Raw genomic sequence first — 57,671 nt, forward strand, 5'->3', positions numbered from 1 at the left:
ACAATTACAGCTTTTGGAAAAGAGGCCTTGCCCTGTGTTGCCTTCAGGTAGTCATTTAATAAACCCGGGTCGAGGTTCCACGTATCTCGTTCACTATCCATGAACACCGGCACACCTCGTTCGTAGCTTACCGCGTTGGCTGCTGCCACAAAAGTAAACGACCCCACAATCACCCGGTCACCGGCACCCACACCTGCCAACCGTACGGCCAGATGCAGGGCGGCGGTGCCTGAGTTCAGCGCCAGTACATTTGGATATTGGAATTTTTGGGAAAGTGACTCCTCAAACTGATCGAGCTGCGGCCCCACAGGGGCGATCCATCCCTGACGAAGCGTATCCATCACTGCAGCCATCTCAGTATCCGAAATATAGGGTGGCGAAAAATAAATGCGCTCCTTGCTCAAGGTGATTCGGAGGTTTTGATCTGCACGGCATGGTAATCGGACTCCCACCACCTTGCCAGCTGAATAAAGGTCCTGAAAAAGATCTTCACATCCAGCCCAAAAGAGCAATGAGCAACATAATACAAATCCAATTCCATTTTCGCTTTAAAATCAAGTGCATTGCGCCCATTCACCTGCGCCCAGCCAGTAATACCTGGCTTCACCTCATGCCGGCGGTGCTCTTCTGCCGTGTATTTTGGCAGGTACTCCACCAAAAGTGGTCTGGGGCCAATGAAACTCATCTCCCCTTTTAAAATATTGAATAATTGTGGCAGCTCATCCAGTGATGTCTTCCTGAGAAGCTTGCCAAACGGAAACCGGTCATCAGGCGCATCACTCATGGAGGTAAACTTCAGCATCTTAAATAACCTCCCCCCCATACCCGGACGTTCATGAGCAAAAAAAATCGGGCGGCCCGACAAAAAGAGCCACAAAGCAATAGCGACCATCAGGGGTAAAAGCACCATACACAGCCAACCGGCCATCAAAAAATCAAATGACGGTTTTATATATCTAAAGTATTTTGAGCGCTTGTCCATACTGATGCCTCCAAATGTATGCAATCTCCTCTTTTCTTAATATTTTTCCGATCTGAAATAAAGGCGACACCCGATGATGACGGGCCCGCCTTCACCTGTATTCATTGAGAGCTGAGAAGAGCCCGCCGCACTGAAACATTCCTCTTCCACAGGTTTTGATGAATCAAATGACCCATACACGATGAAGACATTTCGTTTTATTTTCTTTCTTACCATAACCATTGCCTTGGGTGTGTCTCTGAACACGCGGATAGCCGGGGTTCCGCCGTTGGGCAAATTTCTGAGCCCGTTTCACGGCTTCTGGCAAAATGCAGAAGAACCAGGAATCAACTATGAAGAAACACTGGATATGGAAGGGCTGACTGCCCCGGTGACTGTCTACTATGACGAGATGCGCATTCCACATATCTATGCTGAAAATGAAACCGACCTCCACAGGGTGCAGGGATACCTCACCGCCAGGGACCGGCTTTGGCAGATGGACTTCTTTTCCAGGCTCGTTTTTGGCAGACTTTCGGAGGTTCTGGGTGAACGCACGCTTAATTTCGATCGATTCAACAGGAGAATTGGCCTGAAAAAAATGACCGAAGACCTGCTCGTGACCATACAGTCCGATCCTGACCTGCTGCCGGTACTCAATGCCTACAGCGATGGTGTGAATGCCTATATAGACCAACTCACCTATGCGCAGTACCCACTGGAATTTAAGCTACTGAACTACAAACCTGAAGCATGGTCGCCGCTGAAGTCTTGCCTGGCCTATGCCATGCTCAGCAACACCCTCTCCAGAGGTGAGTCTGACCTGGAAAACACCAATGCGCTCGCCCTCTTTGGTCGGGACATGTTCAATATGCTATATCCGGATCAGCTCGGTAATCTGGATCCGGTGATCCCTAAAGGAAAAAAATGGAGTTTCGATCCCCTCAAAGTCATCAAACCCACCCTGGAGTACCCGCTTACCAAAACCAAAAAGACGATCGACAAGCCACATCCGCTTAACGGCAGCAACAACTTTGCCGTATCGGCAAGTAAATCCAAAAACGGTCATGTCATGCTGGCCAACGAGCCCGATCTGGAGCTGACTCTGCCTTCGATATGGTATGCCTATCACCTTCACGCCGATGATAAGAATGTAATGGGTGTAACTGTTCCTGGTACTCCTGTCATCCTCATTGGCTTCAATGACAGCATCTCCTGGGGAGTGACCAACTCACCACGTGATCAGGTAGACTGGTACTCTATTCAGTTCAGGGACGAAAACCGCAATGAATACCTGTATAACAACCAGTGGTTCAAAACAGACAAGCAGCTGGAGGTATTCAAAATTGCCGGAGGCGCCACCTATACTGATACCATTGTCTATGTGCATCATGGCCCGGTGGTCTATGACCGTAATTTCTTTCCGGAAAATGGCAAAACCAACTACGCTATGAAATGGATCGCTCACTATCCGAGCACCACCATCAATGCCATGTATGAAATCAACAAAGCCAGAAACTATGAGGATTTCACCAAAGCCATGATGAAATTTCAGGGGCCTCCTCAGAATTTCATGTTTGGCTCCGCCAAAGGAGACATTGCCGTCTGGCTGCCCGGCAAATTTCCCGTGAAGTGGCGCGAACAAGGCAAATTCCTGATGGATGGATCAAATTCCACCTACGAATGGAAATCATACATTCCATTTGAGCACAGCCTTTTTGCAAAAAATCCGGAAAGAGGATTTCTCAGCTCTGCCAATCAGCATCCTGTGGACACGCTGTATCCCTATTATATCTATGATCACAACTATGAATATTACCGTGGACGCCGGATCAATGATCGGTTGAGGATCCTCAACGACATGCTGCCGAAGGACATGATGAAACTTCAGAACGACAACTTCAACTACATGGCTTCCGAAAGTTTGCCGATGATGTTGGATTATCTGGATACGGGCAGCTTCGACACCCAGGGCTGGAACTACTACAAAACACTGAGCGAATGGGACTATTTCAATGAACCATCACTGAAGGCTCCTTCAGTTTACCAGCTTTGGTGGGATATCCTCTATCAGCAGATCTGGGATGAAGTGGATACAGTATCCATAGCCATAGACAGGCCCAATAAGTACGTTACCATTGATTTATTGAAGCGGGATTCGTCCCTGGTATTTGCTGATATCCTGTCCACCGACAGGAAAGAAACTACCCGGGACCTCATCAACCTGACCTATCAGAAAGCGATCGATTCCCTGGATATACGCATGTCTGAGAATGACGAAGACCTGAGTTGGTATACTTTTAAAAACACCACCGTCCGTCACTTGCTCCGTCTGGATCCCTTCTCTGTGGATCAGGTGCGTGTGGGTGGATATGCCAGCATTGTGAACGCGGCCAGCAAGGGACACGGCCCGTCGTGGCGTATGGTGGTGGAGATGGATCCGGCAGGCACTAAAGCCTGGGGTGTATACCCGGGCAGCCAAACAGGGAACCCGGGCAGCCCACTGTATGGTCACATGATCTCCCGCTGGGCTACAGGGGAATACTATCCACTACTCTTTGGCCCGGACATTAAAAATTCGGATCAGGTGATTTTCACTCAAACCATCCAACCTCAATAAGATGAAGTTAATAGCAAGAATTTTTCTGATCATCATTTTTACTTACGTATTGTCATTTGTTCTGCAGTGGTGGGTCATCATTGCCATCTCCTTTATCGTGGGATTTGCGCTCTATGGCAATGGCTTCAACGTATTTATTTCCGGATTCTTAGGCGGAGGTTTGCTTTGGCTGAGCTACGCCTGGTACCTGGACATTAAAACCAGCGCTATTCTGTCTGAGAAAATCGTAGAACTCTTCCCTTTCAACGACAACATCTTTCTCATCATTGGTACAGGAGTGGTTGGTGGTCTATGCTCGGGATTAGGTGCATTGACCGGAAACAGCTTTCGACTGATGTTTGTGAAGCGAAAGACCAAAAGCTTTTACAGCTGATCGTCTTTTGCGATCAGCACACCGCTGGCGATTACAGAAACCTGGCGTAAGTCTGCATTTTCATCAAAGGGCTTGCCGGCATCCTCGGCATAGTGTCTGGCTGTGGCCTCATCCAACACTTCTGACAGTGCTACACCTTCTATCACCACCTTTTTCCCGGCAGCATCTTTGGGCACAAAAAACCCATAATCCTTAAAAGTCACCCGTACAGCGCTTCCATCGGCAGATTTCAGGGTCATCCAGCACCCTTTCATCTGGCAAACTTCAGCAATCTCTGCCTCAAACTTTACCGAAACACTGTCTGAAGAATTGACAGCACTCACCATCTCCACGGTACTCACAGCAGAGCGGGAGTTAATCTCATTCCCGAAAGAATCCCAGGCGGCCTCCTTAGTTTGGCAAGCTGAGCCAAAACCAATGAGTACAACGCAGATCATACGAAATACGACCCCATTCGTGGATAAAAGTCTTGATATGTTCTTTTTAATGTTCACAAACAACTGATTTTAAGGATTTTAGCTGTGGATCGATTGTTCAATACTCGAACCGTTAAGCAAATTATAAATGAGTAAATTTATACTTTATTAACCAAAAAAAACCAAGTTATGAACAATTCAAGAAACATTCTCGCATTAGTATTATTAGCAGTAGGTATGACCTTTGGTGCTTGCTCTCAGGACGACACCATGGACGAGCTGATTGACAACACAGAAATCAATAGCCCGTCTCCATCTGGAAGCGGAGATAGCGGAAGTGAAACTGAGCCTCCAACTGGTGGCGGTTGATTCACCGAGAAATAAATCAAATTCATCTAAAAAGTCGTGACAACTTTCACGACTTTTTTCTACCTTTAATTCCGTTATTAACCAAAGTAATAACTTTTGAGGGTAACCATCATATTATTATTCGTTTTCAGCACATTTTCAGCGTTTTCAGAGGACCTTTCTAAGGCCTACGAAAACGTAATGGATATATACCGTCAGGGCGATTTTCCAATAACTAGAGAAGCCGCGCAAAATTTTCTGGAAGTAGCCAAGGCCAAGGAAGACATCTTCTATATGGCTAAGACCTACTACCTCCTGGGATACGTATGTTCTCAAACTGACGACTTTGGCAATGCCATTATTTACTACCTGGAAGGCGCGCGCCATGCGGAAATCAGCGAAAGAGAAGATTTGGAAGGCAGCCTGATTGCCATATACAAAAACCTTGCAGTCATTCTTGGTGATTACGGTCATTACGAACTCTCCCACAAATTTATCAATGAAGGTCTGAGGGTGGCCGGAAAACGAAAGGATGAATCCCAAATCATTGTCCTACTCAACAACAGGATTCACGAGCTACTCGAAGAACAGAAGATGGATCAGGCGCTGGTTCAGATTGATTCCTTGCTCAATAACTTTCAGGTTTCAGAGCAAAGGCGGATTGTAATGACCAATAAAATTGGAGTAGCCTACAGCAGCCTGGGTGAAAACCGAAAAGCGCTGGAGTATTATGGAAAAGTGATAGCAGCCGGACCGGAAATTTCACCTGAAACCTATGCCTTGAGTGTACAAAACGCAGGCACTATCCACCTTGATGAGAAAGAGTACGACAAAGCAATCTCCTTTTACCTGAAGGCTTATGAATTCAACATTGATAAAGGTTTTATCCTGAAGGAGCTCCGCACCCTTGAAAAAATGGGGCAAACTTATTCTGAGCTTGGCGATTATGACCAGGCCCTCCATTATTATCAAAAGGCCATTGATCTGATTGAAGCCGGTCATCAAACCCCTACATCTTATGAGATCTTCAGAGAAGTGAGCAAAGTATATAGCACGCTAGGAGCGTATGAAACTGCTCTGGAATATGGCCGCCAATACAGTGAGCATCTGGAGCAATTCATTGCTCAGCAAAAAGAAATTGAGGAATTGGACAAAAGGTATAACATTCAACTCCTTACAGACAGGTACTTTGACTTGCTGGCTGCCAATACTGAAAAACAGGAAACTGAGCGGATGGCCAAATTCGGGATTGCAGGTAGCAGCCTTTTCTTCCTCGCACTGTTACTTATAGTGCTTTATCGCAACCACCGGGTGAAAAGGGAAATAGAAAATCAACTCAAATCGATTGAGTTGCTATCAGAAGTCTAAATTCAATTTGTTTCTCAACACTTCCAGAATCTTATCCTGCTTCACATACAGTGCCGCAATCTTTTCCTTCTGTTTCATGTTTTCAGACAACAGCGTGCCGATCAACTCCGACAATTCCTCAAGGGATGGACTCAGACCAATTTCTTCTCTCAGTGAACTCACGAGTGACACAATGCGGTCTTCGATGCTGGCATATCCGGTATCAAGGGCAAAGTTGTTTTCTTTCTCCTTCCAGATTTCTCCCTCACCCTTCAGCAACCAATTGGCATTGATTGCTTCATATGCCATCAAAATTTTCTGTAATACGTCGAAACTGGGTTTGCTTCTTCTTCCTTTGATGATGTTGTAGATCACAGGACTTTTCACACCGATATTGTCTGCAAAAGAATTGGGATTCGTATGCAGCTCTCCAATTAAATCTGATATGCGATCATTAATTGCCATATGATACACCAAAAATAAGCAAGTTCTTTTGAAAAAAAGAAGGGTTACTTTTCGTAACCCTCCCTCATTAAGAACCAGCTATGGAAAATAGATACTCACTATCTATGATGCTAATTTACTATCATTTGATAGTACTCCAAAGAAAAATTGATCTTTTTTTTATCGAAAGTTATATCAATTGATAAAAAAAGGCCGCACATGACGTGCAGCCTTATTTTCCACCGCTGATTCCTTAATGAGAATCGAATTCAAAGTAACGGATTTTCACAAAATTTCAAAGGCACCTCCGTTAATAATTATTTCAAACTGGCCATCGAGGTGAAACAAATGATCATTTTTATTAATTACTTTGTGATCCATGAGCCGCAATAATGTGAAAAAAAACATCGTCCTCAGAAGAAGGGTCTTTCTGGTATTGGCGTTGCTTTCTGTTCTTCTCCTCCTTCATTATTTCCTCTTTGTATACGGCTCATCCTTATCCGGAGAGATTCTCAAAAAAATTGTTCTCGAGCAAAGCCAGGACACCTACGAGTTGGACTATGATAAGCTGGACATCTCCCTGTTGGACAAACGACTGGACATCATCAATCTTACCCTGCTCCCCAACGCAGAGAAGTCGCCTGATAGCCTGAGACATCTCTACGAAGTGCGTGTCCCTGATTTATCCATCACGCTGAAATCCATCCTCGGTATTTACACCCGAAAAGAGTTGCTGTTTAAGAACATAGCCATCACAGATCCGGCCATCAAGATGATTAAGGTCAATCCCGGGAAAAAACGAGAAACCTTTTCGATGGAAACAGGTGACCTCTATCAGCTCATCAATAGTTACCTTTTGAAGTTTTCCATTGACAGCCTGGGGGTGAAAAGTGGATCAGTTCGCTATCAATCCAACATGCGCGACAACTTTGGAATTTTGCTAAACGACATTGATTTTCAGGTTCAGAGCCTGATGATTGATTCCACCAGAAGCAAAAACTTCTTCTTCACTGAAAACATCAACCTGATTTTAACCAATCAACATTTCAATCTGGCAGACAGCCTGCATTACATTGCATTTGACCAATTTTCGCTCTCTACCAAGTCACAGAACATTCTCTTTAAGAACCTAAGGCTCAAAGAGCGAACGGATCGTCCGGACACAGAGATCAAAGGCCTCAACCATTACAACATTGAATTTCCGGAACTCAACTTTCGTGGGCTCAACTTCCCCAAAGCTTATCGGGACAACGAGCTCTTTCTGGATTCTGTGCGAATCGTTAATCCTTCCATATCCATCCGTAAAACCGGGCTTTCGGCATCAGGTAATGACATTCCAAGCTTGATTTATTCTATTTTCAATAAAATCAAAATTGGTAAACTCTACATTGATGATGCGGTGACAAGCATCAATATGGAAGTCGGCCATAGCAATCGCACCATCAAATCCGGCAACAGTACCCTGGTGATAGAAGAATTCATCCTTGACTCTACCAATGTTTTCGGGCAAAACCATACTTTTTTCTCCTCTTTGCAAATGATCTCCCGAGATCACTCTTTCTTAATGCCCGACAGCAGTCACTTTATCAGCTTTAAAGACCTACATGTTTCCACCAGAGACTCCACCTTGCGCGTAGAAGGCATTTCCATCATTCCTCTGAGGGATCAGGAAATTCTCCCTTATTGGGTAAATGCCAACATACCGACTCTTGCCCTCACCGGACTCGACTTTAATCAATTCTCGACCGGGGGCGTTTTACTCCTCAGGTCTGCCAAAATAGAAAGTCCCGAAATCAGGCTAAACATTAACCCTACAATAGAAAAAAATCAAACGCCTGAGCGGGCCGGTTTCATCAAGCAGTTGATCGCCAAAACCCTTGAAATCCCACAAGCCGCTGTCCATATTACCAGCGGTGATCAAAAGTGGGAAGCGGATGAGCTCAACATCGGTCTATCGGATATCAACCTTCTGCCAGAGTCAGTCAGGAACCTGCACCTGCTGGACCACATGAGAATCGATCGTCTCCAGTCCGGCCGCATGCAGTTTTCCCACCGGGACTTTGCACTGTCTGTGACTAAATCGGCGGTCAGCGAAAATCGAAAAAACATCACCCTTTCAGGGGTATATTATAAGGCTACCGCAAGTGCGTACCCGTTGAAGGTTCATGAAGCATCCCTCTCCGGATTCGACCTGTTTGCCTTCACTGAAAAAAGAGCAATTATTTTCAAAACCCTGAGCCTTACCAAGCCTCTTATTGAAATAGACATAGCCCGGGGACCAAGGGATAATGATTTTTCGCAACTGGAACACCTGGCATTCAGCAAGTTTTCTGTGATCGGTGGATCTTTAAAAGTACATAACGGACCCAGGGAAATTTCACATGCCCATGGGGTGACAGGTAGCCTCAACAAGTTCAGGTTTGATTCTCTTACCGAAGAGTATTCGTTTGGAATTGGTCTCACCATTGACTCGGCTGATCACCTCTTTGCTGACTGGAACCATCGCATTCAGGGCACAAATCTCAAACTTTCTCAATCCGGTACCACCATTGATGCAGATTTGGTGAAACTACTCCCAGTAGAGGCCCTGCAGGAAACCACTCAGCATGTAGAAGGTCGTCAACTGCATTTGGAGGGGATTGACTTTCAGAAACTCATCAACAACAAACAACTGCATTTCTCCAGGGGAGCAATCAAAGACAGTGACCTGAACCTCAAAATCCCCACATTGTCACCTGATGATCGACCAACAGCTGATCAACAGGTGAAATTTGAATCTTTTCTCTTCACGAATGGGAAGCTCCAGCTGGTCCTTCCCGATGGCCAGCTTTCCGTTTCGGTTCCGCAGTTTGACCTTTTGATCGAAGATATGAGCCTTGATTCGGAAAGCAAACCACTTTTTGCGAGAAACTATGACTTGAAATCCCACAGTGCCACCATCTCAATCCCGCAGCTAGAAGATGACATCCAAATGGAGTCCATTGTCCTGCAAACAGCAACCGGATATTTCAGTTGTTCTGATCTCCACCTCGGACAATCCAACTCCTTTACGGCCTCCATCCCTGATTTGAAACTTACCGGACTGGATATCAATGAGTTAATTCAGAAAAAGGTCATTGACATTGACACCTTAGCACTGACCTCTCCCACCCTTACTTTAGGGAAATTTGCGGACGAAAATAATGTTCGGCTACCTGATACCCGAGTCAGGTTCACCAGGATCAGTGACGGATCTTTCGCACTGCACCACCCCAAAATAAGCCACCAGGACAGCCTTTATCTCCGTCATTTTGCACTGACAGTTGATCAACTCGATTACTCCTCCGACAAAGAGATCAAGCTATCCATCGACCTCTTTGCATCGATCACTTTCTCTGGAGAATCACTCGAATACACCTTGCCCGACAGCCTTTTCAGAGTGAAGATCAAAAATTACAGTTACGATCATCACTTGAAAAAAATCGACCTCAGAAATCTAAGATATGAGCCTATTTTTAACAGAGGTGAGTTTCAAAGTAAAATTGCCTATCAACAGGATTGGTTCAACGGCACTCTCACACACATGGAGTTGCTGGGTATCGAAATGGACTCACTTCTTTTCAGAGAAAAACTTCAGGCCCGTGTAGTCAATCTGAGGGGCCTGGACCTGGATACCCACCGCGACAAAAGGTTACCCAGAGAAGAAGGCCTTTATAAAGCGCTGCCACAAACGCTCTTAAGGTCCACATCTATGGGTGTGCGGATAGATACCATCAACATAAGCTCGTCCTACGTCTCGCATTCCGAATTCTCAGAAAATGGGGAGCTGCCGGGTATCATCTTCTTCAGAGACATCAGCGGTTCACTAACCAACCTCACCAACGACCCAACCAGAATTGCCAACCAGGGAGTGATGATTTTCAAAACCAGGGGCACGCTTATGAATAGCGGTGATTTCCTTTTTCAGGTGAAGTTTGATCTGGCCAGTGAGCTTGATCTGTACACCGCAAATGGTCGGGTAGGAAACATGGATTTGACAGAAATGAATCGATTTCTTGAAAACACCGCATTCGTACAGATCAGGGATGGAATGAGTAAATCGGTGACCTTTTCTTTTGAAGGGAATGAGGACTATGCTGTGGGTGAAATGCGCTTCTACTATGACGATCTCAAGCTTTCAGTTCTCAACCATGAAACCCTTCAGACCAAAGGGCTGGGTGTATCTATGAAATCCTTCTTTGCCAATACTTTTGTTGTCAACACCAGAAATCCGCACTTTCTGTTTGTCCGGGAAGGAGATATTTTCCATGAAAGAGACCAATCCAAATCGATCTTCAATTACTGGGGAAAGGCCATGCTAAGCGGAGTAGTCAGCAGCATTGGTGCCACCAATAACAAGAAGGAAATCAGGCAAAAGAATGAAGAAATCCGTGAGGAACTGGAGAAAAGTAAGGACTAGTGGCTAACCCTCGAAACCGATCTTTTTATGTGTGCCGTCGCAGAACGGTTTGTTGGAAGATTCTCCGCAGCGACAAAAAGCGGTCACCTTGTTCTTAATGGCCTCAGTGCCATCTGTCATCTTCACTTTCAGGTTTCCATACACCATCAGGGGGCCATTGGGCGTTACCTCCACTATCTGTTCGTCAGTGATCACCTCCCGCTCTGCTGGCTTGCCGTCTGCATTGAGGTAATAGGACAAAGCTCCTGACGGGCATTTGCTCACTTGCTCCACTATCCGGTCAGTTGGAGCCCCCTGGGCGTTGATCCAGGGCCGCTCATTGGGATTAAAAACCTCCGAAAGGCCATGAAAACATTTTTCTGAATGAATGCATAGATCAGACTTCCAAACTACGGTTACTTCTCCGTTTGTATATTCTTTTGTTGCCATGGCATGAAGATAACCACTATCAAACAAAATTGTTCCTACTCGCCTCATCAATGACCCCATGATATGATGGATTTCTTTTTAAAAAGGCCACCACCAGGGGACACAGGGGAACGACCTTCAGGTGGTTTTGCACCGCAAAATCCAACGCCTCTTTCACCAATTGCTGCCCTACACCTTCATTCTGAATGGCTTCCGGAACCTCCGTGTGAACCAAATAAATTCTCTCAGAACCCTTGTTGTGCTTATACAGAAGCAGCGCAGTGTGACCCTTGTGCCTGAGTTCAAACTGGCTCTTTTCTCCATTCTGATACATCGGTTCAAAGGACATCTTTCCAATCGGATTTCTTGTTGAAAACAGACCTGGCAAATGGGCATAGGGGTATAATAGAAATGCCTTTCTCCCTGGCAAAGGTAACAGCTCGCTCTACCAGTCGGAGGCCAACACCCATCCCCCGCAACTTATCAGATACTTCTGTATGATCAATGATGATGCGGTCGTTGCCAGCCCACGAGTAGGTCATTTCCGCCAGGCGCTGGTCCTCTTGCTCTACATAAAAACTACCTTTATGGCCTGTCTCTTCCTGTTTTACTTCCATTACAATGTGTTCGCGGTTATGAGTTGATTCAGATAGTGCGGTGTTTCCAGATGACTAATCCCCTGATCTACCTCGGGAGTTCCATATTCCATCCGAACGGGTACAATCCCGGACCAGACGTTACTTTTTGAGGTATCCACTCCCACACCCCCGGTTCGGGTTTTGGCGAGGGACTTATTCGTAGATAGGGCCAGCACTGTGGTAACACTCAGCTCCTCCGGGGTAGGTTGAGGAAGGTCCTGCATCCTTCCGGGGATGTACTTATCCGTATAAGCACTCAACACCCGTGCTTTTTGCACCACATCCCGTACCTCCCTCACACCGGAGTAGAGAACGACAGAACGGTAATTGACAGAATGATTGAAAGCCGTGGGGGCCAAAACCAACGCATCACATAACATTATCGAAAGCGACACCTCAGGTGACTCAAGTAGTCTGGAAATAAAATGGCTCTTCACCGATCCATGAATGTACACTTCATCCTCCAACCTGCAAAATCCTGTGGGGATCTGGTGGGCCACGTGATCATCCGCATAGGCCACGGTACAAAACCTGGCTTCATCCAAAATCTGGTTAATCAGCTCTCTGTCTTCCGAAGTGCGATTGGGATACCTGGAAGTCCTTAAAGATTCTTTCATAAGTTAATTTCAAATTATTCGCTAAAAAACACCATATCCACACCTGATTTTCTCAGCGTGCTGGCCATTTGTATCACTTTGCTTCTACGGGATTTTCGCACATCGCGGATGTAAATTTTACAAATTCGATCCGGATTTGAAAACGCAACCGCCTGGTATATGTCCGGATCTTGCTGACCACTATCACCAATAAGTGTAAATCCAGCCTCCGGATACACCTTCATCAGGGTATCTATTTTCGACTTTTTATGTGAGTGAGAACCACCACCACTGCGAAAAAGATCCAGAATTCCACTCTTGATATCCTGAAGTAAAAATACCCCCCCTGGCAATTGCTTATCAGCCACAAAGCTTTCCAGAAAGTCATAGAGGTTCCATTCACTGCTACTCACGTAAAAAAACAGAAGGCCTGCTTTACTCTCACTTAGTGAATCATAAAAATCCTTTACCCCATCAAACGCACGGCGGCTTTGGTGATTCTTGGTCAGCAGCAGGTAGAGCTTCCGGGCCAGGCTGGTGGAGTGAGAAACCAAAATGGTATCATCAATATCGGAAACCACCACCTCCGAGGGCCTCTTCACCTCTAGTTTCAGGTACTCACTTTCTGTAGGGAAAGCAGCGAGCGCTACGGTCATCTCCAAAGTATTCACACCACTTGGCGTAGGCCATTCAAATTGAAAAAAGCCTTTTCTATCGGTGATCACTTCCAGAGTCTCTCCACCATATTTAAGAAAAACTTTCTCGCCGGCCAATGGTTTTACTTGATACCGACGATACATCTCCAGGGCATTCTTGAACGGGTTTTTCGTTGGCCGATCGCGTTGACGAGACGGGCTTCTCAAAACATGCCCCACCACGATAGTGAGATGGTCACTTGCAAAACTTTGGTAAACTTTTAAGAAGGGGACTGAACTGCGCATGAAGAATCAATTACTCTAAACATGAAAGATGAAAAAGCACCTTTTTGTTATCAATCCTGTCTCCGGATCAGGCAATGCAGATGAATTACTTCGGGAAATAGCCGAGCATTTCTCGACACCCCACACGCCATTCCAAATACTTCAAACCACCGGAAGTAACGACATGGCTACGATCAAAGGTGTACTGGATTCCTATGGTCCGGATATAGTGGTAGTGGCCGGAGGTGATGGTACCATTAACATGGTGGCGCCATTACTCCTCTCCACGGGCATACCACTTGGCATTATTCCATCAGGATCAGCCAACGGACTGGCGAGAGAGTTTGGTATCTCCATGAACAATGCCCTGCAAAACATCCTGCATCAACACACCAGTCTATTGGATGTGGTATTAATCAACGACAGGTACTTCATGCTGCATATGGCAGATCTGGGGCTCAATGCCTCTCTGGTCAGGCGCTATGAAGAAGAAAACCGAAGCGGTTTTATGGGGTATGCCATTAGCGCATTGCAGGAGCTCCCTACGCTTGATCGTCATTTTGAGGTAACAATTACCTCTGAAAACAGTGAAAAACACTTTGAAACAAACTTTCTGGTGATTGCCAATACCAGAATGTACGGCACGGGGTATGAAATAAACCCGACAGGTCAATTTAATGATCATCAAGCAGAGCTCTGCGTGATGAAGCCGCTTTCAGCAGAGCTCATAATCAACAACCTCTTCCTTCAAAACCAGCCTGATAAGAACTCTGATCTTTTTGAGATTCATTCCTATCAGGAAGTGAAGATCAAAGCAAACACACCGGTTGATTTCCAGTCGGATGGAGAATACATTGGTGAGCTTACAGACCTTCACATCCGGGTGCTACCCGACCAGCTCAAGATCATCAGGCCTGATCAATCCTGAATGTTTAGTGTCCAGGTAATGTCAACATCAGATTCGCCATCTGTGGACTCCGAGGTAGTTGACTTTATTCCGGGCTGATGCTTCAGCATCACTCGAAACGTACCTGACCCTGCCTCTCCGGTAATCCATGCGGTAATTAAACCAACCGGAAGGTTATTAACATCCTTGTCCAGGTAATTGACCACATCTGCTCGGCTATCTACGTTACCATTTCCCGCCGGGCTATTAAAAATCCCCTCTGAGAAGCCAAAAAAGAACAAATGCTCATCCCCCTCAGCTTCTACCTCCTCGGTAATATCTTCATTGCTGATGGTATTTTCCAGCTTAATGAACAACTCATATTCTGTCCCCTTGGCCAACACAACAGGTCCTGAAGGGGCGATATCTTCCGGTCCGTCTCCGTCCGGATCCAGCGCCGTGACCACCACGGGAGCTCCCTCCGCCGGAGAAAAAATGAGTTGTACTTTGGTAATAATTTCTTCTTCATTCTCAGCATCCGGCACATCCTTGTCAGAGCATCCGGTTGTCAATATGACGGGAATAAGAAAGGCACAGGCAATGAACCAATTGTTTTTAAACATAGCTTTTTCGATTAATTTACTTAGGCAATAATATTGCGCATTTCGGATAAATGCAACTTTATTGCATAAATTAAATTCGATACCTGAGAGACAATTGGACATTTCTGCCTGTCTGGTCAGCGAAGTACCGAAGCCTGTCGGTATACACCCTGTATCGCCTGTTCAGTAAGTTGGTGACACGTACACTCCACTCCCATTTTCCCACAGCTGCGCTCCAGGAAAGGTTGGCCAGGAAATAACCATCAGGGGCTGCCATGAAATCAAACATTTCGTTATTCCGGGCGAAAAGGTCCTGGCCCTCAGATTCGGCCTCCAATATTTCCCGCACAGTAATTACCCTCGGTTCCTGAAAATACCTGAAAACATAAGCCAACCCCAAAGTCACTCTAGAACTGGAAAGAAAATCAGACTTCCTATGATAATCCAATCCTGCATCAACCCTGGCAGGGGGAATATTGATAAACGTTTCCTGCTCCTTCAAATTCATGGCCCAAACATAACTGGCCTTAGTTTCTAACTTCCAATACTGAGTCAGCTCCAGTCGATAAGCGGCATCTAATCCCCAAAACAGCGCATCTCCCTGGTCGTAGATAAAATACGGAAAGGCGCCCCGTACCGTATTGGTGATGCCGGCCGGTCGGGTATATATATAGTTTCGGATCATATTGGCATAGGCGGTGAGCTCCCAGTGATTCCCATCCCCTTCTCCTTCCAGGGTATTGATCCACTTAATGCCTACTTCGGGATTCACATACTTATCCTCTTCAGACAATACCCCACTGACGGATATCTGCCCCTCTTCATCATAGGCATATCGCCACAGACCATACTCTATCGAGGCCTGGTGCTTTCCGAATATGTACAATTCTGAAACATTCGGTGGCCTCCAGGCCAGACCAAGGTTCGACCTGAAACTTAGGCGGTCTTTAAAGACCTGTTTCAAGCCAGCGGAACCTGTCAGCTGCGAGTACGTCAGCTCATTGGAGTAAATTTCATTACTGGGTGCCCGCCCGCGCACCGAATTATATTGAAAATCATACCTGAGTCCCAACTCATAAGTGGTGTTGCCGGCCAGCAAACGTTCCACTGCAAAAAATCCTGCCCGCAAAACATTGTAATTAGGCACAAAAGGGACGGTATTGGTGCCCGGAACATTGTTGTTATCCTGATAAAGCCATTGCAAACCCATGTTTCCATTCACTCTGCCAAGGTCAGGGTGGTTCCAGTCTACATCAAACGTTTGAGTAGCCAATTTCAGATCTACAGATGGGATCTCGTTATTGGTACCCTTGCGTACGTCATATTCCTGACGGTGATTGAGCTGATAAGCATATTGGAAAGAAATATCCTGATTGTCCCAGACATAGATCCCTTTGAGTTTCATCAAATCGTGCGTCACCTCCTGCCTTGGGTTATTGAGGTCGTATGAAAACGGACCGGTGCCCGGAGGAATCTCGCTCTCCATGGCATTGGCCAAATCCTCGAGGCTTCCATTGACTGACCCCCTGAGAATTCCCAGGTTCTGGTAGAAGTGGCTATAATAGCCCTCCAGATCAAAGCTATGTCTGTGATATCGCAATGACGATGTGTAGCTGTATTCCTGCTTACCCGTATTTGTCAATACATAATCAGGAGATTGCAGGTCGCCCTGTCCCACCATGGCTCCACTCACACCCACTACCAGGTTATCACTTCCGTAACTCAGTTGTAGATCTGCTTCTCCTGAGCTGCCATTACTCTTGGCGACCACTCCCGCCGTACCTTCCAAACCCGCACCCAGTTCCAGTTTGGGGGGATTGATAAGGATCACACCACCCAGCGCATCGGGGCCATATCGCACAGTTGCCGCCCCCTTCACTACCTCCACCGAACCTGCCAGTGAAGGGTCAATCTCCGGGGCATGTTCTATGCCCCAGTTCTGAAACTCGTGCCGTACCCCATTGTTAACAATCAGTACCCGGTTGCTGTGCAAGCCGTGTATGATCGGTTTCACCACATTTTGTCCGGTACTCATGGTGCTGATTCCTGTGATTCGCCCGGCCAACTCCCCCAAAGATTCTGACTGAGCGGCGCTGAACGCTTCATTAGAAAGCTTATCAATGCTTATGGTTTGTAAGCTCGACTGGTTATATACCCCCTCCACCACCACACTTTCAAGCAAGTGATCGTCTGATGCCAGCAAAATGGTGGGGTGGTCATGATAACTATCGTGATGGTGCCTGGCTTCCTTATACCCTATATGGGAGACCACCAGCGTGAATTCCTTCTGGCATAAGCCCTCAATCTTGAATATACCCTGGGCATCTGTAATGGCGCCTTTGCTTCGCTCCTCCTCCACGATGACAGTCACGTATGGAATAGGCTCACGGGTATCCAGGTCCAGTACCAGACCCTGTATCTCATTTGCACATATGTCTTGAGCCCAGGAAGACAGATGAATCCCAAAAGCGAGAATAATTAACAACTTAAGCCTCACCGCAGGACTTGCATATGCCGTTCAAAATGAGATTTGCCTCCTGTATCTGGTAGCCTGGCAGGTCTATGACGGGCAAATGCTCCTCCACACACTCGATTTTCCCGCACTCATTACACTTGAAATGCATGTGATTGTGATGATGGTGGTCGGAGCTACAGGTATCATAGCACACCCCGAAAGTGGCAAAACCACTGTCATCAGGAATTTTGTGTAAAACTCCGTTTTCCGTAAAGGAATTCAGTGTACGGTAAAGCGTTACCCGATCGTAAGTTGAAAATTTCTCTTCCAGATCCTTGAAGGAAAGGGCCTTCTTATGCGTAAGAAAGTGCTCCAGAACGTCCATCCTCGAGTCTGTGACCCGGAGTTTGTGATTTTTTAGAATTTGCTTGAGTTCACTATATTTCATTCTATTGCAAAAGTAAGTCTTATGCAATAGTGTTGCAAATTTTTAAATCAATAGTCATGGGCTTTGACAAACGATCGCTGGTACTTTTTTGACTGTTTCCCCTTTTTCTTGTCCAAATCTCTCGAATGCTGGAGATCCGTCCATGAATAGTTTTTGGCATTTGTGGCCGTGCAGGAACTAAGTGATGCCAAAATAGTCAGGCAAATGACTGCAATAAGTATACGTGTGAAAAATGACATAGCTGGTTTATTTATATAATAATAACAAGATTTTTTATACCTTTTTTAATACATCTCATCTCTAAAAAGTAACCTCACAAATAGAAAAAGGTATAGCCTCGTGGCTTTCCCGAATTAAAGAACATTTTTTTCAGGCATCCCTTTTAATGGAGGTAAAAAATTCTATATTTGCATCCTGATTTTGAGCAGGGAAGCAATTTCTAGTCAAGAAATCAGAGCAAAATAGTTCGGGGCGTAGCACAGTCCGGTAGTGTACCTGGTTTGGGACCAGGGGGTCGCAGGTTCGAATCCTGCCGCCCCGACGAACAAAAGCCCGCTGACGTAAAGTCAGCGGGCTTTTTGTTTATACGCGTGATTCTGCTGTTGAAAACATCACCAAAAGGCAGCGCAGTTGATGTGAAGATTTAACTGAATGCTTTGATACGCCGGAGACACGGTAACTACGTCCCCATCAAATTTCATAAATTCACGCTTTGGAAAATCCCCGGCCCAGGATACCGACAACCCGAGCTGTGAATTAAGTGTTTTAATCAACCCCAGACTAAACCTCCCGTTAATCCCAAAATCTTCCTCAATACGAAACTCGGGAGATAACTCGCTGGCACTGACCCATGCCTTGTCATTTTGTTTGGTGCTGAATGAAGGGAAAGCCGAGAAAGAAAGCTGAAAACCGGAACCAACATCCGCCCGAATAACCACAGGAAATTGAAGTCTGAGGAGATTCTGATTCACATCACGGATTTCTCCAGACGCTATATCCCACTCACCTTTATCGGTGTTCCAGAAGAAACGACCCCTTAAAAAAATATACTTACCTCCGGTTTGCTGCACTTCCACCCCGGCCAGGAACGTAAACACACCGTGCCCCAGCGCTCTACCCACTAACACTCCCAGGCTCTTCGAGCTGACACCCGCACCTTCTGATAGGATGTAAGTCCTGTTCTCTGCCCCTTTGATAAAGGTCTCCTCTATCTCCGACCAGCCCATGCCAGCTCCACCTGAAAGCTCCACAGAAAAACCAGAATTCTGAGCCCATGCTCCAGTAAAGACAGTGATCATGAAATAAACCAAAACAGTCAGCACTCCTTTATTTATCATACCAAATCAATCTATAGCCAAGGTTTAGCTCCACGTATTCAGATTCGGAAAATTTGACCGATCGAATTCCAATTCCAAAAATAAAATCCTGTATATGATACTTGACTCCCACGTGCTGATAAAATCTGATCACGCTTTGGATCTTTTCCTGATCGATAATCCTGTAGCCAGGTTGGATTAATATGGAGAAATCATGCATCACCCACTCCAATGAACCAAATATGCCCACTTGAATTTTTTCGCTCTGGGGGACTTCCAATTTCTTCCAGCTACCATTCTGAAGTTGCTCCAGTCTGGCATTGGCTGATCCATTACTCATCAGATCAATTCCCCCACCCCATTTTATTAAGTAGCCAGATTGACGCTGAAAAGCGACTGATAAGTTGTAAAAACGATAATTCTTACTAACAAAAGCCCCCTTTTCATCCAGCTCAAAGTAGCCAAAAGTTTGTTGCCTTACACCAGTTCCAAAAGTAAAATACAATTCATTGCGTTTGTCAAATTCCAGAATTTCCCCCATTGTACGGGTGGCCAAACTTTGATAGTCCTGAAAATGATACCGCACACCCAATGAACCTGTAAACAGATTGACTCCTCTGTTGGGCGCTGACCGGTGGCCATTGGAGAAATGCGAAGATCCCAGCTCAAAATTCAGCGTGGTACTGCGGAGCAGGTTGTATTCCAGCAAAATACCTGAGTTGATGTATAAGTTTCGTGACGATCCAATAAAATTATTCTCTCGATTTAGGAGAGGGTGTTCCGGGTTCCAATTGAGAGATAGCCCCAAGCCAAACCTGTACTTGATGGAAAACTTTTCGTTTCGAACAAATGGCGCATCCAGAAAGGAATACAAAGCGAATGGGCTGCCGAGCTTCCTGTTTTTCGGAAACCTGAAGGAACTATATCCAAAACCAAAGGCCGGATAATGTAATAACTGATTTTCAGCATTGGCCTTTCTTGTCTGCCAGCCAAGCTCACCTTTGAACCCTACACACGAATGAAATGTGGTGCTTTGATGTCTACCAAATGTCAGAAAAAAACCAGGACTTGATTGACTATATACCTTACCCGCAAAACAGAGTATAAAAAAAGCCAAGAATAAGTGCACCTTCCTAGAATTCATCTCTCAGTTGATAGAACCTCAAACAAGCAAATCTATTGAACTGACGGGTATTTGTGAGCCTTTACACACAAAGAAATCTAAAAGAGCAGGCACATGATGATCGGAGATAAAGCGACGAACACAAAACAAACAGGAGAGATGATCTTATGATCCCTTCCTTCTTGAGAGAACTAATATTTAGCCCAAAAAACTGCCCATCTTCGATTCATTTCCGTTAACTTAAACCAACGCCAATCAAACCCTTTTCACAATGTCAGGTAAGGTTTTTCAATACGTCGGTACACTTATTTTTCTTCTGAGTGTCTTGTTTGTAGCAGGGCTTTTCACACAGACCAACCCGGATCACCCTTCATTGAATGAGACATCCGCGGAACCAGACCTCTATCTCAGCAATGTACGCCACTATGCTAAAGAAGAGCTGGCAGAACGGAGCCTTTACCACCTCGATAAAGCCATTGAATCGATCAAAAAAATCGAAACGGATATAGATGTGAACAGCCAACAAAAAGTAGATGAAGCCATCGTTCACCTGGAAATGATCTACGAAGAAATTGCCAGAGACTCCCTGGTTTCGTCAGATCTCAACAAGGCTTTTGAATTTGCTCTGAATGCCCTCACACTTGCTGAACTTCGCATTTCAGAACGCTATGCTGAAAGTAACCGTCCTGATCAGGCTAAGGTAGCGCTCAAATATGCACAAATGCATCTGAAGAGTGCCTCTCAGTATTCCGACCTTCCCAACATGGATCTGGAGCGGCACATTTATTACGAAATTGATTCCTTGATTCTTTCAGAATCCATGGCCTCCGTGCTTGTAGCTGAAAAAATTGATCATTTCATCTCTGAAATGGACAGCCTGATACGGGATTAATATTTGAGATTAAAGCATTCTTTGCAAGTGGCCTTATAACCAAAAAGAAATGGCCTTCCTCCACGTACTGCCAAAGGTATTTCCCTGGGGTACAGCTCAAATTTGATATTCTTTTTCTGTATATGGTCATCCAGGCTGGAGCCCAATGCCAGAACAGTTAAAGACTCATGGGTTTCATACCACACTTTCGTCAGTATTTTCGCAAGCATACCACAGGTGAGCACCACCACTGCTCCCTCGGGGAATTCCATGTTTTTATATTTATCGTATTCCAAATAAGAATTACGAAAGGGCACCTCGATTACCCTGGCTGGATCTAAAGTAACCCCAATGTGGGCAAAAAAGGATAGGTCCTGGTACTCATTGGTAAAGAAGTATACTTCCCGGCCTTTGAGAGCTTCCAGTAGTCGTGGCATTAAGGCCAAATTGTGATGAATAGCCATGGCCTGTACTTTGTACTCATAATCTCCGACTATTTTGTCTGCAAGTTTCCTCAGCCGCCGATGATGCACAGAACATGGCACACCCACAAAATATCCTTCTTTCTGAAAACGCATAGCTTCATATAACCTTCGCGCCAGGTCAGGATCATACTGCTGCTGCTTCCGACCATACCACTCATTGTGGTGGTTTTCTTTGAGGTAGTCCCTGATAAATGAAAGCTCACCATCATTATAATGCGCGAAACTCAAGGGCTTTCGTTCCTCCAGCCGCTTAACGATTCGCTCTGTGGCCTCCGTCACTTGGCTGGCCCTGTTCACCCTAAAGCGAAACAATTCACTGAACCTGTGGGTCCATTTGTTTTTCTTATTGACCTGAAAGAACAGCTTCCGTGTCTCCCTTCCTATCTCATTTTTGATAGAAGCATCCAGAGAACCCACCGAGTCGGATTGTGGCTCGGTAATCAAAAATGCGGGCCTTTTTTTGGTGATTACCTGATAGTAAGAGCCATTGTCAGTTAGCACATTCAGCGGGTGCTGCAAAGCAACCTCCAGGTTATGGTCTTTCAGCACCCTCCTCTCCTGATTTTGATACAAAAGCTCATACATCCAGCCCCGTGTCAGTTTTGGCTTGGACGAGCGCTGAGTGACTGCAAAAAACTCTTGCTCATGATCCAAAACCAAGTCCTCATCTAGGGTAAAACACCCATTATAAGAGTCTGCATAGAATCGATTCATGATCACATTCAAAGAAGTCTCATCAGGATACCTGCCTGCTGCACTTTGCAAAAGGTTGGCGAGACCTTTCGAAGGCCCACAGAAAGCAGAGGTATCGATAAAATTATATCGTTTATAGGGCCTTGGGTAGTGCTTCCAATAGAAGTAATAGAGGTTCGGGTTGTCAAACCGGAGGTGTGAAGAAGCGGGAAAAAGCACACTATTTTTTGATACCTGATCAAGCTTTGCTGCAAAATTGGCACTTAAGAAAACCCGAGTAGTATCCCACAAAACGAGGACATTTGAATCAAGGCCTATTAACTCTCTGATAAGGGTAGGGAGTTTTTCATGCTTTTCTAACACCGAATCTACCCACCTGAAGTCAAAGCCTTTGTCCACAAACTGTGCCTCAAGTTGCTGATTTGCGCCTTCACGGCTTTTAAAACCAATTATTACCAATTTATCTTCTGCCATACCGGAACCAATCATCTGTAACAAAGCTAGTATGAAAGCAATAACTAAGAACCAGATTCTTTCATTCAGGAGCCTTTTTCATGATCTTTGAAAAAACAAAAGTCAATACATGAGCAAAGTCACTGAGATCATTAGGTATGTCAAATTAATCCTGTTTCCCGGGCTTTTCATTCCTAAAAAGAAAAAAGAAGGTGAGGATCATGGTATAGTTTTCTCATTCACCACACTACCCAGTCGCATCCAAAACATCAAACCGACAGTGGCATCGCTATTTGATCAAAAAGTGCGGCCAGACAAGGTTATTCTGAATATCCCTAGATTTTCCAAACGTGAACAACGGGTTTATAAAATCCCACACTTTCTTAAAACGTGTCCCTACATTCAGATCAATGAGATTGAACATGACCTGGGGCCGGCCACCAAACTGCTGCCTACATTGAAACTGCTAAAAGATACAGAAACGCTAATCGTCGTAGGTGATGATGATGAAATCTATCCCCGTAAACTCTTTGACAACTATTTAAACCACCAATTCGGCTTCAAGGACTCCGTAATGGCCCTCGTCGGGTGGAATGCTCCACGGGATTTTAACCATTCTCACAAAGAGATCCGATATGGAGCTATCGGAAGCATTCCGAAGACCGCTTCCAAAGTTGAAGAACCGACTCAGGTAGATTGTGTTCAGGGGGCCTCTACATTTGCCGTGAAGTCAGTCTTTTTTACCGAAAATGTCTTCTCATATGATAAAGCACCCAAAGAGGCATTTTTTGTAGATGACATCTGGGTGAGTGGTCACCTGGCTCAAAACAATATTCCTATTTATGTAATCCCGGCCACGTTTCGATATGCCAGAATGAAAGTGCCTTCACACCTTTTGTTTAGTGAGACCCTCCACCGAAAAGAAAACAAATCGGGCGATAATAACTCGACCATTTACCGGCATTTCCAGGAGGAGTGGTTTTCATTCAAGAGATAGTGCTCCCAAACATTTACTAACATTGCATTTCGCATGAGCAAAAAAGCTACACAGATACCCAATCACTTCCATTTTATTTGGATGGGCCCCAAAGAACCATTCTTTCTGATTGTAGCTATCCAATCTGTTTTGCTACGATGCAAAGGTGCAAAGGTCACACTTTGGGTAGATCAGGATAACAATCCCTCGCCAGAAATTGATACACTGAAAAAAAATAAGCATTTTTCGATTCGTAAAATTGACCTCCGCCACTTTGTAGATCAGATAGAAGATGAAACGGTTAAGAAAGTCATCACCGATAACTTCGACATTGTAGGGGTAAAAAGTAACACGGCTAAAAAACAACCTACAAAACCAGTGGAGCGGTCACGTTCAAACCTCCTTCGATATTTGATTTTGTATCTGCACGGTGGGGTATATTTAGATGCCGACACCATCGTATTAAAAGACCTGAAGCCTCTACTAGATGCCAACTCTGGCTTTATTGGCAAGGAAAATGCCGCCTGGCCCATCGCTAAAAGAGAACAACTGTTTCATCGAATCTTTTGGGGCCCGATTTTAGAAATCGTAAGGTTTATTGCGATTCAATTGCCTTTTGGGTATCGATTAAATCCACTTTATGCTTTCTTAAGCTCAGCATCAGAGAACAATGCTGTCCTTGGATTTACTGCCAAGCACAATTACCTTTTTGAGTGTTTCGACTACATCTCAAAAATGGACAAAAATGAAATTATCAAGTCTTTAAGGCTTGGGCCTTTTCTCCTTCAGCGTGTATCCAGGACATATGTTAAGGGCGACCTAAATACTTATGCCCCGAGGTACTTCTATCCCTACGGCCCGCTGATATCAGAGCATTTTTTCAAAAAGCGCAAAAACGTAAGACCTGTAGCTGAATATATGATCGATGATGACACCTATGTTATTCATTGGGGTGCTTCCTCAAAATTTTTAAACGAATTTGGAAAGCAAGATATATTGAAGAGAGCAACGGAAAGCGTTTTTACCTATCTCGAAAGCGAGGTAATCAAGGCTAATAGTGCAAGTGAAGCATAAAAATGTATTACTACCAATTCACTCTGACTTAAAGCTCAAGTTTTTAACTTTGCCGCTTATTTAGATTTGAAAATCATATGAAGGTCATTCTAATACTGTTTAAGTCCTCACCCTGGAGATTCTTGATCGCCACGCTCGTCAGTTTCATTTCCGGATCTGCTCTTGCCGCTGTGATTTACATTCTCAATCAGGCCATCAAAACCCAGATGGCCGAACCCGAAGTGCTCATTGCTCAATTTTTATCTGTCCTGGTGGTCTATGTGGTTACCGGAATACTTGGAGCATACCTGATCACCCTCCTAGGGCAGACGGCTATTCAGAATATGAGACTCACCCTAAGTAATAAAATTTTAGAGGCTTCCTTTCATAAACTAGAATATGAGACCAAGCGCCTGTTTACTATCCTGACAGATGATATCAATACCATTTCAGTAGTGATAGTGAAACTTCCTTCTATGCTCACTGCATTCACCACAGTCTTAGGTTGCTTTTCCTATATGCTGTTTATCTCCTGGCAGCTCTTTGGACTCTTTTTGATGATATTCCTACTAACATTCCTTTTGTACAGACTACCACTAAACGCGTATGGTGTCAGAATGCGGCAAAATAGGAACTTTCAGAACGAACTGTTTGGACATTTTGAGGGCCTGATTTACGGTTTGAAGGAACTGACCATGAACAAAAAGTTTCGAAACCTCTATACCAACCAGATAATACGCCCCATCACAGAGGCTCAGAAAGACCACCAGGTAAAAGGCAAAACGACCATAGAAGTATTCTCCCGGTGGGGTGAAGTGATATTATTCCTCGGGATAGGTGGAATTCTCATTCTGATTAGAGAAACAGGACTCACCACATACGAAGTAATGGTTAGTTTTCTCACAGTAACCATTTTCATCATTGCTCCCCTCACCAGACTCACCCGCGTCATTCCAGAATTCCAACGCCTGAACATTGCCATGGAGCAAATAGAAGGAATAGGGTTGGATTTAGACAATAACACACTTAAAGGCATTCTTTCCCCAAAATCCTTTGAACGGGTGGCTACAAAACCAATCATATCACTACAGAATGCCAGCTATAGCTACTACCAGCAGGATGAAGACAAAGTCTTCAAACTTGGGCCGGTCAACCTCGATATACAGCAGGGACAAATCACTTTTCTAATTGGTGGCAACGGAAGTGGTAAAAGTACCCTTGCTAAGGTTTTATGTGGACTTTACCCTCCGGAATCGGGTGTGGTGCAGCACTTTGGGAATACGGTCGATGAAGCCAACGTGGAGGACTTTCGCGATCAGTTCAGTGTGGTGTTTTCAGATTTTTATCTATTTGAGAGTGTGATTCATATTTCACAAGAAGTGATAGACAGCAAAGCTCAGGAATATCTGAAATTACTGGAACTGGACAAAAAGGTGAAAATAGTAGACCAGAAACTCACTACCACGAATCTTTCTACTGGTCAGCGGAAGCGTTTGGGTCTTTTGATATCCTACCTGGAAGACAAGCCTATCTACCTTTTTGATGAGTGGGCTGCCGGACTTGATCCACATTATAAAAAGATCTTTTATAAGAAACTATTGCCAGAACTCAAGGCCAGAGGTAAAACTGTTTTCGCCATCACCCACGACGAATCTTATTTTGATTGCGCGGATGAAGTGTTGATGCTCAAAGAAGGGCAACTGCTGGAGTCACATTTATTGCACGATCAGCTTATTGAGTTTTTCAATTGATCAGCTTAGGGTTTACTGACCTTACCTGAGTAAATATGCTATGGTCACCTTACCATAGACGTTTACCACATCATTTTTATAGATGTAGTTCCAGTTGAGCCGTTTGCCTAATGTCAGATCAGCCCCAAACACCAGGTCGTTGACAAACCGTACTGCTTTTAAGGTCATAGTATATTCTGTGTCAAATGGGCGCTTTCCGGTCGATCCGAACGTGTCAAATGCATAGTCGTCATTAAACCGTATCCGCTGAAAGCCGTAGCCTAAAAGACCTTTGGGGTAGTAGTAGCTGATGGTTAGGATATCTCCACTCCCACCGGGACCTATACCCGCACCGAGTACCTGGCCAAGATGAGTGTATCCCTGCCGTGCAAAATTGTGGGTATAGTAAATAGGAGTGGCCGGTCGGAGATTTTTCAGCCTCGGCCTGCCCAAATTGGTATGTTCATACATACCCTTGAAGGCACGACCATTGCCGATATCCATTGTTTTCACAAAGCCTATAGTATAGGCCCTGCTATGCTCGGGCTCTGTGAATATAGAACGAAGGTTGCTAAAATCATTTCTGGCCAACTCCAAATACGCCTCAAATCCAACCTCTTCAAAAGTCCACTTAAAATTCGCAGAGGTCATCTGGTCATAAAGATCATTTACTACACTTCCCGAGCTGAGCGTGTCAGTGTTGCTGGAGAAATCAGCAAATGACACCACCAGGTCGCTAAACTCGAAATCACGATCCTCTAAAGCACGATAATGGATCCTGGTCATTCCAAAAGAGAAACCCGGGAGAAACGATGGCTGCCAAAAAAGCCCGCCACCTTGAAAATAACGAAGGTTATTATCAGGGTTATGGTCAAAATAATCTGACTCTTTCATGACTCCCCAAATAGATCGAAATTCAAAATCACCGATTTTAGTCTCTATGGGTGTGTCGGTCCCAAAGTCAATATGGGGAAACATAGGCCCATTGTTGCTGAGCATGATTGGATTAACATTGGCCGGCCCCATAGTAATATTCTGTGTGGAAGCTCCTAAGGTTAGACCCTTCCAAACCAAACGAACCTCGGACTGTCCAAGGCTGAATTTGGTGATTGGATCTGGCCCATATCGCTGAATCCAGTCAATTCTACTACTAAACTGATAATTGTACAGGCTATCGTTGACTCCTCTGTTGACGCGCTCAAAATCTGCATTTTGAGCAAAAAAGACCACCGGCGCCAGCGTGTAATGGAGTATCCCATAGTGGCCCTTTACTCCAAAATTGACATCTGCATTAGCTCCCTTTCCTTTCCACACGGGGCCATCATTATAACCACGTGGATACTTAGAATTGACACTTACAGAAGTGACCACCGGCAATACATGAAAACTGCTTTTTGCATTCTTCTTTATCGTATAGACAGGAAACTGGTCACCCCATGGATTCCATTTCGGAAGACTATCGTGCTCATACAGCGATACCGAGCTCGTGTGAATCATTTTGTTCTTGCGAAATCCCTCATTTTGAAGCTCCAGTGTTTTATAGTAATCAACAAAATAAGTATCTGGATATAGAACCTGCCCCGTGCCAAGTAGTGCCACGAGTAAGCAGGATACGGAAAATGTAAACTTTATCTTCATAGGTTTCGCTGGTATTTTATTTTCGCTCTTAGTTGGTTGGGAATACTGAACATCCGATGTTGGCCTAACAATTTCCGAATGCCGGAACGATGATAAAGTAAATCATCAAGGTAATTTCCAAAACAGATGATGGAGTTAGGCTGATTGGACAGATTCAACTTGCTATCTGTTACAATCAAAACCACCTCTCGGTCGAGGTTATTAATGACTTCCACAAGTTGATCCGGCTTAGTATCTGATGCCACTACCAGACCTGTGTCCAGCCCCAATGCCGTGATGGTCTTGAGATTTTGGTCTCTCTTAATCACAAAACAAAGTTTTTTCTTTTTAAGAAAGCTAAGCACAAACGGAATGTCTTTTAATGAGTAAGTGTCCTCCTGCAAATCGATAGAAAACCTCTCCCCGGACACCATCCGACTCAGCAAAGCAGAATTAGCGGTTACCGTATCTTTTGCTCGGTTTATCACTATTGGAAATATCTCCTCAACCTTAACGGCTCCTTTGTTGAAAACATAGACAGTCAGGAGGGTGAAGAATGACCTTACATAAGCGACAAAACTCACCATGAGCGCTATCGGAAATCGAAGGCTATAGAAATCTAGTTTGGACTCACCCCTCAGCCTGGAAAGTATTTTTTGAAAACTCACATAAGTACCCGGCAGATGTATTACTAACGGATTGGTCGCGGTATAGGTATTTCGGTACCTCCCATCTTTAAAATCAAGATCTCTGTTTACCCGTTGGTTTCCAATCAGCGAAAGGCTTTTCACCAACCTTCTTTCAAATTTAAAGAGCAAATAACCATGCATCCAGGAAAGGGTTGGCCATCCCACTACTGCCATCCTTCCTCCTGAGCAGCCAAACAAATCCTGATCATGGTCCAGGCCAATACTGAAAGGTGCTTTCACAGTTCCCATTTTGATGTCGGCATATAACCGACTGTACAGCCCCTGATCACCACGATACCTTGTGATTGTCTCCGGCACAGAGAAATCAAGGCCATAGGACTCAGAAAGCAGGTCAAGCATGCTGCGCATAGCCCCTACATAACCTATCACCGAGCCTGCGTTAAGAAAATGATAAATAGTATCAGGTGTGCGGGGGTAGTACCTATAATAGAAAGCCGAAAAGCGCCCGTTCAAATAGAAATTAGCTTCGGCCGAAAACATGATATCCAAATCCTTTTTCTCAAACCGCTCTAAAATTTCAGACTCACTACCTTCCACTATAACATCGAAGGCATCCACAACCATAATTACATCTTCATCCGATACCCGATCAGAAGTCAGGTAGTCATACAAGAATTTAATCTTGTAAACATTCTGGATCCATTTAGCTCCATTTCCTATTACATCAAGTTTAAGTATATTCTTGTGGCACGACTCCTGCAACAATGACATTCTTTCATCAATCTTATCCGCAGGTGTGACTATTCTCAAAGCCATAAGCTATTCTTGACCGTTTATATTGATTGCGCAATTTCAATAATTTCCGGCAGAATATCTATACGCCACCCATGCAGTATAACCTCATCGTCGTATAATCATGGTTTAAATCTCAGTGATTTTTTATAAACTCTCATATAGGGCATATTACTTTGCATCAGCATATGTCAAGAACTAAAGAAATACTACGTTACATCAATATTTGCTTCTTCAATGGTGTTTTCACCCATCGGGCAAAGGATAATAAAAGTCGAGATCAGAAATTTTATTTCACACTTACCACTACCCCAGATAGACTTCCAAAGATCAAAGCAACACTTTTATCCCTAATGGATCAGACTGTTCTCCCGGAGGAGATCATCTTAAATCTCCCTTTAGAATCAATGAAAGGAAAGCCCTACGTACTCCCGCGCTTTCTCAATAAAATTGAAAAATTGAGGATTAATCGCGTACCGGTAGACCTTGGCCCAGGCACTAAACTCTTCCCTACTCTCAAGGATGAAAGAATCAAAGAAAACGACCTGATAGTAGTGGTAGATGACGATCAGGTATACCCTAAAAAGCTGCTGGAAACCTACAAAAATAACGTAGAGAAATTCCCAGACACTGCCCTTACGCTATGCGGGTGGAATGTGCCTCCAGGTATGGAGCATGGTAAGAAAAAAACCAAAAAAGGAGCTGGGATTAAATTCCAAGATCCCACCCCGAATGTCTCCGGCCCTATGAATATAGAGATCCTGCAAGGGGCCTCGTCATTCCTGGTCAGGAAATCCTTTTTTACCGAAGAAGTATTTGATTACTCAGCTGCCGCAAAGGGCGCATTGTTTGCGGATGATATTTGGTTCAGTGGCCACCTTGCAAAAAACAAAATCCCAAGAAAATTAATCATCGGTGATTTTGCCCTGTACCGTCTGCATTCCTTTAAACACATGGGCACCACTGGCCTTCGGTACTCTGTCAATGCGGATAATCAAAACAACAACGACCTCTATAAATACTTCGAGGCACACTGGAAAAATTTTGACTAAGCCCGGCCTAGGTAAATGCCAAGCTGCTTTTCAAAACAATTTTCCCAAGTCAAGCGCTCTGCATATGCTCTCGCATTTTCCCGCATATTGGCCGTTTTCATGAATGAAAATTCAATGACCGCTCTGGCCACCGCTTCGGGGGTTACTGCCTCTAGTATAACTCCGGCTCCCGACTGATCTATGTGCTCAAAAGCAGCACCTTCATTCGCTGCAATGAGCGGCAGTCCTGAACTCAGAGATTCAAGCAGTGAAAGCCCGAAAGTTTCCCATTTACTCAATGCAAACCCAAGGTCAGCACTGGCGTAATATCGGGCCATCTCTTCCTTGCCCTCTATAAAGCCCCGAAGCTCAACAAACTCGTATCTTTCACTGGCTTCCCTGGCCAAATGTTCATAAGGCCCCATCCCGGCTATGATCAACACAGGTTCATAATCCAGACCGTCGCACATTAGTGGGTAAGCTTCCAGTATGACATCCAACCCTTTCTCCTTGCTAAACCGGTGTGGAAAAAAAAGTAATAACCGCTCTTCATTTCCCTTTTTCAGCGCTGAGATTAACCTCTGATCCTTTCTCACGGGATGAAAAAGCTTTTCGTTCACTCCCAGAGGTAAAAAATGAACATTCTCAAGGCCATTTTTCTCCATCCTTTCCATGATCAGCCTGCTGGACACTATCACTCCGTCCATCTGATTGTAATTTTTCCGGGCATACTTCCAAGCCATTCGCTCACCCACTCCGGCCAAACCTGAGCCCAGGGGTTCGAGAAAACGCTTCACATAGGTCACCGGAAAATCAGCATGCCAAAACCCGTAGGTGCGGGCCTTCAATCCATGCTTTCGCACAATCTTTCTCACAATTCCAGGCATAAAATAAGGTGATCCCACTTCAATCACATCAGGATCAAGCCTCCTGAGTATGGGTTCCAAAGGTGCACTTCGGGTCAGGTAGCGATACTCCCAGTTGCCATATACTTTGGGAACTTCAAGGTGCTCTATAAAAGCATTCTCACCAATCTGCTCCGTCCATGTTTCACTGTCGTGCATCACAAACGAGTACTTAACATCCCGTCTGTTTTTGTAAAATTCCATCTTCTCTAAATGATACCGCCTCACACCACCCCCAGAGGGACTCCAAAAATTATTACAATCTACAATTGAGAACATGTGTCAGTCAAATTTGAATTAAGATGCCAAAGAATCACCCATTGACAGGCCGTGGCTTTTCAGCAAAATAAATGCATTTTTGCATACCAACGGCCGAAGAACATTTTCTTGGCCTTTGATCATTCAAAGTTTATAAATGCCCGATATCACCATTATTCAGTTGGCCACTCCAAACATAGACGGATACGCCCTTTACAGTGCCGCTTCAGCACGCCATTACGCCCTCGCACATGGATATCACCTTCAGATCCAGCGATCAAAAACACTGACAGACCTTCACATCAACTGGACGAAGATCGATATCCTCAAAACGGTATTGGCTAACGCTCCTCAGGGCCCTGAATCCTACGTGATTCTGCTGGATGCGGATACCGTGATCATGCGGCCAGACCGCACGATCAATTACTTTGTAAGTAAATACGGAAAATCCAATACTGCCATATACATGGCCGCAGATACACCTTTCTCCTTTAGCAGGAAAAAGAAGCCCAATGCTGGTTTTGTGATAGTGAAAAATGATGAGACCGGCCGCAAAATCATCGCTCGCTGGATTGATGCAGCCTATAACGACGGTAAGAAATACAATGATATTCATCCAAGAAATCAGCTGGTGTACTGGAACTGCGTGGAGCCTGAGTATGCAGAGCAACAGGTAGTTTTACCAAAAAGGTACTTTCACAAACCCCTTTGGTGGGTGCCCAAACCACTGAAGCAAAACCAGTTTCTTTACCACATTACCTCCTCCAATGTGGATTCCCGTACCGCCCAAATGAAAGCATTCTATGAGCAGGCATGCGGGGATCAGAAAAACCTTAAAGAAACCAAAGCACTGCTGGAGGGTGCCGGCGAAGGCTTACTCTCCCTCTGCTGAGTCAACCAGCTCCACATACGTTCCAAAAAGCTCACTGCACAGGCTTTCCCAGTTTTGAGACCTGGCATAATCCACTGCGGCTTCCCTCACACGATGATAATAAGCACTATCATCTACCAGCTTCACTATCTCATTGAAAAACTCCTCCTCCTGCTGCGGTTCCACCAATACGCCTGTCACACCGTGCTCAATGATGTCTTTGGGACCTCCCTCTGCAGCGGCCACCACCGGCAGACCTGAAGCCAGCGCCTCCAGTACCACGTTGCCAAAAGTCTCGGTGGTAGAAGGAAACACGAAAATGTCCGCTGAGGCATAAGCCCGTGATAAATCAAGTCCGGTGAGCTTACCTGTGAAAAGCGCCTCCGGCATATTTTTTTGAAGTTTAGCCCTGGTGGGGCCTTCTCCCGTGATGACCATTTTGATTTCCGGTCGCCTCTCCTGAAAAAGCTTATGGAGTCGAATCAAGGTCTTGGGCTCCTTTTCCTTGACCAACCGACTGACAAACAGCACCTTTTTACAACCCTCAGGTAGCTCAGGCCAAAGCCGAGCATCTCTATGTTCAGGGCTGAATCGCTCGGTATTCACGCCTCTTCCCCATATTTTCAGCTGGCGCGGATTCACACCTTTTCCCAGCAGGTATTGCTCCATGCTTTTGGTAGGTGCAAAAACCCTGGTGCTTCCCCTATAGAGCCAGAAAAGGCCATGCACGATGGGTTCTGTGATCTTCTCCACAAAAGGAATGTACCTGAGGTAATAATTGGCAAAACTGGGGAAGTGGGTATGGTAAATGGTGGTGACGGGAATTTGGTTTCGACGGGCATATTTCACTGCAAAGCCACCTAACCCGCTAGGCGAACTGAAATGTAAAATATCGGGACGGAAGTCATCAAGTATACCCGTAAGCTCCTTCATCCTGCCGGGCAATGCCAGCCGGTAATCCTTGTTGCTAAATGGAATATTGAGGTATGGGCATTGATATACAGGATACGCAAAATCCCCCACCGGAGGCTGTGGTGTAATAAATATCGGCTCGAATGAATCTTTTGGAATACGATTGATCACTTGATGCATGGTGATACTCACACCATCAAAGTCTTCCTTCATTACATCCAAAAAAAAAGCTATGCGTACCTTGGCCATCCTCCAATTGAGTTTTAGCAAAAGTAGTGTTTCTTTTCAGCCAACAAACATGGCTGCCTGATTAGAAAAAAGCTTAGTAAATAGTCCTTCAAGAGAATCTTTCATCAAAAATCCAAAACCCAACCGTACTTAACCAAAGGAATACTGAGAGAAAATCAAATATATCCCTCAAAATCATTACATTTTCACAACGAACAACCAGATTCATTGACAATCGCCTAAGCATTGGATGTAAAAGCCTTCTTTTCGTGAACACAATTAACTATTTGCCGTTTGAACATTTTCAATGATTTCTAGGTAGTTTTACAGATTAATTAGAAACCCTGAAATTCCGAAGATAGATTTTAATGAGTAGCATTCTAAAAAACAGATATCAGTCTTATCAGGAGCCACAAAAAGCAAAAGCACTAAATATCTATCCCTTCTTTAGAAACATTCAATCCGGACAAGATTCGGAAGTGATGGTAGAAGGAAAAAAAGTCCTGATGTTTGGCTCCAATAGTTACTTGGGACTCACTACCCACCCAAAGATCAAGGAAGCTGCCATCGCTGCCATTAAAAAATACGGCTCCAGCCTCTCAGGCTCGCGCTACATGAACGGCACCAGCGACATGCACACAGAGCTGGAAAGCCGCCTGGCTAAGTTTCTGAACAAAGAAGCTGTGGCGCTCTATAGTACAGGATTTCAGGTGAATATCGGGGTGTTGCCAACCATCGCCGGTAAGGGTGATTATCTTTTTCTTGACCGGTTGAATCATGCGTCTATTTTCGAGGGAGCAAAGCTCTCAGCAGCCCAGTCGGTGATCTTCCGGCACAACAACATGGAATCTCTGGAAAATAAACTAAGCAAGGTACCGAAGGATGCTTTCAAGTTTATAGTGGTAGATGGCATTTTCAGCATGGAGGGCGATATTGTGAAGCTTCCGGAAATTGTGAAGCTGGCTAAAAAATACAACGCAGCGGTGATGACCGACTGTGCCCATTCTATTGGCGTCATCGGCGAAAATGGAGCTGGTACATCCAATCACTTCGGACTCACGGACGATGTGGATATCATAGGCGGTACTTTGAGTAAATCTTTTGCTGCATTGGGTGGGTTTTGTGCTTCTGATGCAGACACGATCAACTACCTGAGGCACCACTCCAAGTCGATGATTTTCGCAGCGAGTATCACACCGCCCTCTATTGCCTCCGCGCTAGCGGCTTTGGACATTATGGAGACTGATGACTCCTACCGGTTGAGGTTATGGGACAATACACACTATACCTTAAAGGTAATGAACGAACTGGGCTTTGATACGGGTGCTTCTGAAACCCCGATCGTTCCAATTTTCATTCGGGACGATATGAAGGCTTACAAACTCACAAAAATGCTTTTTGATCGTGGAGTTTTTGTAAACCCAGTGGTTTCTCCTGGTGTTTCCCCTGAAGATTCCCTCATTCGATTTAGCATCATGTCGTCACATACACATGATCAGATTGACAAAGCAGCCGAAATCCTATACCAGGCCGCTAAAGAAGTCAACCTATTTGAAACAGCCTGACCGGTTACTGATGAAAATTCTCATCACAGGTGCCAACGGCTTTTTAGGAAGTCATCTGGTGGAGAAGTCTCTGAGCAAGGGGCACGACACCATTGCACTTGTAAGGAAAGATTCTGATCAGTCTAACCTGAATCATTTACAGGGATTTCAGGCCATTCCGGTAGATTACTCCAGCGTAGACTCTATCAAGAGTACATTGAATAACCTCCCCGGGTTTGATCTGGTTATTCACAATGCCGGAATGGTGAAAAGTTATACCTTCAGCGGGTACAAAAAAGTAAATATTGAACTTACTGAAAAGCTGCTGAAAGCATTGGAAGAATGCATACATTTCAATGACCAATTGAAATTTGCATACATCTCATCACTGGCCGCCATTGGGCCTGTTGGCCACAACGGGCCAGCATCCAATTATGGACGCAGTAAGCAAATTGCGGAGGGGATTGTACGCAAATCAAGGCTAAAATATTTGATCTTTAGGCCCACAGGGATCTACGGTTCCAGAGATGTTCAGTTTGTTCCGCTCATCAAAGCAGCCAAACTTGGCATTTATCCTTCGATGACTCCAAAACATCACAAAATGACTCTGATCAATGCAAGTGATGTGGCTGAGAATGTTATTGATTGTTCCATACGGCATGGCAATGAAATAATTCATCTGGAAGATGGCAACGTCTATGAACACCATCACCTGAAAGCGACACTAGAGAAAATTCTTTCCAAAAAGACACTTGATGTGCGGGTCAGTGGCCCAATCGTCAAATCCATATTATTTTTAAGCGATTTTGTAGACAAAATCCTGGGCAAAACTCCCAAACTTTCAAGAGAACATTATTCGGAAATATCACAGAACTGGGATTATGATTTTTCTGAAGAAAGAAACCGGATACCTCTCAAGATTCACTACTCTCTGGAGAAGGGGTTTAGAGAGGCGCTGGAATATTACCAGGCCAACAACTTAATTTGAAATCAATGAGTATTGAAATCAAGGAAATAACCAACAAAAAGGGACTCAGGGAATTCGTCAAGTTTCAGTGGAAACTCTATTCAGGAGTAGATCAGTTCGTCCCTCCTATGATGGAATTTGAGATGAGTACCTTCAATAAGGACAAGAATCCGGCATTCAGACATTCTCAAGCCAGATTTTGGATGGCCTATGATGGCGATAAGCCGGTAGGTCGTATTGCAGGCATTATACATGGTGAGGAGTCAAAAGAGTCAAAACACATTCGGTTTGGTTGGATAGATTTTATCGATGATCCTGAGGTGAGCAAAGCGTTAATCGGGTCAGTTGAAAAATGGGGTAAAGAAAATGGTCTCGTTAAAATTCATGGTCCGCTTGGCTTTACCGACCTTGATTTTGAAGGTACACTGGTAGATGGTTTCGGACAGCTGGCCACACAAGCCACCATGTATAATTATGCTTATTACAAAGACCATTTTGAGAAAATGGGGTTTGAAAAAGCGGCAGACTGGACAGAAAGTAGAATCAAAGTCCCACTGGGTGATAAGGAACTGGAAAAAGACCTGGAGAGAAAGGCTAACCTTGTAAGCAGCCGCTACGGGATGCATATTAAAGAGTTCAAGTCCGGAAAAGAAATACTAAAATACGCTCCTCAGGTCTTCGAAATGCTCAATTCTACCTACAGTCACCTTTATGGCTTTCATAAACTCGACGAAGAGCAGGTTAAGTACTTTATAGACCAATACTTTGGATTCGTACAGAAGGATTTTATTCTGATGGTAGTTGATGACAATGATGACGTGGTAGGGTTTGCCATTACCTTCCCTTCTCTTTCACGGGCCTTCAAAAAAGCCAGGGGACGGATGTTCCCTTTTGGTTTTCTTCATGTCCTAAAAGCATTCTACAAGAATGACACCCTGGATTTCTTCCTTATTGCGGCAAAAGAAGAATACCAAAAAAAAGGATTCAATGCATTATTATGGAAACGACTTTACTGGGCTTGCAACAAGCATAAAATCAAGCAAATCTTCTCCGGGCAGATGTTGGAGGACAACACCAGCGTGAATAACCTCTGGACCAAGTATGACTCTGCTATGGATGAGGAAATCAGGCGTAGGTGCTTCCAAAAAGCCATTGGTGGGGACGCTGCATAGGTATCCTGCTCCACTCTACTCATTCTATTATAAATTTGCACTTTTGTTTTAGTGGGGTACGCCTTCTTATTTGCCTTAATATTTTAAACACAGGTTTTGATTTTGAAGAATAGAGTAGTGATCACAGGGATGGGTGTAGTAGCACCAAATGCCCTGAACGTGGACGAATTTAGAAAGGCCCTACAAGAAGGGAAATCCGGAATTAAGCGATATGAAAACCTGGGTGAAATCAATTTCAAATGTCAGTTGGGGGGAAAACCTCCCGTCACTCAGGAGTATAAAGATGAACACCTCCCCCATTTTGTAGCTCAAAAAGTAAAAAACAATGCAGTAATATATGCCTGTCTTTCAGGCCTGGAAGCCTGGAAGGATGCCGGATTGGAAGTCAACCCGGGTGGGTATGACCGCAAAACCGGTATGCTCGTAGGCTCTGGAGCCTTGGGGCTGGACAGCTTTATAGAAACCAAAATCTACCCAATAGACCAAGGAAATCACCGCAAGTTGGGCTCCCGGTCAGTACCTGAGTCCATGAGCAGTGGTGCTGGTGCCTATCTCAATAGTATATTGGGGCTGAGAGGACGAATTTTCTCCAATAGCTCGGCATGCATCACTGGCAGTGAGGCGGTGTTGCAAGGCTTCGAAATGATCCAGTCTGGTAAGATGGAGCGTATGCTCTGTGCCAGCTCCGAAGGAGATGGCCGATACATCTGGGGTGGATTTGATGCCATGAGGGTGCTCTGTAGCGACTCTAACCACGAGCCAGAAAAAGGCTCTCGACCAATGAGTGCCAGCAGTTCGGGGTTTGTACCCAGTGGTGGATCCGGAGCCCTTGTACTGGAGACTTTGGAAGCCGCACAGGCACGAGGGGCAAAAATATATGCCGAAATCCTAGGTGGGGAAGTCAACTCTGGCGGACAGACCGATGGTGGTTCCATGACCGCTCAAAACCCACAAGCTGTGGTAGATTGTATCACCACAGCCTTGGAGCGGTCTGGCGTAACTCCCAAAGAAATTGACCTGATTGCAGGTCACCTTACTTCCACCAAGGGTGATCCACACGAAGTGATCAACTGGAGCAATGCCTTAAATTTACCAAAAGCCGATTTCCCTTATATGAACACCCCAAAGTCAATGATCGGACATTGTGTAGCAGGAGCAGGCTCCATTGAACTCGTAGCAAGTACACTGCAACTATCTGAGGGCTTCATTCACCCCAACCTGAATATCGAAGAAATTCACCCGGAGATCGAAAAACTCGTTCCTCTGGAAAAAATACCATCAATACTGATCAAAAAAGACATAAAAACCGTTATCAAGGCAAACTTCGGTTTCGGCGATCTGAATTGTGTGCTGGTACTAAGAAAAATGGATAACTAATTATATGAATAGAGAAAAAATAAAAAAGGACTTACTAGCTATCATAGACCCTTATATAGACGAAAAGGAATTGACCACCGAAATTTCGGAAAGCTCAGACCTCATTAATGATCTTATGATCAACTCCGCACACCTGGTGGATATCGTCTTGGATATCGAAGAGAAGTTCGACATCATGATCGAAGATGATTTCATTGGAAAAATGGATACCGTGGGAAATGCCCTTGATATTATAGAGGAGAAAATCGCGGGCTGAGAAACATCAGCAACTATAAATCGTAAAGCCAATGATCAATGGCTGTTCATAACTTTTTTTTGAGAAAAGAAGAATCTGACGTTTATGCAAACCATCAAATACCTCTTACTGGCATTTACAATTTTCACACTCAGTGGTTGTTTTTCCAAAAGTGAATTCCCATCCAAAGAGGAAGAACAGCGCACCATCGAGGCTGGTGAGGTAGAAGGCCACTGGATCAAATTTTACAAAATCGACAACCAGGTAAAGGTATTCATCAATGGTGAACTGGCATTTGATAGTGGAAAAGGCCTGGAAAAAAAAGACGAAGACGTCTCCTTTGGTTTTACCGAACAGCTGCGAACGGGCAAAAACAAAATTCGCATAGAACTTTATAACGAGCCCCCTTACGAGGGCTTTATGGGCTTTGACAAGAACTGGGAAATTTTCTATGAGTTATTCAGAGAAGACATTCCAGTAAATTACATCCATGAGAAGGACGATAATGGTCAGAAAGGAATGGTCTGGTCAATTGAGCATGAAATTCTGGTAGAGTGAGCATGGTAGGGATAGATCTGGTAGACCTCTCAGACCCACAGCTCAAACCACGAGACCATCGGGCTCTGCGCCTCATCTCCCACCCAGCCGATCACTTCCCTGATCACCCACTCCGCTTCTGGCACCTTTGGACTGCCAAAGAAGCTGTATTCAAAGCTTATAGAGAAATCATTCCCTTTGATCCAAAGAAGATAGCCATCACAATATCACAGGAAGGCAATCATCTCACTTTTCAATCCAACAACCTGCGGGGAAGTATTTTTCAGGAGCAGTCAGTCATTTACGCCGTGGCATACAGCGAAGTTCGCCCCTGTCATTATCAAATCTTGAAAAGGAAAACTTCCTCTCCATCTGCTGAGGTACGAACAATGCTCATCCAATACATCAAACTGAATTATAACGAGGAAACAATCATCAGTGCAGACGAAAAAGGTCTCCCCGTTCTTAGCCATCAGCGGTTACCCATCAGCTTTACTCACCATCATGATTACCTGGGTTTTATGCTACCAACACCTCAGTAAACCCCAATTCCATTCGCCATTAGCACAGCCATAGCAGGAATCACCACCAGCAGAGCTACCTCCACCCGAACCATCAGGCGAATGGGGCCGGGAATAGTCACTTCTTCGTCCGGATTCCCTTTCCTCACCTTCAGAAAAAACACCGTGGGCCAAATAGACAATAAACCCACAGTGGTAAATAAACCTACCTTGGTGAGAAAAATCCAATTCTGTGTGTAGAATTCAGCAGGCTTGCCCACTCCAAACCACAACAGCAGTCCGGCACCCACAGCCACCAAAGCCCCTATGCCATAAACACCATCTATCTTGGAAAGAAAAAACAATTCTGCTCTTGTCATCCTGGGTTTCACCAAAATAGCCTCTGCAAACAGGCTGCCTACTACGGCGAAAATTCCCAGAAAATGAACGTATTTAATCAGTACATACTCCATTACTTTTTTGTCAGTTTAATAAAAACCTCACGCCCCGCCCGGGGCTTGATAGAATTGTAGGCAGTTTCCATTACATTGATTTCAAACCGCTCAGAAAAAAGTTCAACATATTCAGTCACCGATCCACCGAAGGGCGGCTCCGCTTCACCCATCGGATGATTCCAAAGAACACCAACCAGTTTTCCTCTCTGCTTCAATAAATCACTGGTCTTGGCAACATATGCAGCCCTGAGCGACGGATCGATCGCACAAAAAAAAGTCTGCTCAATGATGAGATCATACTGGCCCAAATGTGCCCAGAAATCTCCCTGATGAATATGACTCTCGGGAAAATCAGGATGTCTCAGTTGAAATTGATGGAGTGCAGACTGGGAGATGTCCAACACATGCACATTGCTAAACCCCTCCTTATGCATGTAAGCCGCTTCGTGGGCATTTCCAGCACCTGGGATTAACACACTCACAGACTTATTGGTCAGCTGATCAAAGTAATCCCGAAGCGGAGTGGTAATGGTGCCTGCATCCCAGCCTGTATGACCATTCTGATAGCGGGCTTCCCAGTATTGCTGATTAAGTTGTTGCATTATTTTCAGTAATTAAGAGTCTAAAACGATTTCATCCCTTGTAAGTTTGAACTATGTTACAATCTGTTACAGAGTTTGTGACATTACATCAAAATAATAACAATTTGAAAGCAGTAGGATACATCCTTTTTGTGGTCGTTACATTTGGCATTCTGTTTGGCGTGGGTTCGCTGATGGAACACACTCAACCGGCAGGGCTGACGGATCAAGCCCTTCAGCCCGACATTCTGCTTTCCAATTCACGGACATATTTTGAAGAAGACGCTCACGGCAGAAGTGTTCAGCATCTGTACAATGCCATAGAGGCCATCAAAAAGATAGAGCAGGACCTGGAGCCAGAAAGCAAGGAGAAAGTAGATCGAGCCGTGGTTCAGTTAGAGCAGATTTTGGAGGAGATGAGCGGGGAAGTTTTTGATGTTAAAAAACTGAACGAAGCCTCTGTTAAAGCCTTGAATGCCCTCACTTATGCAGAATTGAAAATCTCGGAGCACTTTGTGGAATCCCATGAGTTGGGCAAAGCCAGGCTGGCCCTCAAGTACGGAATGCTCCATGTAAAGCATGCTCTGGTATTTTCTGAGGGAGCCAAAAAAGAATACGAAATCAGCATCTACAACGAGATGGACTCCCTCATCGAAAGCGACGAATTGAGTGATAAAGAAATTATTCAGAAGCTGGAACGCATGATTGAAGATTTGGATAACTTAGGCTTAAAGCTTGACTGACTCACCTGTTAACGCATTCCTATGAACCAAAAGGAAATACTCGAACGCATTCATCAAAGTGAAGACAATAGGGTTAAAGTTGCCATTACGGACATAGATGGAGTACTCAGAGGAAAAATCATCAGAAAAGAGAAACTTCTAAGCACCCTGGAGCAAGGCACCGGGTTCTGTGATGTGGTTTTTGGCTGGGATATGGTGGATGCGGCCTACGACAATGCCACAGTCACAGGGTGGCATACAGGCTATCCGGACGCTACCTTTCACCTTGATTTGGCCACTTATAGAAACATCCCCTGGGATGAACATATCCCCTTTTTTCTTGGCGATTTCAGTACCGCCAATCATCCGGCCTGCCCCAGGTCTCTGCTCAAAAGAGCTATTCAAAAAGCCGAAAAAGCGGGTTACGACACGGGATTTTCTCAGGAGTTTGAATGGTTCAACTTTCAGGAAACCTCAGAGACCCTGGCTGCCAAAAAGGGTCAATCACCTACCCCCCTCACTACGGGCATGTTTGGCTACTCTATCCTGAGAGCTTCTCAGCAAAGCCCTTATTTCAATGACCTGTTTACTTTACTGGATGAGTTTAAAGTGCCTTTGGAAGGCCTCCATACCGAAACCGGACCCGGAGTATATGAAGCAGCCATTGAGTATTCAGGGGCACTGGAAGCCGCAGACCGGGCGGTGCTTTTCAAGTCGGGGGTTAAAGAAATTGCGCACCGACATGACATAACGGCCAGCTTCATGGCCAAATGGAACCATGACCTGCCGGGCTGCAGCGGACACATCCACCAAAGCCTCTGGAAAAACGGTAAGAACATTTTTTATGACCCAAAAGGAGTGCATCAGCTTTCCCCACTTATGGAGAGCTACATGGCAGGTCAGCTCATGGCCCTGCCTCACATTCTACCCATGTACGCCCCTACTATAAATAGCTATAAGCGACTGGTGGAAGGAGCCTGGGCACCAACCACCCTCACCTGGGGACTGGACAATCGGACCACTGCCCTCCGGGTGATCAACCCCTCTGAAAAAGCCACCAGGGTGGAACTGAGAGTACCAGGAGCAGATGCCAACCCCTACCTGGCCATGGCAGCCGCACTGGCATCAGGACTCTATGGCATTGAAAACAACCTCAAACTCACCACCCGGCCTACAGAGGGAAATGGCTATCAGGACCTGTCCAATGGGCGACTTCCAGCTGACCTGAAAGAAGCTACCCTCTCCATGAAATCCTCCGACCTGGCAAAAGAGCTATTCGGAGAATCGTTTGTTGATCACTTCACTAAAACCCGGGAGTGGGAATGCCGTCAGTTTGCCGCAAAGGTGACCGACTGGGAATTAAAAAGATACTTCGAAATTATCTAACACATGTATCAAAACATTGACTTTATCAAAATCATCGAGGATGCCTGGTATGAATATGACAGCTCCCGAAAAATAAAAACCATAGAAGACATCAGCGCGAAGGTGTCCACTAACCATGTCTACAGAGTGCGGTTCGAAGATGAAGACATCATCATTGCAAAACTCTCTTATTTTGGACGATTTGATCATTTTGTGGAAGATCACACCATCATCAACGCACTGGCCAACAACCTTCATGCGCCCTTCGAAAACTTCCTGGCCAAGTCGCTCACCAAGTATGGACAGCTCTATGTCTACCGGCACAAGGATAGTTTGCTGGATGCCTGGGTGGTCTTTTATAACCCCATCCAAATCGATCAGAAACCGGAAAGAAAGCAATCAGACAGTCAGATCATTACCCTGGGAGAAGAGCTCGCCAAGTTTCACAAGGCGTGCAATAAGGTGAAAAACACCTTACCTCCTACCTTCAAGCAAACGGAAAACGATATAGACCACCTGCTGGAAATACTGGAAACGGATCATGGCAAGTTTGAACATCGCGGGCACGTAGACTCCATCAAGAAACAGTGCGCGCTGTTTCTGGAAAACTGTGACAAAATAGGCGTGTCGGAAATGCCCTCCATTCCGGTTTTTGTAGACTGGAACATTGGTAATTTCTCCATCAATAAAGATTACCGGTTCTTTAGCCGCTGGGATTATGACTGGTTTCGGATGAGCACCCGGGTCATGGATTTTTACTTTTTCAGCAGAGTTTGTTCCACCATTGGTGACCGTACCATTTTCAGCTACCTGGTAGACCCATTAATGGAAGATCGATTCATTACATTCCTGAAGGCCTACCACAAGGTATATCCGCTCACCGCCCAGGAAATAAAAATCCTTAAAGAAACGTACCGCTTTTTCATCCTCAACTATGTCATCAAAGATGGTCGGTACTTCTTTCATGAACTCTATGCCAGTCGCCTTCAGTTTGAAGCCCACGAAACCTACTTTCCTACACTGGATAAGTCATTCAATGAAGAAAAACTACTCAAAGCTCTAGACCTGTAAACGATGGACATCACACCTTTCAAATCAATAGCCGGTAATTACAAAACCATCTTTTTCGATGCTTTCGGGGTACTAAAAAATCATCGCGGGCTCATACCGGGTATTGAAAATACCTTTCGTTTTCTGGAGGAAAATGGAATAGACTATTTCATCATCACCAATGATGCTTCCAGGGGCCCACGCGAACTGGCACAGGACTATCAGGAGCGAGGCCTCACCTCCATCACCCAAAATAAAATAGTCTCCTCTGGCATGCTGGCCCGTGAGTACCTGCAGTACAAGGTGAAGTCGGGAACGGTAGCTTATCTGGGCACTCCCAGGTCGGCACATTACATAGAGACTCTCGGACTACATACCATATCCATTGCGGATCTCAACCTGGAAAATGCCGAAGACATCAGTGCGCTGGTCTTTTTGGATGACGAGGGCTTCGACTGGGCGCATGACATCAATAAGACCATCAATCTTTTACGCATGGTAAATATCCCCACCATTGTATGTAACACAGATAAGTCCTATCCCGTTTCCAGATCAGAAGTGGCCATTGCCATCGGTGGACTGGCCAATATGGTGGAAGACATTGTGGGCAAACGCTTCATCCGGTTTGGGAAACCTGATGCCCAAATGTTCATTTTTGCCTACGAACACTCCATTGCAGAAGGTGGCATAGCTGATAAAGATAAAATTCTGATGGTAGGTGACACCTTATCCACAGACATCATCGGAGGTAATAAATTTGGGCTGGATACGGTGCTGGTGCTGACCGGAAACACCCTGGCCAAACATGCTGAAATGCGAATCAATTCCAGAGGAATCATTCCTACCTACGTATGTGAATCTGCGGTAATCGAATAAGCGACAACAACGCATTTTCATCATTTGTCTTACAACCCTTTTCATCTGAAATGGGTCAATGTTTTTTTCAATAATAACATTTGACAAATGAAGAAGACCATTTTTTTAGTAGCACTCATCACGGTGATCGGGTGCTCTACCCCGCAAGAAACTCCGCCAGTACCTACAGAACCCACCACGGCAGAATTGCTGGAACACGGTAAGCTGTTAGTTACTGTAGGTGGATGTAGAGACTGCCATACCCCAAAGATCTTTGACGAAAAGGGTATGATGCACTTTGATGAATCCAGGGCATTATCAGGCCATCCTGAGGGCTCTCCCCTCCCGGAAATAGACAAACGAGCGTTAAGCCCCGGGTATTGGGTACTTTTCAGTGATGACTTCACTGCAGGAGCTGGCCCATGGGGTATCACATTTGCCAGAAACCTCACGCCTCACGAAACCGGTATCAAAGGCTGGACAAAAGAAGTATTTATCAAAGCCATTAGAACTGGTCAACACATGGGAATAGAAAAGGGACGCCCTATTATGCCCCCCATGCCATGGGAAAACCTGAAGGACCTGCCCGATCATGACCTTATTGCCATTTTCACCTACCTGCAGTCACTCAAACCTATCAACAATTACGTTCCTGAGCCTATTCCTGCCAGCGAACTACTGTGAAATAAAATGGGAGGGCATCAATGATGCCCTCCCATTTTTCAATTTGTGAAATTTCTTACAGCGCTTTCAAAGCAGACTCATAATCCGGCTCGTCTACGATCTCACCTACCAACTGCGTATAGGCCACATTACCTTCCTCATCCACCACCACTACGGAGCGTGCCACCAGACCTTTCAGCGGACCATCTACCATGCCTACGCCATAAGCCTTCTCAAAGCTATCATCTCTGAACGTGGAGAGACTCACTACATTTTTAATCCCTTCAGCTCCGCAAAACCTGCTATGAGCAAATGGCAAATCTTTGGAGATACAAAGTACCACGGTATTTTCCAGATCAGATGCTCTTTGGTTAAACTGACGAACCGACGTGGCACACGTACCCGTATCGATGCTCGGGAATATATTCAGAACTACCTTCGTTCCTTTAAAATCTGAAAGTGAAACTTCAGATAAGTCAGATTTAACCAATGTGAAGTTGGGAGCCTTTGCTCCTTTAGTAGGAAGCGCTCCTATTGTATTGACCGGATTACCCTTTAATGTTACTTGAGACATGATTTCTTGATTGTTTTAGCTAAGATAACCATTGGCCCAAAAGACTGTTTTCGATCCTTCATTTTTTTACACAAAAAAAATACCCTACCTAAATGGATGAAAAACGCATCACAATAATCAATATCACGTAAAGCCTATCACACCCTAATTGCCTTGGAAAATCACCCGATCAGGAAAATCATACACATTGACATGGACGCCTTCTTTGCTTCCGTGGAGCAGCATGATCATCCTGAGCTGAAAGGCAAACCCATCGCTGTGGGGGGCAACAAAGAACGTGGCGTGGTGGCGGCGGCCAGTTATGAAGCCAGAAAGTATGGGGTCAAATCCGCCATGCCATCAGCCATTGCCGCCCGTCAATGTCCACACCTCATTTTCGTAAAACCAAGGTTCGAAAGGTATCAGGAGATTTCTCTTCAGATCCGAAATGTCTTTCAGGAATACACAGATCTCATTGAACCACTCAGTCTGGACGAAGCTTACCTGGATGTGACTGAAAACAAACCCGGGCTCACTTCTGCCACCATTATAGCCAGGGAGATCAAGGCCAAAATAAAAGAACGAACAGGCCTCACAGCCTCTGCAGGCATTTCTTATTGCAAGTTTTTGGCCAAAACGGCCTCAGACGTCAATAAGCCGAATGGACTATTTGTCATCCTGCCAGAGGATGCAGAGGAGTACCTGAAAAAAATGCCCATTCATCGATTTTTTGGAATAGGGAAGGCCACGGCAGAAAAAATGAAAACCGCCGGAATATTCACTGGCGGTGACCTTCGTAAAAAGACCCTTTCTGACCTGACCCTTCGTTACGGAAAAGCAGGAGCCTATTATTATGATATCTGCCGTGGCATAGATCTGCGTCCTGTTAAACCAGACAGGGAGCGAAAATCAGTGAGTGCAGAGCACACCTTTGACCACAACCTGATGCGGATTCCAGAGGTAAAAGCCGAACTGGATCACATAGCCGCTGTGACTTTTGAGCGGTATTCCAAGCATGGCACCCATGGGCGCACAGTCACAATCAAGGTAAAATACGGTGACTTTAAACAAATCACGCGAAGTATTTCGTTTGAAGAAAACGTGACCCATTTGGATCAACTCATACAAGCAGTGCATCAGCTGACTGATCAAACCCTGATCAGAGAAGAAGGCATACGACTACTGGGTGTGGGTATCAGCAATTTTCAGAAAAAAGATGCAGAGGACTCCACTCCCATTCAGCTCACCCTGGACTTCTGACTCTTCCTTTCCAAAGGCTGGGTTGGGATCATGCCTCTGTGCTTCATCACTTGCAGGATAACATCAAGCGTTTCTTTATCAGACATTTTCTCTACGTTGATGGTAAGGTCGAACATATGTTCATCAAAGGAGCGTCCCGTCAAATGTTCCATCCACCGTACCCTGTTATCATCCATGTGCTGCACAAGGTCATAAGCCGCGTCATCACCTATGCCCAGCTTGCCAGCTATCACCCGGGCTCTCCATTTGAGCGGCGCTTCCAGTCGAATACGGAGCACGTGATCCATTCCTTCTGTGACCATGCTGCCACCCCGGCCTACGAGGATCACATTTCCCTTTTTGGCATAGCTCACAATTACCTCATTCACCTTCGACAAAATCTCGCGATCCGACACTTCGTAGTGATGGGTAAACCCCGCAAGTAGACCGTTGATGCCCTCCGTAGAGTGCGCCAGTATTCGTTGGTCGATATCATGCGGATTGATCCCCAGCTCGAAAGCACACTCGTCTATGACCTCCTTACTAATGTACTTCCAGGGGTGCTTCTTCAGGGTTCCGGGTCCCAACTCATTGATCCGGTGAATCAATAGCATGACCAGGCGGTTGGCTTCACATCCATAGGCACGGGACACAGTCACTACAGGCCCATCCCTCAGCAGAGATCGGTGCATCTCATCTCGCTCTTCCAGGTATTTGCGCAAATCAATTTTCATGGCATCGGGGTTTATAACCAAAATGAATCAGCACACAATGTAGTTCCCTGATCAGCGAAAAAGTATGATCCACGTCATATCCACTGAAGATTTTCAAACAGATTTTGAATTTAATATACCGATCGGTATATTTACATCATGAGAAACCCGGAAACAACCAAAAATCTGATTGTCACCAAGGCAATATCCATCTTCAACCAGAAAGGATACCGGGCGACTTCACTCTCAGACATTACCAAGGCTACTGGAATGACCAAAGGTGCCATCTATGGAAATTTCGAGAACAAAGATGCCGTGGCCGTTGCTTCTTTTGAATATGCGGTAAGCCGGGTGTTGGATGATTTAAGGACGCACATCAAGGCTGCATCTACGGCACCCGATAAACTCAAAGCTATTTTGACTTACTATTCAAAATACATCGAAAATCCACCTATTGCTGGTGGATGCCCGGTTATTAACACCTCAGTGGAAGCTGATGATGACCACCCGATGTTGAGGACAAGAGCTGTTGGCACCATTGCCATGATCAAAGGCTCCCTTGAGCAGATCATTACGCGGGGCCTGCAGGAAGGTCAGATCCGTGAGGGGGTGGATGCTCACCTCTATGCGAGTATGTTTTACTCCACCATTTCCGGAGCCATTCTCATCTCCAGAGTAGAAGGCAATAAACAGTCCTTCGAGCTGATCCGTCAGGGACTGGAAATGCAAATCAACGCCATTAGTCAATAATCTTTTATATCCAAATACCTATCGGTATATTAAAATGAAAACACAAACCACATTTATAGATGCAGGTATCCAGGACACCAGCAGACCGGCCGAGCGACCCCCAAAGACCAACTGGAAAATGGAGGTGGTTAAGAAAGGCCTCTTCACATTGCAATATGTAGCCCCGGAGAAAACATCAGAAATTATCTGGCATTACTTTACCAAACCAGGCAAAGTAAAGTTCACCAGTGCTCAACAGGAACTGGTGCAAAATACGACCACTAAAACGATGAACTATGGGAAACATAAAGTGGTCACCTACCAATGGGGCGACACGGGACCCAGAGTACTTCTGTGTCATGGATGGCGATCCAAGGCGGCAGATTTCAGGCGAATGATTGAGTCGTTGGTAGCAGCAGGATATGTGGTAGAAGGCATCGACATGAAGGCCCATGGCCAATCGGAAGGCACACACACTGCCTTGCCTGAATTTCGGGATATTCTCAAAGACCACTATGTAGCCAATGGGCCCTATGAAGCACTCATCGGTCATTCGTTAGGTGGCCTTGCAGCAGGTATCCTGTCCTCAGAGCTGTCCCCTGCCCTTCAGCCCAAACAACTCTTTCTCATTTCATCACCACCCTTTGTGAGGTACTTCTTCCATGACACCATCAGAGAGCTTGGCTACAGGGATACCGTGTATGAGGAAATGTGTAAGCTGGTGGAAAAAAACTACGCGCAGCCTGTAGAGTACTTTGATCTGCGTAACAAAGCTGAGAAATTGCAAAACATGAATGTCCACCTCATTTATGATGAGCAGGACCACATTGTTCCTTATCAGAGAGGTGAAGAACTCAAAGAAGCTTTTCCAAGGGCTCATTTTGTGCAAACAAAAGGATTAGGACATTACAAGATTATCGCCTTCTCGGAAGTGATCAACTATATATCAAGCCAACTGGACACAGATCAGGCACAAAAAAAAGCGAGCCTTTAAATAAAGAGCTCGCTATTCAGGCGATGAAGGGGAGCACTTCTGCCGTTTGGCAGAAATCATAATAGAAAGTAAGTCATTCTTCTATAGAAATAAAAATTTCATTAGACCAAATCACTCTTCTGGTAGACGAAGAAGGTCACGGCATGTACCAAAAGTTTTAATCAGAATGTTGAGGCACTCTTCAAAGTCAACTTATCTTTGGAGATCAACTACTTTCAACCCTTAATATCTCTCTCATGAACACCTATACAGCTTTTCTTCACATTCACTCTACCCTCAGATGGGTCGCGCTGGCATTGGCCATTTTTGTAACCGTCAAATCTTTGATGGGACTCAGTGGAAAAAGTGTGTTTGGAAAGAAAGACAACATTTTTGCAGCCTCTTTTGTGGGAACCATGCACCTTCAACTGCTCTTAGGTCTGATTCTTTATTTTTTCCTGAGCCCCATTACAGAAAGTGCCTTAAGCGACTTTGGCGGAGCCATGAAAAATCCGGAGTTGAGGTTTTGGGCCGTAGAGCACACGACAATGATGGTACTCGCTGTGGTGGCGGCCCAGATCGGTAGAAGTAAATCAAAAAAAGTTGCCGATTCCGCTAAAAAATTCAAGCTACAGGCCATTTTCTTTGGGGCTGCACTGCTGCTGATGCTGGCAGGTATACCCTGGAATAGAATTTAGAGAGCCTCAGGAGAACCACAAGGGCCGGGCGTATAAACGGCTATTTGTACTTGATTAAAATGAGTATGAATTTTATGACATTGCACTACTCAAGTCTTTCAACTTAATAGTGCAATGTCTCTCTAATTATTATGAATCCAATCATCCCAATCCAAAACAACCTTATCCCAATTTTAAACTGAATAATCAATTTGCTCGTCCTTAATTAAACTGAATTAATTATGTTCAAGGCCCAAGCAAGAATTAAAAAGCAAGTTCCGTTCCATTGGAACCTCTTCTCTATTCACAGTTTCCTATGTCCAAGTTAACGGTTATACACAATATCAAACTCTACCCTACGGTTTTTTGCTCTTCCCTTCGCTGTGGCATTATCAGCTATTGGATTTGCTTCCCCATAACCCCTCGCTTCTATTCGACTGGCTTCAACACCCTTGTCCATCAAGTATTTTCTCACACTCATCGCCCTTTGGCTAGACAACCTCAGGTTGGCCTCATCATCGCCTGAACTATCTGTGTAACCAGAAATTTTCAGTTTGTAAGATGTATTATCCTGCATAAGTTTTGCTACCTTATCCAATACGCGATAGGATCCCTCCGTAAGCACATCCTTACCTGATTGAAATTGAACACCCTCTAAGGCCTCCGTCATTACTGCCTTGGCTTCTTCCGATATTACAGGACAACCGCCATTACCCGAATCTCCTTTTTCTTCTGGGCATTTGTCGTCCACATCCCTTACTCCATCTCCATCACTATCCGGACAACCACCCAGATCCTTAGGTCCTTCAATGTTCGGGCACTCATCTTTGATATCTATCACGCCATCATTATCTGTATCAGGACATCCGCCATTGGCTCGAGTCCCTGATGAGTAGGGGCAAGCATCCTCACTATCCCTTACACCGTCTTTATCAGAATCAGGGCACCCATCCAACTTCATGACACCGGCCACATTAATGCACTCATCTTCACTATCTGGGACGCCATCATTGTCAGTATCTGGGATAGGACAACCTCCGCTTGATTCCGGTCCAAACTTAGCTGGGCATTCGTCTTTCCTATCGGGAATACCATCGTTGTCCTGATCCCTGTTTTTCCAGGGAAGCGTGTAGGACAGCAACACTTCGTGAGAGGAATTGCCCAATTGGCTGGTTTCCTTATCCACCAAATAGTCATAAGCATAACCCACTTTCAATTCCTCCATGGGTTTAAATTGAAGAATCATATCTATAGATTCGGAAGATCGATAAGATATCCCTGCAGCCACAACACCCTTGTACCAGGAAGTGACATTAAAATCCCCAGATAGCGGCGACCCACTTACAACCTTCAAAAGCACATTGGGCTCAAGCGTGAAATTTTCGTTGAGTTGATACCTATAGCCACTCATGAAGTAGAAGTGACGTTTCTGTCCGTAGTAAGTTTCTCCATCATTTTCGAAAGTACTGTTGACCATTGAGGGAAATGAACCGCCTACATACCACTTTTCATGCTCATAATGAAAGCCTGTTCCAAAATTGGCTTTGGTGCTCCTGAAGCCAGTTGCAAAAGCATTATCTGGTGTTAGTGTATAAGCTTCGTTGTAATTGACAGCAAACATATTGAGGTTAGCAGAAAGCCCCATCCCCAAACGACCGCCACCTACCAGAATTTGATATGAATAGTTTAGCTGAACGGAAGTCAGGTTTGTGACAGCTACTTCATCCCTATTTATCATCAATCCTAAACCAATATTTTTGGATGGCATCCTGGAATCAAAGCTGATAGCCTGGGTATTGGGTGCGCCCTCAAAACCTACCCACTGCCACCGACCTAGCAAGGTGGCATTGACTCCCTCACGGATTCCGGCAAAAGCTGGGTTGAAAAACATTTTAGCATCTGCAAACTGCGTGTATTGAGGTTGCTGTTGCGCAACAGTACTGAAGCCAACCAAAATCAGGATTATAAAAATATTAATGTTTCGTTTCATCATTTAATGCTTTTCTGCCTATCGCTTTATAATCAAGTACCCTTTTCTTTTTGCTCCATTTCCAAAATCTATCACATAGAAGTAGGTTCCATCAGGAAGGTTGGCATTTCCAACAATCCCTTTATTAGAGTCTCCCTTAAATGACTTGGAATCATTATCATAGCCCCCTACTTCATACACCAGGGTGCCCCATCGGTTGTAGATATAAACTGTATTGTCCGGATAACCTTCAATACCAGGCACCACCCAACTATCATTCACCCCATCCCCTCCCGGGCTAATCCCCTGGGGAATTTTTGTTTTCGCCACAAGCGATTCCACATCCAGATAGTCTGGTATACCGTCATTGTCACTATCGTCATTTCGTGGGTCTCCATCCTGATTGACATCCTCCGAGCGGGTAGTGAGTCCATCTCCATCATCATCATCATCAAGATAGTTTGCCAGTCCATCTCCATCTGAGTCGTCGTTATTGATATTGCCGTCTTCGTTGATGTCTTCCAATGCATCCAGCAGGCCATCTCCATCTGAGTCTGTTTCCTGATCTATTTCTACATTGATGGTAATAACAGCAGGGTCGGACACATTTGCACCGTCTCCTACTGTCACTAACAACGGCACCATTGAATCCACAAGTAAAGTTTGGTTCACCAGAGAGAGGGCTCCAGTGTTTCGATTCAAAGTAAATACCCCGTTGTTATTATCACTTAATATCACCCAATTTTGGAATATGGTGCCCACATCCGCATCGGAAGCCGTCAAGGTACCTATAACAGTGTTGTTGTCCTGGTTTTGATCAATATTGAAGGTAGCAATAGAAACAACAGGCTTATTGTCATTCTGGTCTGTAACGCTAATGGCAATATCCTGGCTCACTGAATATAGCCCGTCGCTGGCATTTACTGAAACCTGATAGACGTTATCCGCCCCCGCATCGTTTGGGCTTTCAAAATCAGGGGCCACCACGAATGTCAATACACCTGTGGATGAAACAATGCTAAACCTCGTCTGATCATCTCCACCAGAGATACTATAAACGACACTTGTGCCAGCATCAGCATCAGTGGCAACAATTGTCAGCACAGAAGTGCTGTTTTCAAGCACACTCGCTGTTGCTGCTGAAGTGATAATCGGAATGTTATCATTAAGGTCGTTGACATTGATAGTTATCGTCTCCGAACTGGAGGTGTTGGTACCATCACTAACCGTCAATGTCAGCTCATAATTTATAGTGATTTCATAGTCAAGATTAGTGTTGTTTGCTACAGTGATAGCTCCTGTATTTGAATTGATCACAAAAATCCCATCCCCATTTCCATCTGTAATCGCCCAATTACTGAAAGTTGTGCCAGCATCCGCATCAGTAGCAGCTACTATTCCCACGTGGGTTCCATTAGCCGTATTTTCATCTACATCGAAGCTTTGTGAAGCAGAAATGACGGGGAGGTTGTCATCATTGATAATGGCTATCACCGCCTGATCCGTAATAATCACATCGCTTGTTGAAACTGTTGCGACTAAATTGGATAATGTGACTGTTAATGATTCATTAGATTCAACCTTATTATCAGAAGTTAAGCTCACATTAAAGGTATAAGCCTCACCAGCTGTTCCTGCAAATATCAGGGTATGATCGGCCAATGAAGTATAATCACTATTAGCTACTGTTGCAGTTCCATCAATAGTGTTTACATCTACCGAAAAGCCTCCTTCTACCGGATTGTCCAGGGTAGCAGTTAAAGCAACAGGCCCGTCATCCTCATTGCCCGACACATCATTGATGGTAATCCGTGCCGTATCATCATTGGTGATCGTTACGGTTGCCCCGCCTGTAATGTCTATGTCCCCGGAAGCTACAGTAGATACCACCAGGTTACCCATGCTTACCGTAAGCGTCTCGTTGTTCTCTACTTTGCTGTCTGATCCAAGGGTGATGATCACTTCCTCTGTCTCTCCTGTTGTACCCGAAAAAGTCACGGTCTCTCCTGCCAATGCAGTATAGTCCCCATCAGCAATAGTGGCTGTGCCATCGGAAGTGCTCAGGTCCAGGGTTAAGCCACCATCCACTGTTTTGTCCAATATCAAGGTAATGGTCACTGATCCGTCATCTTCATCAGCTGACACATCGGCAATGGTCACTATGGCCTGGTCGTCATTGGTGATGGTACCCGTTCCTGTCGCATCGGATATTTCTGAGTCGCCTGTGTTGTTGGACAGGGTGATGGTAAAGGTTTCATCGGCCTCTACCGTTTCGTCTCCTGATATCGTCACGGCTATTTCTTTGCTTGATTCGCCTTCTGCAAAGGTCAAGGTACCTGATGCTGCAGTATAATCTGTGCCTGCGACAGCTGTGCCATCAGAGGTGATATAGTCAACCGTCACTCCACCGGCCGGAGCTGCTCCAGAAAGGCTTACCGTAAAGGTCAAGGCTGTGCCTTCTGTTTCTGAAGGGTCATTTATGCTGATCTGAACGGCATCATCGTCTGCGTTGGTTACCGATACGGTTTGGTCTTCCAACGCATCAAAATTGTTGTCGCTGTTGGCATCATCTATCGACAGGGTGATGCTGTAGGTGATGTCTCCATCCAGCAATGCATCATCTACTCCATCTATCGTCACGGTTTGGGGGGTGTTCCAATTGGCATTGGTAAAGGTGAGACTTGCTACATCAACTGTCCCTTCCCCGGTATCACCACTGCTAACCGTAATCACTACATTGCTTGACGGCTGGGCATCCAAAACCACTGTTAAATCATCCGTGGTGCCTGTTTCACTGGTGGCTGTGGTGCCATCGCTTTCTGCAACTGTGAAGCCAGCAAAATCATCATTGACAATTATTTGAAAAGCAGCCCCACTCAAAAAATACCCTGATGGTATCGAGGTGTTGGTTACAAAACCAGTAGCAGTGCGGAACCGCTCATCAATTTCAATTTTATTATCCTGGGTGATGGTGACATCAACATTGTAGCTTTCCCCAGCATTCCCGGCAAAGTCTACCATATGATTCGTAATACCTATATAGTCATTATCCAATGTGCTGGCTATAAAATTCTGAGTGTTAATGGGAACCGAATAACTTCCATCAACGTCATGACTGGCTGTAACACTAAATGTTAGGGTACCATCATCTTCATTAACGGACTCAGCAGAAATAGTAAATGAACAAAAATCATCGTTGACAATGCTGCCTGTACCGGTAGGGTCGGGAATCTCAGAGTCTCCTGTGTTGTTGCTGAGTGTGACAACAAGGGTTTCGCTCGGCTCTACAATGTCATCTCCAGTTACACTAACCGCAATTGTTTTGCTCGACTCCCCTTCTGCGAAGGTCAAGGTGCCTGATGCTGCAGTGTAATCTGTACCTGCGACAGCTGTGACATCAGAGGTGGTATAGTCAACCGTCACTCCACCAGCTGGAGCGGCTCCAGAAAGGCTCACCGTAAAGGTCAAGGCTGTGCCTTCTGTTTCTGACGGGTCATCTATGCTGATCTGAAGATCCGTGGTGAAACTTACTACACTCCCATAACTCGTTCCGGCCGAGTTGGTCGCATAGGCCTTTACGTAGTAGGTCGTGCTACCAGAGAAACTCGCAATAGTTTCACTAAAAACACCTGTTCCTGATCCATTCCCATCCTTAGTGACACCTGCATCACCAATTTCCGGATCAGTATCTGAAGTCGAAATCACTACACCCCGATCGGTAACTTCCGCTCCGCCATCATCAGTGACATTTCCTCCCAGAGTAGCAGATGTAGCGGTAAATGAATTGACCATAGTGGTAGTAACAGTTGGCGGAGTCACCATTGCTACGGTATGTGTACCACCAGAAGTATAAGAAATTACGTAACCATTCGAGCCGTTTCCGTTCCCAGATGCGTCAGTAATATTTGTATTTGATTTTAAGTCCAGACGAATGGCCCCAGTTCCGGATATTGATCCAACAGTGACGTTATAGGTGCTTCCAGAACCAGATACACCCGTTACAGACCCGGAAGCATCACCAGAAACCTGGGTGACCTGAAAGTCATCTGCACTGACTCCACTGACATTTTCATCAAAAACTACAACATAAGTCACAGAAGATGCGCTGGCAGCCGGACTTCCCGAAAGTGTAATGCTGGATACGGATGGAGGAGAAGTATCCCCTGATGAAATATTATTCAATACCACATCGTCGAAACCGAAGATGTAGCCATTTACGGATGTGATTGTAAAATAAGTGATCCCTTGAAGATTTGATTCGTCAGGGTTTCCAGATGCACTGAGTGTAACAGCTGCCAGAGAAGTCCCTGGACTAACTGAAAAACTTGCGGTTCCCTTATCAGTTGTAAAGGTTAGGCTCTCGCCCGCGTCACTCACGTCAGCCACTTTGAGGGAAACTAAATCAAACGTGAGACCTCCTGACAGAGCAAAAGTGGTAGAAGTCTCTGGAGCCATGGAATAATCATTTATGACCGACTCACTCCCACTTACAACCACGAAGTAAGCACTACCGCTTACCAAATTCTGGCTTAAAGAAGTAACATCAAGGGTATAGCCTCCATTGGTGTGGGAAAAAGCTTTGGAACTAAATCCAGAATTCGAAGATTCAAAATCAAAGGTAGTTTGTGAGAACCCTACAAAAGAAACAAGAAAGAAAAGGAGTGAAAAATACACTCCCATTAAATTGTTGATCTTACTTTTTGACATACTTAATATTATAAAACAAGTTTGGTTAATTCCGTGGGGGATACGTTCCATTAATACAGATGATAAAATTGCACGTAACATATGGGCTCATGTTTGAAAACGCCTGTCCAAGCCCCTCATTGGCAACATTTACAGTTCCTTCTGTAATACCGCCTGACAGGGTAACTTGTACAGCATCAGAAGCCATCTCTACCGCTGTTCCTAAAGCAGTTGAATACGGTTTC

Annotated in this window: 55 protein-coding genes and 1 tRNA gene (2 of these 56 cut by a window edge); 29 read left to right on the forward strand and 27 right to left on the reverse strand. The window is 45.0% G+C overall.

What is annotated here, in order from left to right; translation table 11 throughout:
- Positions 1 to 404, reverse strand: the 5' portion of a protein-coding gene (locus tag RIH33_RS05425) for a DegT/DnrJ/EryC1/StrS family aminotransferase (RefSeq protein ID WP_406650768.1). 706 nt of this gene lie to the left of the window's left edge; 404 of the gene's 1,110 nt are visible here — the first part of the coding sequence; its start codon is at positions 402 to 404; its stop codon lies off the left edge, out of view.
- Positions 401 to 982: a sugar transferase gene (locus tag RIH33_RS05430; protein WP_406650867.1), complete on the reverse strand. Its 582-nt coding sequence runs from the start codon at positions 980 to 982 to the stop codon at positions 401 to 403. Before RIH33_RS05430 ends, RIH33_RS05425 begins: the two co-directional genes overlap by 4 nt.
- A 181-nt stretch (positions 983 to 1,163) precedes the next feature.
- On the opposite strand from RIH33_RS05430, the gene RIH33_RS05435 reads away from it, so the two are divergent.
- Both RIH33_RS05435 and RIH33_RS05440 read left to right on the forward strand, forming a co-directional pair.
- Positions 1,164 to 3,581 (forward strand): penicillin acylase family protein, encoded by a 2,418-nt coding sequence (locus RIH33_RS05435; protein ID WP_406650767.1) that lies wholly within the window; start codon positions 1,164 to 1,166, stop codon positions 3,579 to 3,581.
- A 1-nt stretch (position 3,582) separates the two neighbouring features.
- The gene (locus tag RIH33_RS05440) at positions 3,583 to 3,954 is read left to right on the forward strand and encodes a hypothetical protein (RefSeq protein ID WP_406650766.1); all 372 of its coding nucleotides are present in this window, start codon (positions 3,583 to 3,585) and stop codon (positions 3,952 to 3,954) included.
- Here RIH33_RS05440 and RIH33_RS05445 read toward each other — a convergent pair.
- On the reverse strand, positions 3,945 to 4,391 hold the full coding sequence (locus RIH33_RS05445) for a DUF4920 domain-containing protein (protein WP_406650765.1): 447 nt from the start codon (positions 4,389 to 4,391) through the stop codon (positions 3,945 to 3,947). The genes RIH33_RS05440 and RIH33_RS05445 overlap by 10 nt on opposite strands.
- A 168-nt stretch (positions 4,392 to 4,559) precedes the next feature.
- Between RIH33_RS05445 and RIH33_RS05450 the strand changes: the two genes are divergently transcribed.
- Positions 4,560 to 4,739: a hypothetical protein gene (locus RIH33_RS05450; protein ID WP_406650764.1), complete on the forward strand. Its 180-nt coding sequence runs from the start codon at positions 4,560 to 4,562 to the stop codon at positions 4,737 to 4,739.
- 96 nt (positions 4,740 to 4,835) lie between these two features.
- The gene (locus RIH33_RS05455; protein ID WP_406650763.1) at positions 4,836 to 6,086 is read left to right on the forward strand and encodes a tetratricopeptide repeat protein; all 1,251 of its coding nucleotides are present in this window, start codon (positions 4,836 to 4,838) and stop codon (positions 6,084 to 6,086) included.
- Here the strand turns inward: RIH33_RS05455 and RIH33_RS05460 are convergent.
- Positions 6,075 to 6,530 (reverse strand): hypothetical protein, encoded by a 456-nt coding sequence (locus tag RIH33_RS05460; protein WP_406650762.1) that lies wholly within the window; start codon positions 6,528 to 6,530, stop codon positions 6,075 to 6,077. The genes RIH33_RS05455 and RIH33_RS05460 overlap by 12 nt on opposite strands.
- A gap of 358 nt (positions 6,531 to 6,888) precedes the next feature.
- On the opposite strand from RIH33_RS05460, the gene RIH33_RS05465 reads away from it, so the two are divergent.
- Positions 6,889 to 10,947 (forward strand): hypothetical protein, encoded by a 4,059-nt coding sequence (locus tag RIH33_RS05465; protein WP_406650761.1) that lies wholly within the window; start codon positions 6,889 to 6,891, stop codon positions 10,945 to 10,947.
- 3 nt (positions 10,948 to 10,950) lie between these two features.
- On the opposite strand, the gene RIH33_RS05470 is transcribed toward RIH33_RS05465, so the two are convergent.
- From RIH33_RS05470 to RIH33_RS05490, 5 genes are read right to left on the reverse strand one after another with little or no spacing between them, the layout of a single operon-like run.
- Positions 10,951 to 11,376 carry a (4Fe-4S)-binding protein gene (locus tag RIH33_RS05470; RefSeq protein ID WP_406650760.1) on the reverse strand — a complete coding sequence of 142 codons (426 nt, stop codon included), beginning with the start codon at positions 11,374 to 11,376 and terminating at the stop codon, positions 10,951 to 10,953.
- Positions 11,377 to 11,395: 19 nt separating this feature from the next.
- Positions 11,396 to 11,704: a GNAT family N-acetyltransferase gene (locus RIH33_RS05475; RefSeq protein WP_406650759.1), complete on the reverse strand. Its 309-nt coding sequence runs from the start codon at positions 11,702 to 11,704 to the stop codon at positions 11,396 to 11,398.
- Positions 11,694 to 11,972: a GNAT family N-acetyltransferase gene (locus tag RIH33_RS05480; RefSeq protein ID WP_406650758.1), complete on the reverse strand. Its 279-nt coding sequence runs from the start codon at positions 11,970 to 11,972 to the stop codon at positions 11,694 to 11,696. The genes RIH33_RS05475 and RIH33_RS05480 overlap by 11 nt, the downstream gene beginning before the upstream one ends.
- Entirely contained in the window at positions 11,972 to 12,610 is a 639-nt protein-coding gene (locus tag RIH33_RS05485) for a pyridoxamine 5'-phosphate oxidase family protein (RefSeq protein ID WP_406650757.1), read from the reverse strand. The genes RIH33_RS05480 and RIH33_RS05485 overlap by 1 nt, the downstream gene beginning before the upstream one ends.
- A gap of 14 nt (positions 12,611 to 12,624) precedes the next feature.
- Positions 12,625 to 13,530 carry a phosphatase domain-containing protein gene (locus RIH33_RS05490; protein ID WP_406650756.1) on the reverse strand — a complete coding sequence of 302 codons (906 nt, stop codon included), beginning with the start codon at positions 13,528 to 13,530 and terminating at the stop codon, positions 12,625 to 12,627.
- Between the two features lie 28 nt (positions 13,531 to 13,558).
- Here RIH33_RS05490 and RIH33_RS05495 point away from each other — a divergent pair, with 28 nt between their 5' ends.
- Complete coding sequence (locus RIH33_RS05495) at positions 13,559 to 14,437, forward strand: diacylglycerol/lipid kinase family protein (RefSeq protein ID WP_406650755.1); 879 nt, start codon at positions 13,559 to 13,561, stop codon at positions 14,435 to 14,437.
- Here RIH33_RS05495 and RIH33_RS05500 read toward each other — a convergent pair.
- The 4 genes from RIH33_RS05500 to RIH33_RS05515 form a co-directional block, all read right to left on the reverse strand.
- Positions 14,428 to 15,018, reverse strand: coding sequence for a hypothetical protein (locus RIH33_RS05500; protein WP_406650754.1), 591 nt, complete (start codon positions 15,016 to 15,018; stop codon positions 14,428 to 14,430). The two genes, RIH33_RS05495 and RIH33_RS05500, sit on opposite strands and share 10 nt — an antisense overlap.
- A gap of 70 nt (positions 15,019 to 15,088) precedes the next feature.
- Complete coding sequence (locus RIH33_RS05505; RefSeq protein ID WP_406650753.1) at positions 15,089 to 17,482, reverse strand: TonB-dependent receptor; 2,394 nt, start codon at positions 17,480 to 17,482, stop codon at positions 15,089 to 15,091.
- Position 17,483: 1 nt separating this feature from the next.
- A complete protein-coding gene (locus RIH33_RS05510; protein ID WP_406650752.1) occupies positions 17,484 to 17,900 on the reverse strand; it encodes a Fur family transcriptional regulator in 417 nt (138 codons plus the stop codon).
- 47 nt (positions 17,901 to 17,947) lie between these two features.
- Positions 17,948 to 18,139, reverse strand: coding sequence for a hypothetical protein (locus tag RIH33_RS05515; protein WP_406650751.1), 192 nt, complete (start codon positions 18,137 to 18,139; stop codon positions 17,948 to 17,950).
- 228 nt (positions 18,140 to 18,367) lie between these two features.
- On the opposite strand from RIH33_RS05515, the gene RIH33_RS05520 reads away from it, so the two are divergent.
- Positions 18,368 to 18,441, forward strand: a tRNA-Pro gene (locus RIH33_RS05520).
- Between the two features lie 70 nt (positions 18,442 to 18,511).
- Here the strand turns inward: RIH33_RS05520 and RIH33_RS05525 are convergent.
- A complete protein-coding gene (locus RIH33_RS05525) occupies positions 18,512 to 19,237 on the reverse strand; it encodes a hypothetical protein (protein ID WP_406650750.1) in 726 nt (241 codons plus the stop codon).
- Positions 19,227 to 20,360 carry an acyloxyacyl hydrolase gene (locus RIH33_RS05530; RefSeq protein ID WP_406650749.1) on the reverse strand — a complete coding sequence of 378 codons (1,134 nt, stop codon included), beginning with the start codon at positions 20,358 to 20,360 and terminating at the stop codon, positions 19,227 to 19,229. The genes RIH33_RS05525 and RIH33_RS05530 overlap by 11 nt, the downstream gene beginning before the upstream one ends.
- A 250-nt stretch (positions 20,361 to 20,610) precedes the next feature.
- Between RIH33_RS05530 and RIH33_RS05535 the strand changes: the two genes are divergently transcribed.
- Positions 20,611 to 21,231, forward strand: coding sequence for a hypothetical protein (locus RIH33_RS05535; protein WP_406650748.1), 621 nt, complete (start codon positions 20,611 to 20,613; stop codon positions 21,229 to 21,231).
- Here the strand turns inward: RIH33_RS05535 and RIH33_RS05540 are convergent.
- On the reverse strand, positions 21,228 to 22,862 hold the full coding sequence (locus RIH33_RS05540; RefSeq protein ID WP_406650747.1) for a hypothetical protein: 1,635 nt from the start codon (positions 22,860 to 22,862) through the stop codon (positions 21,228 to 21,230). The two genes, RIH33_RS05535 and RIH33_RS05540, sit on opposite strands and share 4 nt — an antisense overlap.
- Positions 22,863 to 22,971: 109 nt before the next feature.
- On the opposite strand from RIH33_RS05540, the gene RIH33_RS05545 reads away from it, so the two are divergent.
- The 3 genes from RIH33_RS05545 (at position 22,972) to RIH33_RS05555 (ending at position 26,621) form a co-directional block, all read left to right on the forward strand.
- Positions 22,972 to 23,838 carry a hypothetical protein gene (locus RIH33_RS05545; RefSeq protein ID WP_406650746.1) on the forward strand — a complete coding sequence of 289 codons (867 nt, stop codon included), beginning with the start codon at positions 22,972 to 22,974 and terminating at the stop codon, positions 23,836 to 23,838.
- 33 nt (positions 23,839 to 23,871) lie between these two features.
- The gene (locus RIH33_RS05550; RefSeq protein WP_406650745.1) at positions 23,872 to 24,891 is read left to right on the forward strand and encodes a glycosyltransferase; all 1,020 of its coding nucleotides are present in this window, start codon (positions 23,872 to 23,874) and stop codon (positions 24,889 to 24,891) included.
- 77 nt (positions 24,892 to 24,968) lie between these two features.
- On the forward strand, positions 24,969 to 26,621 hold the full coding sequence (locus tag RIH33_RS05555; protein WP_406650744.1) for a cyclic peptide export ABC transporter: 1,653 nt from the start codon (positions 24,969 to 24,971) through the stop codon (positions 26,619 to 26,621).
- Between the two features lie 21 nt (positions 26,622 to 26,642).
- On the opposite strand, the gene RIH33_RS05560 is transcribed toward RIH33_RS05555, so the two are convergent.
- A complete protein-coding gene (locus RIH33_RS05560) occupies positions 26,643 to 28,238 on the reverse strand; it encodes a capsule assembly Wzi family protein (protein ID WP_406650743.1) in 1,596 nt (531 codons plus the stop codon).
- Positions 28,235 to 29,683 (reverse strand): glycosyltransferase domain-containing protein, encoded by a 1,449-nt coding sequence (locus tag RIH33_RS05565; protein ID WP_406650742.1) that lies wholly within the window; start codon positions 29,681 to 29,683, stop codon positions 28,235 to 28,237. Before RIH33_RS05565 ends, RIH33_RS05560 begins: the two co-directional genes overlap by 4 nt.
- Before the next feature lie 164 nt (positions 29,684 to 29,847).
- On the opposite strand from RIH33_RS05565, the gene RIH33_RS05570 reads away from it, so the two are divergent.
- Complete coding sequence (locus RIH33_RS05570; RefSeq protein ID WP_406658698.1) at positions 29,848 to 30,711, forward strand: hypothetical protein; 864 nt, start codon at positions 29,848 to 29,850, stop codon at positions 30,709 to 30,711.
- Here RIH33_RS05570 and RIH33_RS05575 read toward each other — a convergent pair.
- Positions 30,708 to 31,799: a glycosyltransferase gene (locus RIH33_RS05575; protein WP_406650740.1), complete on the reverse strand. Its 1,092-nt coding sequence runs from the start codon at positions 31,797 to 31,799 to the stop codon at positions 30,708 to 30,710. The genes RIH33_RS05570 and RIH33_RS05575 overlap by 4 nt on opposite strands.
- Before the next feature lie 211 nt (positions 31,800 to 32,010).
- Between RIH33_RS05575 and RIH33_RS05580 the strand changes: the two genes are divergently transcribed.
- Positions 32,011 to 32,745 (forward strand): hypothetical protein, encoded by a 735-nt coding sequence (locus tag RIH33_RS05580; protein WP_406650739.1) that lies wholly within the window; start codon positions 32,011 to 32,013, stop codon positions 32,743 to 32,745.
- Here the strand turns inward: RIH33_RS05580 and RIH33_RS05585 are convergent.
- Complete coding sequence (locus RIH33_RS05585) at positions 32,728 to 33,885, reverse strand: glycosyltransferase family 4 protein (protein ID WP_406650738.1); 1,158 nt, start codon at positions 33,883 to 33,885, stop codon at positions 32,728 to 32,730. The two genes, RIH33_RS05580 and RIH33_RS05585, sit on opposite strands and share 18 nt — an antisense overlap.
- 347 nt (positions 33,886 to 34,232) lie before the next feature.
- On the opposite strand from RIH33_RS05585, the gene RIH33_RS05590 reads away from it, so the two are divergent.
- The 7 genes from RIH33_RS05590 (at position 34,233) to RIH33_RS05620 (ending at position 40,238) form a co-directional block, all read left to right on the forward strand.
- Positions 34,233 to 35,429: an aminotransferase class I/II-fold pyridoxal phosphate-dependent enzyme gene (locus RIH33_RS05590; RefSeq protein ID WP_406650737.1), complete on the forward strand. Its 1,197-nt coding sequence runs from the start codon at positions 34,233 to 34,235 to the stop codon at positions 35,427 to 35,429.
- Between the two features lie 10 nt (positions 35,430 to 35,439).
- A complete protein-coding gene (locus RIH33_RS05595; protein WP_406650736.1) occupies positions 35,440 to 36,396 on the forward strand; it encodes an NAD-dependent epimerase/dehydratase family protein in 957 nt (318 codons plus the stop codon).
- Positions 36,397 to 36,401: 5 nt separating this feature from the next.
- Positions 36,402 to 37,547: a hypothetical protein gene (locus RIH33_RS05600; RefSeq protein ID WP_406650735.1), complete on the forward strand. Its 1,146-nt coding sequence runs from the start codon at positions 36,402 to 36,404 to the stop codon at positions 37,545 to 37,547.
- Positions 37,548 to 37,649: 102 nt separating this feature from the next.
- Positions 37,650 to 38,924 (forward strand): beta-ketoacyl-[acyl-carrier-protein] synthase family protein, encoded by a 1,275-nt coding sequence (locus RIH33_RS05605; RefSeq protein ID WP_406650734.1) that lies wholly within the window; start codon positions 37,650 to 37,652, stop codon positions 38,922 to 38,924.
- A gap of 4 nt (positions 38,925 to 38,928) precedes the next feature.
- Positions 38,929 to 39,180, forward strand: coding sequence for an acyl carrier protein (locus tag RIH33_RS05610; RefSeq protein WP_406650733.1), 252 nt, complete (start codon positions 38,929 to 38,931; stop codon positions 39,178 to 39,180).
- Positions 39,181 to 39,264: 84 nt separating this feature from the next.
- Entirely contained in the window at positions 39,265 to 39,717 is a 453-nt protein-coding gene (locus RIH33_RS05615; RefSeq protein ID WP_406650732.1) for a hypothetical protein, read from the forward strand.
- A 2-nt stretch (positions 39,718 to 39,719) separates the two neighbouring features.
- Positions 39,720 to 40,238 (forward strand): 4'-phosphopantetheinyl transferase superfamily protein, encoded by a 519-nt coding sequence (locus tag RIH33_RS05620; protein ID WP_406650731.1) that lies wholly within the window; start codon positions 39,720 to 39,722, stop codon positions 40,236 to 40,238.
- Here the strand turns inward: RIH33_RS05620 and RIH33_RS05625 are convergent.
- A complete protein-coding gene (locus RIH33_RS05625; RefSeq protein WP_406650730.1) occupies positions 40,232 to 40,669 on the reverse strand; it encodes a DUF2214 family protein in 438 nt (145 codons plus the stop codon). The genes RIH33_RS05620 and RIH33_RS05625 overlap by 7 nt on opposite strands.
- Entirely contained in the window at positions 40,669 to 41,253 is a 585-nt protein-coding gene (locus RIH33_RS05630; RefSeq protein WP_406650729.1) for an SAM-dependent methyltransferase, read from the reverse strand. Before RIH33_RS05630 ends, RIH33_RS05625 begins: the two co-directional genes overlap by 1 nt.
- 104 nt (positions 41,254 to 41,357) lie before the next feature.
- Here RIH33_RS05630 and RIH33_RS05635 point away from each other — a divergent pair, with 104 nt between their 5' ends.
- The 5 genes from RIH33_RS05635 (at position 41,358) to RIH33_RS05655 (ending at position 45,908) form a co-directional block, all read left to right on the forward strand.
- Positions 41,358 to 41,975, forward strand: a complete 618-nt coding sequence (locus RIH33_RS05635) for a hypothetical protein (RefSeq protein WP_406650728.1) — start codon at positions 41,358 to 41,360, stop codon at positions 41,973 to 41,975.
- Positions 41,976 to 41,996: 21 nt separating this feature from the next.
- Entirely contained in the window at positions 41,997 to 43,340 is a 1,344-nt protein-coding gene (locus tag RIH33_RS05640) for a glutamine synthetase family protein (RefSeq protein WP_406650727.1), read from the forward strand.
- A gap of 3 nt (positions 43,341 to 43,343) precedes the next feature.
- Positions 43,344 to 44,390 carry a hypothetical protein gene (locus tag RIH33_RS05645; RefSeq protein WP_406650726.1) on the forward strand — a complete coding sequence of 349 codons (1,047 nt, stop codon included), beginning with the start codon at positions 43,344 to 43,346 and terminating at the stop codon, positions 44,388 to 44,390.
- 3 nt (positions 44,391 to 44,393) lie between these two features.
- Complete coding sequence (locus tag RIH33_RS05650) at positions 44,394 to 45,245, forward strand: HAD-IIA family hydrolase (RefSeq protein ID WP_406650725.1); 852 nt, start codon at positions 44,394 to 44,396, stop codon at positions 45,243 to 45,245.
- 87 nt (positions 45,246 to 45,332) lie between these two features.
- Positions 45,333 to 45,908, forward strand: coding sequence for a diheme cytochrome c-553 (locus RIH33_RS05655; protein WP_406650724.1), 576 nt, complete (start codon positions 45,333 to 45,335; stop codon positions 45,906 to 45,908).
- 55 nt (positions 45,909 to 45,963) lie between these two features.
- On the opposite strand, the gene tpx is transcribed toward RIH33_RS05655, so the two are convergent.
- The gene (gene tpx, locus RIH33_RS05660) at positions 45,964 to 46,461 is read right to left on the reverse strand and encodes a thiol peroxidase (protein WP_406650723.1); all 498 of its coding nucleotides are present in this window, start codon (positions 46,459 to 46,461) and stop codon (positions 45,964 to 45,966) included.
- A 153-nt stretch (positions 46,462 to 46,614) separates the two neighbouring features.
- On the opposite strand from tpx, the gene dinB reads away from it, so the two are divergent.
- A complete protein-coding gene (gene dinB, locus RIH33_RS05665; RefSeq protein ID WP_406650722.1) occupies positions 46,615 to 47,700 on the forward strand; it encodes a DNA polymerase IV in 1,086 nt (361 codons plus the stop codon).
- Here the strand turns inward: dinB and RIH33_RS05670 are convergent.
- On the reverse strand, positions 47,679 to 48,413 hold the full coding sequence (locus RIH33_RS05670; protein ID WP_406650721.1) for an AAA family ATPase: 735 nt from the start codon (positions 48,411 to 48,413) through the stop codon (positions 47,679 to 47,681). The genes dinB and RIH33_RS05670 overlap by 22 nt on opposite strands.
- Positions 48,414 to 48,551: 138 nt before the next feature.
- Here RIH33_RS05670 and RIH33_RS05675 point away from each other — a divergent pair, with 138 nt between their 5' ends.
- The 3 genes from RIH33_RS05675 (at position 48,552) to RIH33_RS05685 (ending at position 50,792) form a co-directional block, all read left to right on the forward strand.
- Complete coding sequence (locus RIH33_RS05675; RefSeq protein ID WP_406650720.1) at positions 48,552 to 49,142, forward strand: TetR/AcrR family transcriptional regulator; 591 nt, start codon at positions 48,552 to 48,554, stop codon at positions 49,140 to 49,142.
- Positions 49,143 to 49,176: 34 nt separating this feature from the next.
- Entirely contained in the window at positions 49,177 to 50,115 is a 939-nt protein-coding gene (locus RIH33_RS05680) for an alpha/beta fold hydrolase (RefSeq protein WP_406650719.1), read from the forward strand.
- A gap of 236 nt (positions 50,116 to 50,351) precedes the next feature.
- Positions 50,352 to 50,792: a hypothetical protein gene (locus RIH33_RS05685; RefSeq protein ID WP_406650718.1), complete on the forward strand. Its 441-nt coding sequence runs from the start codon at positions 50,352 to 50,354 to the stop codon at positions 50,790 to 50,792.
- 304 nt (positions 50,793 to 51,096) lie between these two features.
- Here the strand turns inward: RIH33_RS05685 and RIH33_RS05690 are convergent, their stop codons facing one another.
- The 3 genes in view from RIH33_RS05690 to RIH33_RS05700 are tightly spaced (at most 25 nt apart) and all read right to left on the reverse strand, a layout consistent with a single transcriptional unit that may run on beyond the window.
- Positions 51,097 to 52,764 carry a PorP/SprF family type IX secretion system membrane protein gene (locus tag RIH33_RS05690; RefSeq protein ID WP_406650717.1) on the reverse strand — a complete coding sequence of 556 codons (1,668 nt, stop codon included), beginning with the start codon at positions 52,762 to 52,764 and terminating at the stop codon, positions 51,097 to 51,099.
- A 15-nt stretch (positions 52,765 to 52,779) separates the two neighbouring features.
- On the reverse strand, positions 52,780 to 57,447 hold the full coding sequence (locus tag RIH33_RS05695; protein WP_406658699.1) for a Calx-beta domain-containing protein: 4,668 nt from the start codon (positions 57,445 to 57,447) through the stop codon (positions 52,780 to 52,782).
- Positions 57,448 to 57,472: 25 nt separating this feature from the next.
- Positions 57,473 to 57,671, reverse strand: the 3' portion of a protein-coding gene (locus RIH33_RS05700) for a phage tail protein (protein ID WP_406650715.1). The gene runs 437 nt beyond the window's last position; only the last 199 of its 636 coding nucleotides appear in the window; its start codon lies off the right edge, out of view; its stop codon occupies positions 57,473 to 57,475.

The organism is Marinoscillum sp., from assembly GCF_040222955.1.
Classification (GTDB): Bacteria; Bacteroidota; Bacteroidia; order Cytophagales; family Cyclobacteriaceae; genus Marinoscillum.

Coding starts and splice junctions, on each gene's coding strand:
- RIH33_RS05430 (WP_406650867.1), bottom strand. CDS start 982: ATGGACAAGCGCTCAAAATACTTTAGATATATAAAACCGTCATTTGAT.
- RIH33_RS05435 (WP_406650767.1), top strand. CDS start 1,164: ATGAAGACATTTCGTTTTATTTTCTTTCTTACCATAACCATTGCCTTG.
- RIH33_RS05440 (WP_406650766.1), top strand. CDS start 3,583: ATGAAGTTAATAGCAAGAATTTTTCTGATCATCATTTTTACTTACGTA.
- RIH33_RS05445 (WP_406650765.1), bottom strand. CDS start 4,391: ATGATCTGCGTTGTACTCATTGGTTTTGGCTCAGCTTGCCAAACTAAG.
- RIH33_RS05450 (WP_406650764.1), top strand. CDS start 4,560: ATGAACAATTCAAGAAACATTCTCGCATTAGTATTATTAGCAGTAGGT.
- RIH33_RS05460 (WP_406650762.1), bottom strand. CDS start 6,530: ATGGCAATTAATGATCGCATATCAGATTTAATTGGAGAGCTGCATACG.
- RIH33_RS05465 (WP_406650761.1), top strand. CDS start 6,889: ATGAGCCGCAATAATGTGAAAAAAAACATCGTCCTCAGAAGAAGGGTC.
- RIH33_RS05470 (WP_406650760.1), bottom strand. CDS start 11,376: ATGGCAACAAAAGAATATACAAACGGAGAAGTAACCGTAGTTTGGAAG.
- RIH33_RS05475 (WP_406650759.1), bottom strand. CDS start 11,704: ATGTCCTTTGAACCGATGTATCAGAATGGAGAAAAGAGCCAGTTTGAA.
- RIH33_RS05480 (WP_406650758.1), bottom strand. CDS start 11,972: ATGGAAGTAAAACAGGAAGAGACAGGCCATAAAGGTAGTTTTTATGTA.
- RIH33_RS05485 (WP_406650757.1), bottom strand. CDS start 12,610: ATGAAAGAATCTTTAAGGACTTCCAGGTATCCCAATCGCACTTCGGAA.
- RIH33_RS05490 (WP_406650756.1), bottom strand. CDS start 13,530: ATGCGCAGTTCAGTCCCCTTCTTAAAAGTTTACCAAAGTTTTGCAAGT.
- RIH33_RS05495 (WP_406650755.1), top strand. CDS start 13,559: ATGAAAAAGCACCTTTTTGTTATCAATCCTGTCTCCGGATCAGGCAAT.
- RIH33_RS05500 (WP_406650754.1), bottom strand. CDS start 15,018: ATGTTTAAAAACAATTGGTTCATTGCCTGTGCCTTTCTTATTCCCGTC.
- RIH33_RS05510 (WP_406650752.1), bottom strand. CDS start 17,900: ATGAAATATAGTGAACTCAAGCAAATTCTAAAAAATCACAAACTCCGG.
- RIH33_RS05515 (WP_406650751.1), bottom strand. CDS start 18,139: ATGTCATTTTTCACACGTATACTTATTGCAGTCATTTGCCTGACTATT.
- RIH33_RS05525 (WP_406650750.1), bottom strand. CDS start 19,237: ATGATAAATAAAGGAGTGCTGACTGTTTTGGTTTATTTCATGATCACT.
- RIH33_RS05530 (WP_406650749.1), bottom strand. CDS start 20,360: ATGAATTCTAGGAAGGTGCACTTATTCTTGGCTTTTTTTATACTCTGT.
- RIH33_RS05535 (WP_406650748.1), top strand. CDS start 20,611: ATGTCAGGTAAGGTTTTTCAATACGTCGGTACACTTATTTTTCTTCTG.
- RIH33_RS05540 (WP_406650747.1), bottom strand. CDS start 22,862: ATGGCAGAAGATAAATTGGTAATAATTGGTTTTAAAAGCCGTGAAGGC.
- RIH33_RS05545 (WP_406650746.1), top strand. CDS start 22,972: ATGAGCAAAGTCACTGAGATCATTAGGTATGTCAAATTAATCCTGTTT.
- RIH33_RS05550 (WP_406650745.1), top strand. CDS start 23,872: ATGAGCAAAAAAGCTACACAGATACCCAATCACTTCCATTTTATTTGG.
- RIH33_RS05555 (WP_406650744.1), top strand. CDS start 24,969: ATGAAGGTCATTCTAATACTGTTTAAGTCCTCACCCTGGAGATTCTTG.
- RIH33_RS05560 (WP_406650743.1), bottom strand. CDS start 28,238: ATGAAGATAAAGTTTACATTTTCCGTATCCTGCTTACTCGTGGCACTA.
- RIH33_RS05565 (WP_406650742.1), bottom strand. CDS start 29,683: ATGGCTTTGAGAATAGTCACACCTGCGGATAAGATTGATGAAAGAATG.
- RIH33_RS05570 (WP_406658698.1), top strand. CDS start 29,848: ATGTCAAGAACTAAAGAAATACTACGTTACATCAATATTTGCTTCTTC.
- RIH33_RS05575 (WP_406650740.1), bottom strand. CDS start 31,799: ATGGAATTTTACAAAAACAGACGGGATGTTAAGTACTCGTTTGTGATG.
- RIH33_RS05580 (WP_406650739.1), top strand. CDS start 32,011: ATGCCCGATATCACCATTATTCAGTTGGCCACTCCAAACATAGACGGA.
- RIH33_RS05585 (WP_406650738.1), bottom strand. CDS start 33,885: ATGGCCAAGGTACGCATAGCTTTTTTTTTGGATGTAATGAAGGAAGAC.
- RIH33_RS05590 (WP_406650737.1), top strand. CDS start 34,233: ATGAGTAGCATTCTAAAAAACAGATATCAGTCTTATCAGGAGCCACAA.
- RIH33_RS05595 (WP_406650736.1), top strand. CDS start 35,440: ATGAAAATTCTCATCACAGGTGCCAACGGCTTTTTAGGAAGTCATCTG.
- RIH33_RS05600 (WP_406650735.1), top strand. CDS start 36,402: ATGAGTATTGAAATCAAGGAAATAACCAACAAAAAGGGACTCAGGGAA.
- RIH33_RS05610 (WP_406650733.1), top strand. CDS start 38,929: ATGAATAGAGAAAAAATAAAAAAGGACTTACTAGCTATCATAGACCCT.
- RIH33_RS05615 (WP_406650732.1), top strand. CDS start 39,265: ATGCAAACCATCAAATACCTCTTACTGGCATTTACAATTTTCACACTC.
- RIH33_RS05620 (WP_406650731.1), top strand. CDS start 39,720: ATGGTAGGGATAGATCTGGTAGACCTCTCAGACCCACAGCTCAAACCA.
- RIH33_RS05625 (WP_406650730.1), bottom strand. CDS start 40,669: ATGGAGTATGTACTGATTAAATACGTTCATTTTCTGGGAATTTTCGCC.
- RIH33_RS05630 (WP_406650729.1), bottom strand. CDS start 41,253: ATGCAACAACTTAATCAGCAATACTGGGAAGCCCGCTATCAGAATGGT.
- RIH33_RS05640 (WP_406650727.1), top strand. CDS start 41,997: ATGAACCAAAAGGAAATACTCGAACGCATTCATCAAAGTGAAGACAAT.
- RIH33_RS05645 (WP_406650726.1), top strand. CDS start 43,344: ATGTATCAAAACATTGACTTTATCAAAATCATCGAGGATGCCTGGTAT.
- RIH33_RS05650 (WP_406650725.1), top strand. CDS start 44,394: ATGGACATCACACCTTTCAAATCAATAGCCGGTAATTACAAAACCATC.
- RIH33_RS05655 (WP_406650724.1), top strand. CDS start 45,333: ATGAAGAAGACCATTTTTTTAGTAGCACTCATCACGGTGATCGGGTGC.
- tpx (WP_406650723.1), bottom strand. CDS start 46,461: ATGTCTCAAGTAACATTAAAGGGTAATCCGGTCAATACAATAGGAGCG.
- RIH33_RS05670 (WP_406650721.1), bottom strand. CDS start 48,413: ATGAAAATTGATTTGCGCAAATACCTGGAAGAGCGAGATGAGATGCAC.
- RIH33_RS05675 (WP_406650720.1), top strand. CDS start 48,552: ATGAGAAACCCGGAAACAACCAAAAATCTGATTGTCACCAAGGCAATA.
- RIH33_RS05680 (WP_406650719.1), top strand. CDS start 49,177: ATGAAAACACAAACCACATTTATAGATGCAGGTATCCAGGACACCAGC.
- RIH33_RS05685 (WP_406650718.1), top strand. CDS start 50,352: ATGAACACCTATACAGCTTTTCTTCACATTCACTCTACCCTCAGATGG.
- RIH33_RS05690 (WP_406650717.1), bottom strand. CDS start 52,764: ATGATGAAACGAAACATTAATATTTTTATAATCCTGATTTTGGTTGGC.
- RIH33_RS05695 (WP_406658699.1), bottom strand. CDS start 57,447: ATGTCAAAAAGTAAGATCAACAATTTAATGGGAGTGTATTTTTCACTC.